Origin of the sequence: Pseudophaeobacter sp. 1A16562, from assembly GCF_041008785.1 — a bacterium.
In the GTDB taxonomy this organism is placed as follows: domain Bacteria; phylum Pseudomonadota; class Alphaproteobacteria; order Rhodobacterales; family Rhodobacteraceae; genus Phycobacter; species Phycobacter gallaeciensis_A.
Window position 1 is genome coordinate 115,344 of record NZ_JAXGFT010000012.1, and the last position, 53,386, is coordinate 168,729.

Consider the following 53,386-nt stretch of genomic DNA (forward strand, 5'->3'; position numbering starts at 1 on the left):
CTCGCGCCAGACCACCTCTTTCAGGAAATGTTCCGCGCCTTTCCCGCTGCCTGCCATCGCGCGCTGGCCCAGATGCCACATCCGGTGCGGGCTGATCTCACCCCATGCGAGGTTTTCCGACAGGTTCGAGGTTGCATCCTCGGCCGGGTAATCGCGGCGGTCCTTGTAGCGAGCGACAGCCGCTTCAAGAAACCCGTCCAGACGGTCCAGCGCCGCTTGTTCGCCAACATTGCAGTGCGCCCGCACAATATCGGCGCCGCGCCGCATCGCCGCGCCCATCTGCCAATCCGCCACCGCATCGCTGTCCGGCCAGCTCTCCGGCGCGGACAGCTTGCCCGGCTCGGGCAGCAAATCGGCGGGCTGGCGATCGCGAACGGCTTTCCAGAACGGGGTGTAAACCTTGAACATGCCCCCTGCCTTGGTCTCGACCGTCCAGGGTTCAAAGAGCAGCCGCCCGCCTTGGGATTGTACAGCGATCCCGGAGGCCTTCAGATCCTCCTTGATCGCTGTATCCCGCGCGATGGCCTCGGGATCATAAAGCCGCGACCAGACGACGCTCCCTGCCCCGGTCTCATCAATCACCTGCCGCAGAACCTCTTGCGCATCGCCGCGACGGAAAATCAGCCGACTGCCGCGCGCGGACAGCGTTTCGGCGAGTTTCTCCAGCCCAAGGCCAAGACGGAATTTCGGCGCCGCGCCCAGCGCCTTGTCCTGCGCATCCAGAATATAAAGCGGGATGACAGGCGCGCCGCTGTTCACGGCCGCCGTCAGGGCCGGGTTATCCGCAAGGCGCAGATCGCGCCGGATCCACCAGATCACCGGGGCATTGCTGGTCATATGTCTGAAAGTCCTGTGCTGCCATTCTAGTTACAGCACGCGATCTAGGGCCTCGATCAGCTGCGTCACCTCATTTTCGTTGGTGTAATGGGTAAAACTCATCCGAAGGACGCCCTGTTCCGGGTCCACCCCCATCGCCGAGAGCGCGCGCACCGCGTAGAAATCCCCGCCGCCCGCCATGATACCATGCCCGGCCAGTTCCTCTGCCAGCCCAGCGCCAGACCGGTTGACGGCAACAGCCACGGTCGGCGCGCGCACGGCGGCGTCGCTTGGCCCGATGAGGCGCAGATCGTTGCGGTCCTTCAGCGCATCCAACAGCGGTTGCAGCAGTTTGACCTCGTGGTCACGCATCAGATCGTGCACGAACCCGGCGCGCGCTGCCGCGTCTTCGGTAGGGCCGCCGTGATGATCGCACAGGGCGTCGATATAATCCGCCATACCGGCGCTGGCCGCGACCTGTGCGTGATCGGGTCCCGCAGGGGTGAAGCGCTTGTAGAGAACGTCGCCGTTGAAATAATGCGCCTGGTTCGGAAGGATTTCGCCCAGCGCGCGGCGGATGACCATGATCCCCTGATGCGGACCATAGGTCTTATAGGCCGAGAATAGGTAAATGTCCGGTCCCAGCTCCCCGACGTTGGGCAACCCATGCGGCGCGTAGGACACCCCGTCGACGCAGACAAAGGCCCCCGCTGCATGGCAAAGCGCGGTGATCTCGGTCACCGGGTTGATCTCTCCCACCACGTTCGAGCAATGGGGAAAGCAAACAAGGCGCACGTTTTCGTCCAGCAGCGCCTCCAGATCCGCCGGATCCAGATGACCGGTGGCAGGGTCGATCTTCCACTCACGGACCTCAATGCCCTCTTCGGCCAGCCGCCGCCAGGGGCCGGTATTGGCCTCGTGATCCTGATTGGTGACGATGATCGCCTCCCCCGGGGACAGGAACTGCCGGAACGCCTGCGCCAGAACATAGGTGTTCTGCGTGGTCGAGGGGCCAAAGCTAACCTCATCGGTATCCACCCCCAGGATTGCCGCAAGCCGTTGCCGGGCCTCGTCCATCTCTGCCCCGGCCAGGGTCGAGGCCTCGTAAGGCGCATAGGGCTGCACCTTGCGCTGGGTGTAATAGCGTATCAGACGATCAATCACCGGCTTGCAGGTATAGGAGCCGCCTGCGTTTTCAAAGAAAGCCTGCCCTTGCAGCGTGGGTTCGGCAAAGGCCGGGAATTGCCCGCGTACAAAATCAATATCCAGCGCCATCTGTCATTCCCCTGCTTTTGTGTTCGCAAAAGGGATGCAGATCTTGCCGTGCAAGGTCAAGCGCCGGTACGCGGTGGAACCGTCCTGCAGCGTGAGGCGCCAGATGCGTAGCCAAAAGAAAGAGCGCGCAGTATCAACCCTGCGCGCTCCCTTCGTCTCAGAAAAACGGTGTTTCCGTTACCCGTTCACATCCACCACGACGCGGCCTTTGACCTGCCCTTTGAGGATGTCTGCGCCCAGTTGCGGCAGATCCTGCAAAGTTGCGGGCTGGATCATCGCCTCCAGTTTGTCCATCGGCAGATCGGTCGCGATCCGCTCCCAGGCGCGCAGGCGGTTGTCATAGGGCTGCATTACGGAATCAATACCCAGCAGGTTCACCCCGCGCAAAAGGAAGGGCACCACAGTTGCGGGCAGGTTCGCACCACCAGCCAGCCCCACCGCCGCAACGGAGGCACCGTATTTCATCTGCCCCAGCACACGTGCCAGCATCGCCCCGCCGACCGCATCAACGCAGCCCGCCCAGGTTTCGCTTTCCAGCGGGCGTTTGACCGTCTCATTGATTTCTTCACGGGCCACGATCTGTGTCGCGCCAAGGCTGCGCAGGTAATCCGCGGTCTCTGGACGGCCGGTCACGGCCGCGACCTCATAGCCGAGATTAGCCAGAATCGCGGTTGCAACTGAGCCAACTCCACCGGCGGCGCCTGTCACCAGAACCGGACCGTGGTCCTTTTGCAGCCCGTGATCCTCCAGCGCCATGACCGCCAGCATGGCGGTGAACCCAGCGGTTCCCACTGCCATCGCCTGGCGGGTTGTCAGCCCTTCGGGCAGCGGTACCAGCCAATCGGCGCGCACACGGGCCTTTTGCGAATAACCGCCCCAATGTGCCTCTCCCACGCGCCAGCCGGTCAGGACCACCTTGTCCCCCGCCTTGTAACGCGCATCCGAAGACGCCTCGACCGTACCGGCAAAGTCGATGCCGGGAATATGCGGGTATTTGCGGACCAGACCGCCACCAGGGCCGATGCACAGACCGTCCTTGTAGTTCACGGTGGAATAGTCCACCGCCACAGTCACCTCGGCCTCGGGCAGGTCATCAAGGCTGATCTCCTCGACCGCCGCAGATGTCTTTCCGGTGTCTTCGTCCTTATTCACGACCAATGCGTTGAACATCATGCTTCCCCTCGTTTCACATCCAGAATTTCTCGCGCACGGTGGCCGTGCGCATGCCGTCGGGTGTTTCCACCTCAAGTCTTGAGCCCGCATCCCAATGAGTCATGCGGACCATGCCGATTGCCACATTGGTACGAAAATCGGGCGACCACGCCGCCGAGGAAATTCGCCCCGCCGGACGACCGCCTGCAAACACCGACCAGAACTGATCACAGGGTGGCACGGCATCCCCGTCGATGGCAATCGGGCGGATCTGCTGTACCGGCCCTTCCTTGGCGACCCGCAACAACGCATCCCGGCCGATACAGCCAATCGCCGTATGGGTATTGCAGAACCGGCCCAGACCACATTCATGCGGCGTGTTGTCATCGGTCATGTCGTTACCGTAGCTGAGCAAGCCGCCCTCGATCCGTTCGATCAGGTTCGGACAGCCCGCGCGGACCTCAAGATCCTCACCCGCCTCGAACAGCTTGCGCCACAGTGGCATGCCAAATTCGCTGCCTTCCACGTAGATCTCGAACCCGCCCTGTTTGGAATACCCCGAGCGCGCAATAACCAGATCATGACCCTGGAACTGATAAACCCCGAAGCGGAAGAAGCGGATATTACGGATGCTTTCACCAAAGACACGCACCATCAGCTCCTCGGCCTTGGGTCCCTGCACGGCCAGCGGTGAGACATCGGGTTCGTCCACCAGCACATCCAGACGCCAGCCATTGGCGATACCCTTGACCCAGTAAAGAAGGTCGCTGTCCGCGATGGAGATCCACCAGCGGTCCTCGGCCAGCTTCACTGCCACGGGATCGTTCAGCATGCCGCCGGTTTCATCGACGATGGGCACGTAGAAACACTGGCCTGCCGTCATCCCGCGCAGATCACGCGGGGTCAGCATCTGCATCAGGCGCCCGGCATCGGGTCCGCGCAGTTCAACCTGGCGCTCACAGGCCACATCCCAGACCTGAACATGGTTTTTCAGATGATGGTAATCCGCCTCGACGCTTTCGAAAACCGTGGGCAGCAGCATGTGGTTGTAAACGGTGTAGGCGCGCACTCCGGCCTCTTCCACACCTTGGGAAAACGGGGTGCGCCGCAGCCGACGCGACGGTGAAATCAGTGCCATTGCAAATCCTCCCTGGCAAGGCGCGTTGCCCAGTAGCCTGCGGTCCTCCTCATCCTCACCGGAACAGGGTTTTTACGCTTCACCCAAGGGTCGGAAACCGCGACTCAACGCTTGCTTCCCAAATGTCAGACTTTTAAATGTCTGACAAATGATTTTTACAGCCCCTCACGATATGGTAATGACGCCGGATATCGACAGGACAGTACCCATGAAAATCGACCCTTCCAGTTCCGACGACCTCTCTGTGCAAATCGCACAAGCAATCAAGGACGCGATTATTGGCGGTCAGCTGATCGTCGATGAACGACTTCCTTCCGAGGCCGAACTGGCCGATCATTTTCAGGTGTCCCGCCCGACCGTACGCGAAGCGTTGAAACGGCTTGCGGCGCAATCGCTGATCCGTACGCAGCGCGGCGCCACCGGCGGCGCCTTCGTCAACAGATTGAGTTTTGAAGATGCCTACCCCCAGCAGGTGACCACCTCGACCCTGCTGCTGTCGATGAATGCGGTCAGTTTCGACACAGCCTGCGAAGCGCGTTATGCGCTCGAGCGCGCCTGCGCGCCCTTGTCGGCCCAGCGGCGCACAGCCGATCAACTGGCCACGATGCGGACCGAGATGTTCCGCCAGTCCCAGCCCGGCCTGACCGATGAAGCCTTCTGCGCCTCGGATGTTGCCTTTCACCGGGCGCTCGTCGATGGCGCGGGCAATCCGGTCCTGTCCTATCAGCTGGCTGGCGCAGTCGAAGCGATGCAGCCGCTGATGAACATGATCACTTTCACCGCAAGGGACCGTGCACGTATCGTGGATTTGCACGGACGCATCGCGGATGCCATCGAATCCGGTGACGGCACCGCTGCCAGCGAAGGCCTCAGTGATCTGGAAAAGGAAACGCGCAAGCTGGCCTCGGATGTCTTTGCCGCACGTGCTGCGGCGGTCTCTACCTGACGCCTGATCGCAGGTAATTCGGCCCAGAAAATTCGCACTGTCTATCCGATTTGCCCCTTTAACTCCGCCCGGTCAGCACCTATGTTCTCACTGTTCCCTCGTGGAACTATGGACATAAACGCGCTCGTAATAAGCGGATCGGACCCGGGGGCGGTACCCGGCGGCTCCACCATATATCCTTCGTTTGGGGATCATGGGGCCGAAACAGGATCGACGAACGTCTAAAGGGGTTAGCTTTGTCTCGGCTGTCTGCCACCGTTATCGGCGAAACTAGTACAATTGCAAACGACAATCGTGCTCCGGTTGCTCTGGCTGCGTAAGCAGTTCGAGTCGAACCGACTTTAAGTCCTAGCGCCTAGCCGCGTTAGGCGGGGTTCGCAGGTACCTGGCAACAGAAACCTGCACTTTTCCCCAGCTTTCTCAACGATCACAGGCACCCGTATAGGTTTTATTCAGACTCTGGGCGCACCCTATGCGCAAGACGGAGAACTGTGATGACCAACGCCGAACGCTTGCGAAACTGGTATACCGAGGTCTGGGAAAAAGGAAACCTGGACGCGATCACAGATTTCATTGCACCGGACACCATCGCCAAGGGAATCGTTCCTGAAATGCAGATGGGAATCGATGATTTCCGAGACCTTATCATGACCTTTCAGGCCCAGGTCGGGCGGTTTGAAGTGGACCTGCCCAAGGTGATCGCCGAAGGCGACTGGGTTTCAGCCTTTCTCGTCGTGCGCACCTCAAGAACCGACACGGGCGCCCCGCTTGAGGTTTCAGGGCAGGTCATGGCCCGGTTCGAAAACGGCAGGATCACCGAAGCCTATAATCACGTCGATTATATCTGCCTGCTGGAGCAAATGGACCTGTTGCCGCCCGACACGATCCCGATCTGCATGACCGGGCAGCGGCTCGGCTGGGTCAGACAGACACCCCACAGCCTCGCCGCGGCGCATTAGACCGCCAGCCCCACAAACGGACTCAACCCACCCTTTTCACCAGAAAACATCCACACGTAAAAGTGGTTGATTCGCAACCACAAGCCCTCTCGACTTCACTGTTGGTAACAAGTACCGGATTGACACTTCAACTCTGACCAACCGAGACCCCAACGAATGACTCATCAGACAGGCAGCGTTCTTGAGACTGTAAAGCAATGGTTTCACGAGCTTTGGGAAGAAGCGGACACGGCCGCCATAAATGCCCTCTCCAATTCTGGCACCACGATGCAGGGAGCGATATCAGAGCTGGCTGCGCCACAGAACTATGGCGAAGTGGTCACCGCGTTGAATGACCTGCTAAAGAATATTCACTTCGAATACGCCTATCCTGTCGAGCAGGGGGAGTGGGTTGCAGTAAAGTTGATCGTGCAGGCGCAATCCGCCGCAACTGGGGATGACGTTCGCTTTACCGGGCAGATCATCGCCCGGGTCAAAGAAGCAATAGTGACAGAACTTATTGCAACCATAGACTACATGAAGATGTTCGAGCAGCTTGGCCAGCTGCCCGAGGATTCCCTCCCGATCTGCCTCACAGGCGAGCAATTGATCTGGGCTCAGTAATCCCTCCACAGACTAAGCTAGTTTTTTCTGTCTCCGCGGGCGCGGCTGCCCTATAGGCATGCAAGACCCTGCCCCGATCAGCCGCGGAGATCGACTTGTCTGCCAGCTTCACGCCCGACCGCCCGGATTTTCGCGATCTGTTCCGCGTTTTCCTTCGTATCGGCCTGCTGAGCTTTGGCGGCCCCGCCGCTCAGATCGCCCTGATGCATCGCGAACTGGTGGAGCAGCGCCACTGGCTCAGCGAAGATGAATTCCTGCGCGGTCTCTCCTTCTGCATGCTGCTGCCCGGCCCCGAAGCGATGCAGCTGTGCACCTATACCGGCTGGCGCCTGCGCGGCACCTTTGGGGGGATTCTGGCCGGATTGCTCTTTGTGCTGCCCGGCGCCGCAGTTATCGCCGCATTGGTCTGGTTTTACGCTGCCTTTGGCACCGTGCCGGGGGTTCAGGCCGCCTTTGCCGGGATCAAGGCAGCGGTCATCATCGTGGTTCTGCAAGCCCTGTGGCGGCTCAGTAAGAAGGCCCTCAGAAAAGGCTCCGATTGGGCTCTCGCCGGTCTCGGCTTTGTCGGGTTATTTTTCCTTGGCCTGCCCTTTCCCGTTGTCGTCCTGGGCGCAGGTCTGTTTGGTCTTGTGAAAGGCCAGACACCGGCAGCGGAACCGGCAGAAGTCACAAAGGGACACGGGCCACAATCGCCGCTGCGGATCGCTGCCTTCTGGAGCATTCTCTGGCTGACGCCGCTGGCACTGCTGCATTTTTCCGGCTTCGGCTTTCTGGCAGACATTGGCTGGTTCTTTGCCAAACTCGCCGTGGTAACCTTTGGCGGCGCCTATGCGGTGCTCGCCTATATGAGCCAGACCGTGGTCGAGCAGCATGGCTGGGTCACCGCCGGGCAGATGATCGACGCGCTGGGTCTTGCAGAAACCACCCCCGGACCGCTGATCCTGGTCACCCAGTTCATCGCAATGCTGGCCGGGCTGACGACCGGCGGGATGCCCGTGTTTCTGGCTGCCGGGGCGGTGGCCCTCTGGGCGACCTTCGTGCCCTGCTTCCTGTGGATCTTTACCGCCGCCCCCTATGTGGAGCGCCTCTCGCGGCATCCCCGCCTTGGCAGCGCGCTAAAGGCGATCACCGCTGCGGTGACCGGTGTCATACTCAACCTGTCGGTCTGGTTCCTGCTGCACGTCCTTTTCCGCGACCTGCCGCAGACACAGGTCGGGCCGCTGTCCTTTGTGGTGCCGGACTGGAGCAGCCTTGACGCCGAGGCGCTGCTTCTGACAACAGTGGCAGCGGGCGCGGCCATCGCGCTGCGCGGGCGGCTGCTCTGGCTTCTGGCGCTTATGGTTGTGGCGGGGCTCGCAGTTGCGGCTGCACCCGATCTGCTGCTCCCGTAATCCCTGTGCCAGAGCGGAAAATGCCCCCTTCGTTGCGCTGTTTTTTTGACAAATCGGTCCCGGTAACTATTTCGTTTCCCGGAGAATCCCCTATGCTGGGGGAAAAGAAAAAGGGGTCTCAGCGTGTCCCGAGAAATCGACTACGGTAACCTGATGCATTCCGCCATGCGCGGCCTGATCCGCACCGTCCTGCAGGATGTGGCGGACAACGGTCTGCCCGGCAATCATCACTTCTTCATCACCTTTGACACCCGTCATCCCGATGCCCAGCTTGCCGACTGGCTGCGCGAACGCTACCCGGAAGAAATGACCGTGGTGATGCAGCACTGGTATGACAATCTTGCCGTCGATCAGGATGGCTTTGCCGTCACGCTCAATTTCGGTGAAACGCCAGAGCCGCTCTATATTCCTTACGACGCGATCAAAACCTTCGTGGACCCCTCCGTCGAATTCGGCCTGCGGTTCGAAACCGCCGAGGACGACGTCGAGGACGAACAGCCCGAAGACATCACCGCGCCCGAGGAAGATACGACCACGGATGAGACAGCGGAGAAAACCGACGCCGAGGTGGTATCGCTGGACAGCTTCCGCAAGTAACTGCTGGTCGCGGCCTGCCGGATCTCCAGAAACCCAGATCGCGAAATACGGCTAAACCTTTTGCGCGTCACGGGTGGCGTTTTTTTCAGATACCCCAAATAGGGCCTTTGCCCGCTTGAACCGTCAGCCATCGGCGCGGCTACTCTGCATCGAAAACCAGCCCTGACGGGGGACAGCAAGGCAATACGGCGCGGCGTTAGTCCTGACGCTTCAGAAAGGTCGAAACCATCCGGGTCGGCTCACCATTGCGATGGACCACATACTTCAGATCCAGCCCCCCTTTGACCAAGGTGCGGTCGTATTGCTGCATCTCGTAATCGCCGTTCGGCGCGATGAACATTGAAAACACCGTAAAGGTATCTCCGGCAATCCGGCTCCAGACGTAGGGATCGCCTTTCATCGGATCCATCTGGACGGCATGGCCAAAGACGTTCTGCTCCATCGCAGCGGCAAAAATCCCCGACCGATCGCTATCCACGAAACTGATCTCATAGGTTTTTGCCTTGCGGTTGCCGCCCCCTTTGATGGTGACGGTGCTCCATTTGACGGTAAATCCCTTCTTGGCCTCAGCAATCGTCACGCTCATGTCCCGCAGCTCGCTCTCGCCGTCGGGATGGGTGACGATCACCGACCCGGTGTAGGCCCCGACAAACGGCGCGATATCCGCAATAGCCGCCTGCGCAAGCAGCAGAACTGCGGCACAAAACATCGCAGCCTGAAGCATGACCCAGCGGAGCCATGCCACACCGTCACGTACGGCCGGAAACGCCCTGACGCGGGCAACGGCTGATGGACTGGAGGGGGCAGAATAATCGGGCACTGGCGTTCCTTGTCTAAAGATGAGCGAAAGTATTTTCCGGTGACTTTAGCTTATTTCGGTGCGCAGGCAATCCGGCGCGCCCATTTGTCCCTATACCCGCGCGCGCGATTCCCTATGATGCGCGCAACTGGCCGATTGCGCCTGACCCGGGCGTCGGCTAAACGGCATGCAACGGCATACGAGACGGAGAGAGACAAGATGTCCGATACCCGCACCGAAACAGACAGCTTTGGTCCGCTGGAAGTTCCTTCCGACAAATATTGGGGCGCGCAAACGCAGCGTTCGATCATGAACTTCCCCATTGGCTGGGAAAAACAGCCCGTCGCCATCGTGCGCGCGCTGGGCGTGATCAAGAAAGCCTGCGCCATGGCCAACAAGGCCTCTGGCAAAATGGACGCCAAGATCGCCGATGCGGTGATCCAGTCCGCCGGTGAGGTGATCGAAGGCAAATTCGACGACAACTTCCCGCTGGTTGTCTGGCAGACCGGCTCCGGCACCCAGTCGAACATGAACTCGAACGAGGTGATTGCCAACCGCGCGATCGAGATCCTCGGCGGCGTCATCGGCTCCAAGGATCCGGTGCACCCCAACGATCACTGCAACATGGGCCAGTCCTCGAACGATACCTTCCCCACCGCAATGCATATCGCCACCGCCATGTCCGTGCGCGACGTGCTGGTGCCGGGCCTGACCAAACTGGCCGAAGGGCTGGAAAAGAAGTCCGAAGAGTTCAAGGACATCATCAAAATCGGCCGCACCCACACCCAGGATGCGACCCCGCTGACATTGGGCCAGGAATTCTCTGGCTACGCGCATCAGATCCGTCAGGGTCTGGCACGGGTCGAGGCCGCGATGCCCGGTATCTATGAGCTGGCACAGGGCGGCACCGCCGTCGGCACCGGGCTCAATACCCAGAACGGCTGGGGCGAGACCGTAGCGGCCAACATGGCCGAGATCACCGGCCTGCCTTTTGTCACAGCACCGAACAAGTTCGAGGCACTGGCCGCGCATGACGCCATGGTGTTCCTGTCCGGCGCCCTCGCGACCATCGCAGGCAGCTGCTACAAGATCGCCAACGACATCCGCTTCCTCGGCTCTGGTCCGCGTTCGGGTCTGGGTGAGCTGATCCTGCCGGAAAACGAACCCGGTTCCTCGATCATGCCGGGCAAGGTGAACCCGACCCAGGCAGAAGCGCTGACACAGGTCGCCGCCCACGTCATGGGCAACGACGCCGCGATCAAATTCGCGGGCAGCCAGGGCCATTTCGAACTGAACGTCTACAACCCGATGATGTCCTACAACCTGCTGCAGTCGATCCAGCTGCTGGGTGATGCGGCGGACAGCTTTACCGAGCGGATGCTGATGGGCATTCAGGCCAACGAGCCGCGCATCGAAAAGCTGATGAAAGAGTCGCTGATGCTGGTCACCGCTCTGGCGCCGACCATCGGGTATGACAACGCCACCAAGGTCGCCAAGACCGCGCATAAGAACGGCACCACCCTGAAGGAAGAAGCCATCGCGCTCGGCTTTGTGGATGAAGCGACCTTTGACGCCGTGGTGCGCCCCGAAGACATGATCGGGCCCAAGGCCTGATGGCGGAACCGGTCAATCTGAACCGGTTCAGAAAACAAAAAGCGCGGGCCGACAAAAAGGCCCGCGCTGATGCCAACGCTGTGAAATTCGGCCGCAGCAAGGCCGAAAAGCAGCTTGACCGCAGTCGGCGTGACAAAAGCGACCGCCAACTTGACGGTCACAAGTCCGAAGAATGAGCAACCGCCCCAAGAAACACTCCCTGACCCTGCGCGGGCACCGCACCTCGGTCTCACTGGAGGATGAATTCTGGACCGCCTTCCGCGCCATAGCCGCCAAGGAAGGCCGTGCAATCAACGACTTGGCCGCCGACATTGATGAAGAACGCGGAACAGAATGCGGGCTGGCCTCGGCCATCCGCCTGCACGTTCTGCGCCACCTGCAGGCGCATCAGACCGGGGACTGATCCCGCCGCTCCAGCCGCAGCCAGATCCCATTCTTGGCCCGCACCGTTAGATGTGCAACCGGCACAGGCTCCTTGCCTGCCACCGGCGCCACCCGGAAATGGCGCAGCAGCATCGACAGGATCAACGGCCCTTCGACCATGGCAAAGCCAGCACCGGTGCAGACCCGGGGACCAGCCGAGAACGGCATATAGGCTTCACGTTGACACTTTTTGCCATTCTCGGTCTGCCAGCGCTCCGGATCAAAGCCATCAGGGTTGTCCCACAGCCGTTCATGGCGATGCAGGTGCCAGGGGCTGAGCACCAGTTGCGACCCTTTCGGCACTTCGCGGTCGCGGAAACGTTCGGGGCACGCAGCCTCGCGTACCATCATCGGCACCGGCGGATAGAGCCGCAGCGCCTCGCGGAACACATCACGGCTGATCCGCATGCGGGATACTGCGGCGAAACTGTCGTCCTCAAGCGCGGCGGCTTCCTCGGCCACCCTTTCCTGCCACTCCGGATAAATCGCCATCAGATAAAGCGTCCAGGCCAGCGCCGAAGCACTGGTTTCATGCCCGGCCAGAAAGAAGATTGCCACCTGATCGACCATTTCCTCGGTGGAAAAGCGCGCCCCGGTTTCCGGGTCGGCAGTGGTCATGATCTTGGTCGCAAGGTCCTGCGGCGCGGTTCCGGCAGCGATTTCGGCTGCTCGCTCATCCGTCAACTGGGTAATCAGGGCGCGAATTCGCGTAGCATTCTCTCGCGTTCCCTTGCGAAAGAAACGCGGCATCCAGCGCGGCACCGGCACAAAGGCGGCGAGATTCAGGATTGGCTGGCTGCGCTGGTAGTCCCGGAAGCGGGAAAATACCTCGGCGGCAACCTCGTGCTCGATGGGGATTGAAAACAGCGTGCGAAAAATCACATCCGCCGCCACATGCGAAGTGACTGCTTCGATCTCCACCTCCCCCTCCTGCCCCTTGAGGCGCGCGGCAGCGGCTTCGGCAGCGGCACGCATCGCTGGGAAGGTCTCTTTCAGACGCCCGCCTTCGAATGCCGGGTCGATAATCCGGCGCTGGCGCTTCCAGACTTCGCCGTTGGTCAGGAACACCGAATTACCCAGCAGCGGCTTCAGCCCCTCGCTGATCCGGTCCGATTTCGGGAAATCGTCCGGGCGGTCTTTCAGCACGGTTTTCACCAGATCCGGCTGATTCAGCAGGAAGGACCGGAAGAAGGGCGTGCGAAACTCCGCCATCCAGGCCCGGTAAAGCCGCGCGGGCTGCGCCGACAGGATGTCCTTGCGAAACAGCCTCACATAGCGCCAGAGCGATACCTTGTCGGCGCGCGCGGGTGGTTTGGGTGGCAGGGGCGTCATGGCGCTGACACCGAGGTATAGCCCGAGGTCGGCGCCTCGATCCGGGATTTCGACGCCTGCCGCCCCTCGTAACGCTCCGCCAGCGTGATGGGGCCTGCGGTGATCTGGAAGTAGTCATAGTCACCAGGCCGGTCAAACGCACAAAGATACTGAAAATGCAGCCGGAAGAACCGCCAACGCAGTTCTTTCCAGCGCTCAGGGCTCAGCGTTTGTGTAAAGGCCGCCGAAACGACCAGGGGCCAGCGTTTTTCATCTGGTGCAACACCGCTGACGCAGACCGGATCGCACAAGGCAAAGGCGCAGCCATCCCCCGGCGCGCTGACATCTACCCAGGAAAGTTCCAGACTGGCCGACAGATACCGCAGATCGCCGCGCAGACGGTCGGCCTTTGGCAGGAAGGATACCATCGGCACGACCTGACCAAGGCTAAGAAACCCCAACGCCGGGCGCGCCACGGGCAACCCTTCGCGCAACAGATCCGCAAGCACCGAAACACCAACATGGGCGCCGGATGAGTGGCCAACGACCAAAACCTCATCCACTCTGTTCTCTTCGATGGCGCGGCGGATCAGCTGCCGGAACTCCGCCATGCGGGCCTCCAGCTCGGGCGGGTTGGCCCCGCGCGAGGCTGCGGAATAGGCGTAATCATGCATCAGGTAATAGGCAAAGAGCTTGCCATCGCGCGCCTTGAACCAGCGCAGCAGTGCAATCACAGTTAAAATCAGCGCCGCAATGAATGCCACCGCGCCGATGACCGCCGCCGCCTTAGGCCCGGCCACGGGGTTGAGTGCCCATTGTGCGAGCCAGTCGATTGCACCGCCGACAACAGCCCCCAACGCCAGCGCCAGCAGCAATTGCAGCAGCAGCATGCCCACCGGATAAAGCGCTGCAATCACCGGCCCCTTGCGCAGACGCGTCAGGCGAAAAAGCGCGCCGGTCGAGATATAGGTCCAGGCGGTGCGCGCCAGTTGCAGATAGGTCGCCGGAATGGAGGCCGCCATGCTGCCCCGCACGATGTCAGACCAGACCAGAACCTCCACATCGGCCGTCACCTCGGTCCCGTCGATCTCGGCCTCTACGTGCCAGCCATAGGGACCGTCAGCCTGTTTGGGGCGCTGCGAGATCTGGTAGCCAGAGATCGCCGCCTGGGCGGCGCTTTCGCTGCGGTAAAGCTCACGATAGCGGCGGGGGTGGATGGGATCGTAACCGGGGATGTAAAAAACCTGTCGGCGGCGCACTGTTGCACCGCCGATGGATTGATCGCAGTCCTGCCTTGCCGTTCTGCCCATTCCGGCCTCATTCGATTTCACTCGAGATTAGCGGCGGATCTGGGCAAGAGTAAGACCCCGGCGGCGGCTCTTAGCCAAGTGTTGCAAGCGCGGGGAATGTTTCCAGCAGCCACCAGGAGAAGGTGGAGAACAGACCGGTCACCAGCATGATCCCAACCACCAGCAGCAGGCCACCCATCACTTTTTCGATGAGCCCCATGTGGCGCTTCATCCGGTTCATCAGTGCCATTGAGCGGTTAAGGAAAATCGCCGCCAGCAGGAAGGGAACGCCCAGTCCCAGCGCATAGACGCCGAGCAACAGCGTTCCGCGGCTGACCGAGGCCTCAGAGGCCGCCAGCGACAGGATCGCGCCCAGCTGCGGGCCGATGCAGGGCGTCCAGCCAAAGGCAAAGGCGAGACCAAGCACATAGGCCCCGATGGCGGACCCACCGGATTGCCCCGCTTCCATCCGTGCTTCGCGGTCGAGGATCGGAATGCGGAAGACCGACAGGAAGTGCAGGCCAAAGACGATCACGACAACGCCGGAGACCTTGGCGAACAGCTCCTGATTTTGCAGGACGAAGGCGCCAAAGGCCGAGGCGGTGAACCCCAGCAGCAGGAACACCGTCGACAGCCCCAGCACAAAGAACAGTGCCGAGACGATCACCTTGCGCCGGGCGGTTGCCGTGCCTTGCATCTCTCCGATGGTGACGCCGCTCATATAGGCCAGATAGGGCGGCACGATCGGCAACACACAGGGCGACAGAAAGCTGATCAATCCAGCCGTCAGCGCCACGAACATGGCAGGAATCAGTCCTGCGTCGATGATTTCGATTCCAAACATAGCCTTCACTTAATCCAGCGCAGATCAAAGGTCACTGGTACCTGCGGTCACATCCTTGTGGACAGGCTGTGAGAGGCACCTTATCTGCAGGATATGACTGACGAAAACACCACTCTTGATGCCATCGGGCTGCTTTGCCCCCTGCCCGTTCTGAAGGCCCGCAAACGGCTGAAGGCGCTGGCCCCGGGCGATACTTTGACCATGCTAGCCGATGATCCTGCGGCAATTATCGATGTACCACATTTCTGCGCCGAGGCCGGGCATGAGTTCCTTGGCCAAAGCGACGGGACCGGTCACCAGATCTACCGCATCCGAAAAGGCGGCTGAGATCCCTATTTACATGGGGCGAAAGCCAGGTCCACGCACCTGCACAGGTCAGTTTGTCTCTCTCTCGAGACCAAGCGCCGGAGTGTCCTGGCTGAAGGTATTGACCCAGCCTGCATCAGTGCGCTGCCAGATGGAGCTGACGTACATCACCTCTTCCACCTCCTTACCGCAGCGGCTGTAGAGTGCGCGGTAAGACAGCAGTCCGTGATCCGGCCCCAGCGCCCTGACCTTTGCCTCCGAGATCTCGTAGCGGTCAATCGACGCACCAGCGCTGATCTGCGCCACGTGATCCTCCCGGCCCGCAAAGCCGTCTGGGTAAACCCCCAGAAAATCCGCACTTAGCAAGGCGGCGTCTGCTGCACTATCGCCGGTCTGCAGCGCCTGCCAGACCTGCGTCTCACACTCCAATAGCGCGTTCAGTAGCGCTGTGTCGCTGTGCGGCCGCGTCTTTGCCATGGCGATCCCCTCAGTAATGAAAAAGGGGCGGACCCTGTGGCCCGCCCCGATATCAGTCTCAGCTTCCCAGTGACCACCAGCCGCGGCGCTTGGGCTTGGGCGGGGCCTCTGGTTCAGGCGCGGGCGCAGGTTCTGCCGTTGCCACAGCCACCTCGGGCTCCTTGGTTTCCGGTTCTGCTGCCTCAGGGGCCGTAGCTTCCGGCTCAGCGGGTTTCTCGGCCTCTTCAGGCGCAGCGGTCTCCGCCTCGACAGGTGCAGTTTCGGCGGCCGCCTCTTCTGCCACGGGTTCCACCTCAGGCGCGGCCTCCGGCTCAGCAGCAGCAGTTGCCTCGGCGGGTTCTACCGCCTCGGGCTCTTCCGCAGGCGCAGCCTCAGCGGCATCGGGTGCAGCTTCCGCTTCGGCAGCTGCTTCCGCAGGTGCTTCGGCAGCAACAGCTTCTTCTGGCTGCGACGCGGGGCTTTCGGCTTGGTCGGGCTCTGCGGGTTTCTCTTCAGTCACCGCATCTGCAGTCTCGGTCTCCGCAGCCTCTGCCGGTTTATCGGAAGATTTTTTGCGGCTGCGGCTCTGGCTGGTGCGGGTGCGACGGGTGCGTTTGGCAGGCTTCTTCTCTACCTGCTCAGCACCCTCTTCCGCGCCCTCCGCCTTGGCCTCGGCTGCGTCAGCGGGCTGATCAGACTTGGCGTCCTGCGCCGAACCGTCTTCCGTAGACTTGTCACCCTCCGCAACTCCAGCAGACTGGTCTTTATCACCTTCGGACTGATCGCCGTTGTTCTCGCCATTGTCCTGATCCGAGGATCCGGACTTGCGCCGCCGCCGACGACGACGCTTACGCTTGGGTTTGTTCTCACCATCGCCTTCGGCCTCAGGCTGGGTCTTGCTGCCCTCGTCGACAGAGGTTGTCTCCTCTGCTTCCGCAGCCTCACTTTCGTCGGCATCGATCTGATCCATGATCGAAGTATCAACGGAGACCACGGGCGATGCGGCCACCGGAACCGTGCGCGATGCGGTCTTGAACTTCTCAAGCTCGAAATCCGGGCTGACCAGATGCGGGTGTCCCTCGATGCGCACGGAGAGACCGTAGCGCGCTTCGATCTGCGCAATATGTTCGCGTTTCTGGTTCATCAGATAATTAGCGATGGCCACCGGGCATTTCACCAGAACCTCACGCGAACGACGGCGGGTGCCTTCTTCCTCGATCTGACGCAGGATCGACAGAGCGAGCGAGTCGTCCGAGCGGATAAGGCCGGTGCCATGGCAATGCGGGCACGGCGCCGTGGTCGCCTCGATCATGCCGGGGCGCAGACGCTGACGCGACATTTCCATCAGGCCAAAGCCGGAAATGCGGCCCACCTGAATGCGGGCACGGTCGGTCTTCAGCTTGTCCTTCATCCGCTTTTCGACGGCGGCGTTGTTCTTGCGCTCATCCATGTCGATGAAATCGATGACGATGAGCCCCGCAAGGTCACGCAGACGCAACTGGCGCGCCACCTCTTCGGCGGCCTCCAGGTTGGTCTTGAGCGCGGTTTCCTCGATCGAGGCTTCCTTGGTCGCCCGGCCGGAGTTCACGTCGATGGCCACCAGCGCCTCGGTCACACCGATCACGATATAGCCGCCGGATTTCAGCTGCACCGTCGGGTTGAACATGCCCGCCAGGTAGCTTTCCACCTGGTAACGCGCAAAGAGCGGCAGCGTCTCGTTGTAGTTCTTCACGTTCTTGGCATGGGACGGCATGATCATCTTCATGAAGTCCTTGGCGATGCGGTAGCCGCGCTCGCCCTCTACCAGAACCTCGTCGATCTCGCGGTTGTAAAGATCACGGATCGAGCGTTTGATCAGGTCGCCCTCTTCATAGATCTTGGCCGGTGCGATGGATTTCAGCGTCAGCTCGCGAATCTGTTCCCAGAGGCGCTGCAGGTATTCATAGTCGCGCTTGATCTCGGCCTTGGTCCGTTTGGCACCAGCGGTGCGCACGATGAGGCCCGCGCCCTGCGGCACGTCCAGTTCGGTTGCAATATCCTTCAGTTTCTTGCGGTCGGCGGCATTGGTGATCTTGCGGCTAATGCCACCACCACGGGCGGTGTTGGGCATCAGCACGCAGTAACGGCCTGCCAGCGACAGGTAGGTGGTCAGCGCCGCACCCTTGTTACCGCGTTCTTCCTTGACGACCTGCACCAGAAGAACCTGACGGACCTTGATGACTTCCTGAATCTTGTAGCGACGCGGACGCGGCTTACGCGGCGGACGGATGTCCTCGCTGTCATCCTCGTCAGCGACGGATTCGATGGTCTCATCTTTCGAGGTCGCGTCAGACTTCGCGGTGTCTTCTTTGTCGTCCTCGTCCTTGTCGTCAGCTACGTCTTGTTCGGCAGACTCAGCCTTGTCGGCGACATCACCGTTGTCCGCTCCGGCATCCTCGGCTGTCTCAGCATCGGCGGCCGCGTCATCGCCAGCCGCTTCTTCGGTGCTGGTAGCCTCTGCACCGTTCTGATCGTCGCCATCCGGCTCTTCAACTGGAGTTTCCGCAACGGTCTCCATCGGCGAGGTACCCTCGGGGACCTCGGCAAGCTTGTCATCCGCAGCGCCATCTTCGGCGTCCAGATCAATGGTTTCCATACCCGCGATTTCAGCCTTTTTCGGGCTGTCTTTTTCCGGGGCCTGGGTGGACGCATCATCACCATTGTCCTGCGGCGTGACCTCTTTGGTCTCCACCGCATCACCGGCGTTCGCCTTGGCAGCTTTGGTGCGCGAAGACTTGCGGCTGCGCGAGCGCGAGCCACGGGACGGTTTGCTTTCTTCTTCCTCGTCGCGGGCGCGCATCGCCTCGGCGTAGGCGCGCTCTTCTTCCATCAGCGCCTCACGATCGGCGACGGGGATCTGGTAATAGTCCGGATGGATTTCCGAAAACGCGAGGAACCCGTGGCGGTTTCCACCGTAATCGACAAAGGCCGCCTGAAGCGAAGGTTCGACCCGAGTTACTTTTGCGAGATAGATATTGCCGGCAAGCTGGCGTTTGTTTTCGGATTCAAAGTCGAACTCCTCGACCTTGTTTCCATCAACCACCACGACGCGGGTCTCTTCCGCGTGGGTGGCATCGATAAGCATCTTCTTGGCCATGTTTCCTTGGTGCACCTGCCCAGTGCAAACAAAGCCCCTCCTCTTCCGGGGGGCTGCGCGTGTTTTGGGTGGTGTCTTGTCAGGGCGATTTCAGACTGCGCGCCGCAGGTCAGGGTCCCGAAACATGCGTCCGGCCCTTTGTCCTGTATGCTCTTCGCTCTCGCGCGCGTCATCGCGGTTCTTCTCCGACAGGTGGGATATCCCGAACCCTGCCATGTTATTCCTTCCCGGTCGTGCCGGAAGAGGTGCTAGGCTGCCCCTTCACAAGGGGCAAATCGGTCTGCCTCAGCTTTCTCGGTTCTTTCCGGACAAAAGCATGAGACAGCGAATCTCATAAGGCTGGATGCGAAAGAGGCATCCTTTTCCTGTATTTTCAGCATAAGGCCTGAAACCGGGAAATGACAATGGCCATTCGGCACGGGCATTGCTGAAAGTGTAAACTATTCTTCCTTAGACGGTATTGGTTAACAAAACCCCGAAAAACTGCGGTGTTTTTCCGCAAAAAAGCGACCTGAACGGGAAACGGCGCCGGTGCATCCCGGCGCCGCATCAATGTCGAACAAAGCCAAAACCTGCCTCAGCCAGGTTGCAGTCCAAGCCTGCAGCTGTCAGCTCAGGTATTCTGAGCGCTGCAATCCGTATTTGGCCATCTTCTCATTCAGAGTCCGGCGCGGCAGGCACAGCTCCTCCATCACCGAAGCGATGGAGCCCTTGTGGCGGCGCATGGTGTTGTCGATCAACATGCGTTCAAAGGCTTCGACGTATTCCTTCAGGGGCTTACCTTCGGTAGTCATCACCGGCTGCATTTCCTCGTGATCGGACATCAGCAGGGATGCAATCGTACCAGATCCGCGCCGGGATTGCAGAACCGCTCGTTCGGCCACATTGATCAGCTGACGCACGTTGCCCGGCCAGGGGGCCTGCAACAGCTGTGCGGCCTCCTGTGCGGTGACCTGCGGTGCCTCGCAGCCGTATTCTTCAGAGAATTGCTCGCTGAAGCGGGTGAACAGAGTCAGGATATCCTCGCCGCGCTGGCGCAGGGGCGGCACGGTGATCCGCAATGCCGCAAGGCGGTAGAACAGATCCGGGCGCAGCGCGTCCTCGCAGGTCTTGCCCGCCTCCTGTAGGTTCGAAATGGCGATGATACGGGTTTCGCCCGGCATGCCCTGTTCGTTGATCACGCTCAGGAGCTTGGCCTGCAGCGCCTCGCTCAGCGCCTCCACGTCCTCCAACACCAATGTGCCGCCGCGGGCCTCTTCAATGGCGGGCAACAGGCTGTCCTCGGGTTGCATCGGACCAAACAGACGCTTCGAGAGGGCCTCTTCCTCCAGTGCGGCGCAGGAGACCAGAACGAATTTCTTGCCCGCCCGGCTGCCAACCGCGTGCAGCGCATGGGCCACCAGTGTCTTGCCGGTGCCGGTCTCGCCATCGATCAGCACGTGCCCGTCGGCTTGGCCCAGATCCAGAATATCCTCGCGCAGGCGTTCCATCACCGGGCTCATCCCGATCAGTTTCTTCATGATCTGGCCGCCATCGGACAATTCGCGGCGCAGCGCCCGGTTGTCGAGCGTCAGGCGGCGGGAGTTGGTGGCCCGCTTCGCCAGTTCCGACATCCGGTCCGGATTGAAGGGTTTTTCGAGGAAATCGAAGGCCCCGACGCGCATCGCCTCAACCGCCATGGGCACATCGCCATGACCCGTGATCATGATCACCGGAAGGGCGCTATCGCTGCCCATCAGTTTCTTCAGGAACTGCATCCCGTCCATGCCAGGCATCTTGATGTCGGAGATCACGATCCCTGGGTAATCCGAGCCCAGAACCTTCAGCGCATCTTCGGCGCTGGCAAAGGTTTCAGTGTCATAACCCGACAGGGCCAGCCACTGGCTGATCGACTGGCGCATATCCTGTTCATCATCAACGATCGCGATTTTCATAGCCTGTGCCATGCGCGGCCTCTCCATCTTTAACGCCGCTTATTCAGCGGCTTCGATACCGTCCACAAGGATCGGCAACTGTATTTCAAACACGGCGCCGCCGTTTTGCCCGTTGCGGGCAATCAGCCGCCCCCCGAGGTCGTTCACGATCCCCGAGGAGATGGCAAGCCCCAGTCCGACCCCATCGCCGGGCTGTTTGGTGGTGTAGAAGGGTTCGAACAGATTGTCGAAATCCTTGATCCCGTTGCCATTGTCGCGCACCGACAGGGTTGCTGTCTCGCCTGCGGCCAGCAGGATCTCCACCTCGGGGTCCTCTACAGATTTGGTGGCATCCAGTGCATTGCGCAAGAGGTTGACCATCACCTGCTCCAGCCGCAGCCGGTCGCCCATAACGTAAACCGGCTGATCGGGCAGCATTCGGGTGATCTTGACCTGACGCTGACGCAGCTGCGGTTCCATCATCGACAGGGAGGACGCCAGCGCATCGCCCATGTTTACAGGGGCAAAGGCATCGCCTGCCTTGCGGGCGTAGGATTTCAGCTGCCGGGTAATGGCCCCCATGCGCTCGATCAGATCATCAATACGCCCAAAGGAGGCGAGCGCCTCTTCGGGGCGGTTGCGGTTGAGCAGCAGCCGCGCCCCGGCCAGATAGGTTTTCATCGCCGCCAGCGGCTGATTGAGCTCGTGACTAACCGCCGCTGACATCTCCCCCAGCGCCGCGAGTTTCGAGCTTTGCGCAAGGCTTTGTTCGGCCACGGCAAGGGTTTCCTGCACCCGTTCCCGTTCGGCGATTTCCCGCTGCAGCCGTGCGTTCAATACGCGAAGCTCCGCCGACTCGCGCTGGAACAGCGCCATGCGCAGCGCCGTCTTGCGGCTGAGGGCATAGAAGGCCAGCGCCAGCAGAATCGCGAATCCCATGATTTCAAGCGCCAGAACCGCGTTCACCCGCTCGCGGATCGAGGCATAGGTGGTGAAGGAGGTCAGCCGCCAGCCCTGAAACGGCACCCGCGTTTCCAGCCGCATCACCGCCTCGCCCTGCAGATAGGCATCAGCCGGCAGGACAGTCCAATCCGCGGTTGCCCGGATCGCGCGCTGAATGGCGCCCTCCGGTGTTTGCAGGCGCAGTGCGTCGCGCTCTTCCTTGCCGCGCCAGCGCGCTTCGGTCGCCAGCACAATACGGCCGGTGCTATCGCTGACCATCACCGCGTCTGAAATCCCCGCCCAGGCCCGTTCGAATTTCTGCAGATCGACCTCGATCACGATCACGCCGAGCGTCCCGGTGGTGTCAACAATGCGCCGCGAATAGGTAAAACGATAACCGCCCACCTCGCGTTCAATGACCGAAAACACGGTAGATTTGGCCCGCACCGCATCGACGAAATAGGGCGCGTTGCGGTGGGTTTCGCCCAGACGGTTGCGATTGGTCGCCGCCACGGTACGCCCGTCGCTGGCCAGCAACATGATTGAGGCAGCGCCGATTTCCTCAACAAAAGAAATCAGTCGGTGGGTGGATAGCGAAAAATCCTGACTTTGCAGCGCCGATATCAGCGCCTGGTCACGCGCCAGCAGCTGCGGCACGATGGCATGGCGGCGCAGCTCACTGACCAGGTTTCCGGAGTAAAGCGCAAGGCGCAGTTCGGCCCGGTTGCGGGTACTTTCGGTGAACCGGTGCGTCAGCATTCGGTTGGTCACCCAGACCGTCGTTGCCGCCACCGCCATGAACAGGACCAAGGCCAGCCGCGCCCGCCAGGAGATCGTGCGCGATCTTGCGGCGGACCCGGATTTGGCCACGGGGAGTTCTGTGCGATCAGGCGGGGTGCTCATAGGCTTAACCTATTGCGGCTGCCCGCCTGTCTCAAGTCACGCTGTAGCGACGATCCCGGTCAATGCGCGGAAGACTGCCGTCCCGTCGGTGCCGCCATGACCTTCGTCCGCCGCGCGTTCGGGGTGCGGCATCATGCCCAGAACCCGGCGGTTCTCGGACAGGATCCCGGCAATATCAGCAACCGATCCGTTGGGATTGTCGACATAGGAAAAGGCCACCCGGTCCTGATCCTTCAGCGCCGCGACAGTGTCGGCGTCTGCATAGTAGTTGCCATCGTGGTGGGCGATCGGGATGCCGATGACGTCCCCTGCCGAATAGCCATCGGTAAAGACGCTGCTCGTGGTCTCGACCTTCAGGTCCACCGTGCGGCAGATGTATTTCAACCCCGCGTTGCGCAACAGGGCGCCGGGCAGGATGCCGGTTTCGGTCAGGATCTGGAAACCGTTGCAGACGCCAAGCGCGTAACCGCCCCGGTTGGCGTGCTCCACAACCGCCTGGCAGATCGGCGATTGCGCCGCGATGGCGCCGCAGCGCAGGTAATCGCCGTAGGAGAACCCGCCGGGCACGCCGACAATGTCGATGCCTTCGGGCAGCTTGCTGTCCTTGTGCCAGACCATGGAGACATCAAATCCGGCCTGTTCAAAGGCCACGGCAAGATCCCTGTCGCAGTTGGATCCGGGGAAAACGACAACGGCAGCACGCATCAGGGGTTCCTTCCTAGCTTGCGAAATCGGTAATGACCGCCCCAACCCGAAGGCGCCGGGCGGTCAAACGCGGCCAGATCGCGCTGGCCTTTAAAAGAGAGATGGCGCGGGTCAGCACTTTGCCCGGCGCGGGCGGCGGATCCGGCAGGGTTACCAGCTCCAGCGGCTGGCGAAAGCCGATAAGCCGCGCCGCCCGCATCGGTCAGGCCAGCTCGATCTCGTAGGATTCGATCACGGTATTGGCGAGCAGCTTCTCGCACATGTCCCGCACATCCGCCTCGGTGGCGTCATCGCTCAGCTCCAGATCGATGACCTTGCCCTGACGGACGCCTTCGACCTTGTCAAAGCCCATGGCGCCAAGCGCGTGGCGGACCGCCTCGCCCTGGGGATCCAGAACTCCGTTCTTCAGCATCACATGCACCCGTGCCTTCATCGCGTCTTTCCTCAGCTTTCGGTCACAAAGCCCGCCAAGGGCTTGTTGTTGTCAGATCTATGCCCTGCCTGCCATCTTCACGGGACCACAGCCCCGGATAGGCGGGACGGGTCGGTCAGTTGACCAGAGTCGGCTTTCCCGCTGCGGGCGGGTTGTTCGGCATCACACCCAGACGGCGCGCCACTTCGGTATAGGCGTCTGTCAGGCTGCCCAGATCGCGGCGGAACACGTCCTTGTCCAGCTTCTGGCCGGTTTCGATGTCCCACAGGCGGCAGCTGTCCGGGCTGATCTCATCAGCGACAACCAGACGCTGGAAATCACCGTCGTAGACGCGGCCGATCTCGATCTTGAAGTCGACGAGGCGAATACCCACAGCCAGCATCACGCCGGACAGGAAATCGTTGACCCGCAACGCCAGGCTCAGGATATCGTCCATATCCTGCTGGCTGGCCCAGCCGAAGGCGGCGATATGTTCCTCTGTAACCAGCGGGTCACCCAGCGCGTCGTCCTTGTAGCAATACTCGACGATGGGGCGCGGCAATTGCGTGCCCTCGTCGATACCCAGACGTTTGGACATGCTGCCGGCCGCGTAGTTGCGTACGATCACCTCAAGCGGGATAATCTCGCAGCTGCGCACCAGCTGTTCGCGCATGTTGAGCCGCTTCAGAAAATGCGTCGGTACGCCGATCTGGCCTAGCCCCTGCATGAAGAATTCGCTCAAGAGGTTGTTCAGAACCCCCTTGCCCTCGATCACGTCCCGCTTTTCGGCGTTGAACGCGGTGGCGTCGTCCTTGAAATACTGCACGATGGTTCCGGGCTCGGGACCTTCATACAATGTCTTGGCTTTGCCTTCGTAGATCTTCTTGCGACGTGCCATGAGGAACCTTTCGGGGGTCAGGGGCGGGAATCCGTCCCGGTTTCTTGCCGCTCTCTTAGTGCAAGCGACATTGCGCCGCAAGCGCGGCGCGCGGTCACAGGCTTGCTGTGAAGGGATATTTGGTTCCGCAGGCCGCTCTTGGCGCTATTGCAGTGCGCCCGGGGCAGGCGCATAGTCATTTCATGCCATAGTGCGGAACAGGAGGAAATGATGAGTACTTTTGACAGTCGCGAGCAGGCTTTCGAGGCCAAATTTGCCCATGATGAGGAAATGCAGTTCAAAGCGCAGGCCCGCTGCAACAAGCTGCTCGGTCTCTGGGCGGCCGAAATGCTGGGAAAGTCCGGCGATGCAGCAGAGGCCTATGCCAAAACGGTGGTTACCGCCGATTTTCAGGAACCGGGGCACGAGGACGTTATCCGCAAGCTGGCGGAGGATCTGACTGGCCGGGTGAGCGCCGATGACATCCGCGAGAAGATGACCGACACGCTGGCCCTTGCCAAGGAACAGATTCTGTCCGAAATCAGCTGAGGCATGCATCTCCCGCCCAACTTGGTCGGGAGGGGCATTAACTGAAATCATCGATATTAACTGAAGAAGAACGCCTTCTTTGGTATTCTCCTGCGCGAACCGCTGGTGCGGCGATTACGCAGGGATGCTGATGACAATCCACACTCTCCCTCTTTCCGGTGCAGGCCGCGGCCGCCTCTGGACTAGCCTGAAGGACGGTTTTAGCGCCGGTTTCCGGTGGGCCGCGCCTGTGGCCATGACGGTCCTGTGTCTCTGGGCCTTCGAGGCAAAACTTGGCCTTCCCTCCCTTGCCGAACTTGGTCACACACTAGCCGCCTTGCCCGCATGGGGCTGGCTGGGGGCCTCTATCGCCACTGCAATCAGTTTCTGGGCTTTGGGACGCTACGACTCCGTGGCACACCGCCATCTGCAAACCGGCCTTGATGGCGCCGCGGCCCGCCGCGCCGGAATGGCCGCCATCGCGTTCTCACAGACAGCTGGCTTTGGGCTCATCACCGGCACCTATGCCCGCTGGCGCCTGCTGCCGGGTCTTACCGCGCTGCAGGCCGCCAAGATCACTGCCCTTGTCGGGTTCACCTTCATAGCCACGCTGGCCGCTATCGCCGGGGTTGCCCTCGTGCTCTTCCCGCCAATACAGGGGTTTGGCTGGATTGGCGGGCTGTTGCTGGCCGGTTTCATCTGTGCGGTTGCGGCCAGCTTCTGGTTTCCGTCCCTCAGGATCGGCAAGCTCAGACTGCGCTGGCCTTCACTGATTGCCCTGACGGCGCTGATGGGCTGGACCCTGATCGATGTGGTGGCGGCGGGAACTGCTCTTTGGATGCTGCTGCCGGATACAGTCCAGATTACCTGGTCAACGCTGGTGCCTGTCTATCTGATCGCCCTTGGCGCTGCGATCCTGTCTTCGGCCCCCGGTGGCGCCGGTCCGCTGGAGCTGACGGTCTGCGCCCTGCTGCCAGGCGCGGATACCGGCGCCCTCCTCGGCGCCCTCGTCGCCTTTCGCCTTGTATACTATGTGCTGCCTGCCGCGCTGGCTTGCGGCATGCTGTTCCTGCCGGGTATGGGCCGCGCGAAATCCAGCGCCCCGACCGATGCTGACCTGTTGGGCGCCCGTCGCACCCCTGCCGCAGATCTGCCCGCAAGCCGCGCCTGCGCCGAAACGGCAATCATCCGGCAGAACGGAGGCCACGTGCAGGCCCTGGGTTTCAACCAGCTTGCGGTGCTTGACAGCCCGCAATGCACGGTAGCCTTCTTTGATCCCCTGTCGGGCCACACGCCCGAGGTCTTTGCCCCGCTTGCCGCTTATGCCCGGCAGCGGAATGGCTCTGCCTGTTTCTACAAATGCGGCGCCCGCACCGGGACGCTGGCCCGCAATGCCGGATGGAAGATCCTACGCATCGCGCAAGAGGCCGTGGTCCGGCCCACCACCTTCAGCGACAGCGGCTCCTCCCACCGGCAGCTACGCCGCAAGCTCCGCCATGCGGAAAAGGCGGGCCTCAAGGTCATGCAGGCCCCCGCCACGCTGCCGATCGACCAGATGGACGCCATCGACGCCGCCTGGCAGTCCACGCATGGACACGCCCACGGCACCACCATGGGCCGGTTCGAACCGGGATATCTGGCCGAGCAGCGCGTGTTCCTTGCCTGGAAGGACGGACGGCTTGAGGGATTTGTCAGCCTGCACGCCACGCCCGGAGAGTGGTGCCTGGACCTGATCCGCATCGTGCCTGACGCGCCGGATGGCACAGGCCACGCGCTGGTGCGCACCGCGATTGCTGCCGCCGCGCTGGAAAACGTGCCGCGCCTGTCGCTGGCGGCAGTGCCCGACCACCGCTGGGCCAAGCATACCGATCCGGGACTGCGCCGGTTCAAATCCTGTTTCGCGCCGCGCTGGGAAGCACGCTATCTGGCGTCGCCCAGCTGGCCGCAGATGGCTGTCTCCCTGATTGAGCTTCTGCGTCTTGTGCACCGCCCGGGTCCCGTGCAGCCAGTCCTGCAGACCAGTAGCGATGACGCAGGCCAGACTTCGGACACAGAGAATGATCTCCTCGACCGCCATCCGGCTCATAATGAACTTGAGCAAAATGAAATTGCCCTGCGCGCCGCGCCGTGACAGGAGGGGCCACTCCGCACTGGCCCGCCAGTGCGCCCCAGTGCCAACCCTTTGACGGGACCGATCAGCGATGACCAACACCTTTATTCAGCTCCTGCAAGACAAAGACGTGCTGCTGGCCGACGGCGCCACGGGCACCAACCTGTTCAACATGGGCCTGCAATCGGGCGATGCGCCCGAGCTGTGGAACACTGACGAGCCGAAAAAGATCATGGCGCTTTATCAGGGTTCGGTCGATGCGGGCAGTGATCTGTTCCTGACCAACAGCTTTGGCGGCACGGCTGCCCGCCTGAAACTGCACGACGCCCAGGGCCGCGTGCGCGAGCTGAACCGCGCCGCTGCGGAACTGGGTCGCGAGGTCGCCGACAAGGCCGGGCGCAAGATCGCCGTCGCGGGCTCGGTCGGCCCCACCGGTGAAATCATGCAGCCGGTCGGGGAACTGTCGCACGCGCTGGCGGTGGAAATGTTCCACGAACAGGCCGAAGCCCTGAAAGAAGGCGGCGTCGACGTGCTCTGGCTGGAAACCATTTCGGCCCCTGAAGAATTCCGCGCCGCGGCCGAGGCGTTCAAACTCGCGGATATGCCCTGGTGCGGCACCATGAGCTTTGACACCGCCGGGCGCACCATGATGGGCGTCACCTCCGAAGCGCTGGCGCAGCTGGTCGAGGAATTCGACAATCCGCCGCTCGCCTTTGGCGCCAATTGCGGCACCGGCGCCTCAGACATCCTGCGCACCGTGCTCGGCTTTTCGGCGCAGGGCACCGAGCGGCCGATCATCTCCAAGGGCAACGCCGGCATTCCGAAATATGTCGATGGCCACATCCATTATGACGGCACGCCCGAGCTGATGGGCGAATACGCGGTGATGGCGCGCGATTGCGGCGCCAAGATCATCGGCGGCTGCTGTGGTACCATGCCCGAGCATCTGCGCCACATGCGCGCCGCGCTGGACAGCCGCCCGCGCGGTGACCGCCCCACACTGGAGCAGATCGTCGAAGTGCTTGGCCCCTTCTCCTCGGCCAGCGATGGCACCGGTGAAGATGCCGCTGCTGCCGGTGAGCGCCGCACCCGCCGGGGTCGCCGCCGCGGCTAAGCTTCCCCCTCCTTATTCTATGAAACGGCAGTCCAATCCCGGGCTGCCGTTTTTCGTTTCGCCGATTGCCCCCCTGTTCAGCGGGTTCCGTGCCCCGCAGGCGCCTAAAGCCCATCCGCCACCATGGCTCGAACCTTCACTGCCTTTTCGAAATGATCCAGCTGATGCGTCTCGATCCACCAGGTAGCCGCCTCCATCAACAGAGCGGGATCATCATTGCGATTGGCGAAAAAGGCATAAAAGGACAGGCCGACACCGGCCCCCTTCTGAGCAATTTTACGGTCGCAGACCGTAAGGATCTTCTGACGCAGCTCGGCGCGCATAGCTCACTCCCATTCCCACATTCCAGTGCCCAAACCGGCCCGGTCAAAACAGCGCCAGCTGATCCCCGGCCTGCGCCGGGCGCGCAAAGAGATCGCAGCGCTGCGGTTCAGACCTCTCGGTCAGGCCCAGACGCTTGCAGGCGGCGCGAAACCGGCGCCCGATCATTCCAGCATATTCACCAGTGCCCCGCATCCGCTCACCCCAGCGCGGATCATATTCCCGCCCGCCATGCATCTCCCGCAGGCGGGCCATAACCTTGGCCGCCCGGCCCGGCGCGTGCAAGGACAGCCACTCCTGCCAGAGTTCGGACACTTCGCGCGGCAGGCGCAGCATGATCCAGCTGGCAGCATCGGCGCCCGCCTCGGCCCCGGCAGCAAGCAGCGCCTCAATCTCGTGATCGGTCAATCCCGGCACGATGGGCGACGTCATGACCCGCACCGGGATCCCCGCCTCCGACAGGCGGCGGATCGTGGCCAGCCGCCGGGCGGGTGATGGCGCCCGTGGCTCCATCCGGCGGGATAGGTCCGGATCCAGCGTCGTGACCGAAATGCCAACCCGTACCAGCCCAAGCGCGGCCATCTCTGACAGAATGTCGATATCCCGCTCGACCAGCGCTCCCTTGGTGACGATGGCCACGGGGTGCCGGAAATCCCGCAGCACCTTCAGGCAGCTGCGGGTGATCTCCAGATCCCGCTCACAGGGTTGGTAGGGATCGGTGTTGGTGCCGATGGCGATCGGCGCCACCTTGTATCGCTTCGCGCAGAGCTCTTTGCGCAGCAGCTCGGCGGCATTGGGCCGCGCGATCAGCTGGGTTTCAAAATCCAGCCCCGGTGACAGGCCCAGATAGGCATGCGTGGGCCGCGCAAAACAATAGATACAGCCATGTTCGCAGCCCCGATACGGATTGATAGAGCGATCGAAGGGAAGATCCGGCGAGCGGTTGTAGCTGATGATGGATTTGGCCGTTTCCTGCCGGATTTCGGTGGGAATCACCTCCGGCGGTGCCTCTTGCTCCCAGCCGTCATCGACCGCGATTCTCGGCAGATCGAACCGGCCTGTCGCATTGCTGACACTGGCGCGCCCTTTGCGGCGCATGTGGGGGTGGTCGCTTTCGATACTCATGCACCAAGGATGACAGAGCGGTAAGAACAAATAAAGAACAAACAAGCAAACGCGAAGATTTCCTTGCGAAATCTTCATTATCATTCGGCATCTTTTCCGCCTATAGGTCGGTTCGGATAAAGGCAGTGTCGCAAATAATGCAGTTTCGCTGCGTCATTCTGGCCCATTAGTCGGTGAATAAGGCCAAGCCGGGGATACCCCGCCAGTCAAGGAACAAGCCCATGTCGGAAGAAGAAGACGAAATCATCCTGGCGGAACTGGATGACGAGGAACTCGTTCAGCAGATGTTCGACGACCTCTACGATGGAATGAAAGAAGAGATCGAAGAAGGTGTGAATATCCTTCTGGAACGCGGCTGGGCGCCCTACAAGATCCTGACCGAAGCGCTGGTCGGCGGCATGACCATCGTCGGCGCCGACTTCCGCGATGGCATCCTGTTCGTGCCCGAAGTGCTGCTGGCCGCAAACGCGATGAAGGGCGGCATGTCCATCCTGAAGCCGCTGCTGGCAGAAACCGGCGCGCCGCGCATGGGGTCGATGGTGATCGGAACGGTCAAGGGCGACATCCACGACATCGGCAAGAACCTTGTGTCGATGATGATGGAAGGCGCAGGTTTCGAAGTGGTGGATCTGGGCATCAACAACCCGGTCGAAAACTACCTGGAAGCTCTGGAAGAGCACCAGCCCGACATCCTCGGCATGTCGGCTCTGCTGACCACCACCATGCCCTATATGAAAGTGGTCATCGACACGATGGTCGAACAGGGCAAGCGGGACGATTACATCGTTCTGGTTGGCGGCGCCCCGCTGAACGAAGAGTTCGGCAAGGCCATCGGCGCAGACGCCTATTGCCGCGATGCGGCTGTTGCGGTGGAAACCGCCAAGGACTTCGTCGCGCGCAAGCACAACCAGATGAGCGCCTGATTTGGCACGCAAAGGACGCGCAGCCCGCCTGAATGAGCGGGCTGCCTTCCGCCCCCCAACCGGGCGCAGTTTCGATACCGCCTCCCTTGCGGAACAGGGGCTGGCTGCACCAGAGAAAAAGACCGGGCGCATCCTGCTGATCGGATGTGGCGCCCTGGCCCGGGAAATCCTTGATATCAAGGAAAAGAACGGTCTGGATCACATGGATCTGACCTGCCTGCCCGCGAAACTGCATATCTATCCCGACAAGATCACCGAAGCCGTCGAAGAGGCCGTGCTGAAACACCAGCAGGTCTACGACCAGATCTATGTGGTCTATGCCGATTGCGGCACTGGCGGTACGCTCGAAAAGCGCTGCGCGGAACTGGGCGTGGAACTGGTGCCCGGCCCGCATTGCTATGCCTTTTTCGAGGGAAACGAAGCCTTTTCTCAAAAGGCTGACGAGGGCGAAATCACCGCCTTTTACCTCACCGATTTTCTGGTCAAACAGTTCGACGCCTTTGTCTGGCGTCCCATGGGGCTGGATAAGCACCCCGAGCTGCGCGACATGGTGTTCGGCAATTATACCAAGCTGGTCTATCAGTCCCAGGTGAATGACCCCGCGCTGGTGGAAAAGGCCCGCGCCTGCGCCGTCCGCATGGGGCTGGAATTCGAACACCGCCACACGGGCTATGGCGATCTGGAAACCGCGATCCGAGGCTGGGGCGCTAGGGACACGCAGGACTGACCTACGCGCTCCCAATTTGGTCCCTCTCGCTCAGGCGCTTTGCAACGCACCGAGCTCCGCCACCGCGTTAGCCTCGTAGGCTGCCAGCGCCGAACCATCCAAGGCATCGCCAACCCGTTTTACCCAGGCCTTGATCGCAGGACTGTCCGGCATCAGATGGGGCGCCCATTGAAAGGGTGAAGCCAGAAGGATGTCTGCAATACTAATGTCCTCTCCCAAAAGGAACGGCCGATCCTTCAAGCCCGCCTCCAGTGCGGAGCAAACCTCTGCCATCCCGCGAAAATTCCCGGTGATCGCCGGATGGTCAATGCCGGAGAAGGCGGACACGATGACGGGTTCCATGACGCCGCCATAATAGCTCATCCAGCTTAGGAAGCTCCCACGCATAGGCGTGCCGATCTTCGGGCTTAGCGGCTGACCGAAGAGTTCATCCAGGTACATCATGATCGCGGCGCTTTCGCGGACCTCTTGCCCGTCATCGGTGATCAGATAGGGCACCTTGCCTTCGGGATGGACATTGCGCGGGTCGTGACGCCCAGTGCCATCACCGCGTGCGACATCTACGATGACGACATCGACCGCGTCCAGCTTGCCGATCAGCATGAGCTGGGCAATCACGCGAGAGGAGCGGCTGTGGGGGGAATGATAGAGAGTGGGCATATCCATGACCTTCGTGTTGATGGGTTGCTGATGACGCAGCTATGCCGTTACCCTCTTGCCAATTTCTGTCAGGATGTTTCCGGGTATATCTCCCCCATGGCCAAAAGCGACCGACTGTTCCGACTGCTCCACCTGATCCGGGGTCTGCGCCCGCCGGTAACGGCTGCGCGGCTTGCTGCTGCAATGGAGGTATCCGAGCGCACGATCTATCGCGACATCGACAGCCTGCGCGCAGCTGGCGCCCGGATCGAAGGCGAGGCAGGTCTCGGCTACACCATGACCGAGGACCCTTCCCTGCCACCGCAGACCTTTAGCCAGATCGAACTGGAGGCACTGATGCTGGGGCTGGCCGATGTGAACCAGCGAGGCGATGCGGATCTGGCGCAAGCGGCAAATGATGCATTGGTCAAGATTCTGGCCACCCTGCCAGAACGCCAGCAGCGCCAAGCGATGCATGCGGTCAATCTGGTACACCGGTTCAATGCGCCGCCGCAGGCGACGATCGACATGACCCTTCTACGCGAAGCGATGTGGGCGGAGGAGGCGCTGGATATTGGCTATCGCGATCTGCAGGACGTGCGCACGCAGCGGCGGATCTATCCGCTGGCCCTGTCGTACAATGATCGCACTGTGATGCTGCTCGCCTGGTGTTGCATACGGCGGGATTTCCGTTTCTTTCACGTCACCCGCATCGAAGGCTACGAGCAAACCGGCGAAAGCTTTCGCCCGCGCAGGGTTGCCCTGCTCAGGGAGTTTATCGAACAGTTAAAGGCGCACTGTGAACCACCCCAGACAGGGTCCCCTTCATAGGCGCAGATCAGGGGCGGATCAGGACGCGGCGGCGGCGGTCTCGCGGATCCGCTCGATCATGGCGCGCAGACCGTTGGAGCGCTGCGCCGAAAGGTGATCGTTCAGCCCCAAGCGGCCCAGTTCAGCCCTGGCATCCACGGCCAGAACCTCGGCCAGCGTCAACCCGTTATAAAGCGACCGCAGAACCGAAATCAGACCACGCACGATCATCGCGTCGCTGTCGCCGTCAAAATGGAACCGGCCGCCTTCGATCACCGGATGCAACCAGACCTGACTGGCGCAGCCTTCAACCTTGGTCGCGGGAACCTTCAGCGCCTCATCCAGCGGTGTCATTTCTTTGCCCTGATCGATGACATGGCGATAGCGGTCTTCCCAGTCTTCCAGGAATTCGAAGTCCTCGACGATCTCTTCAAATGCGGCGCTGGCCATGAAAGGACAATCCCCTGTTGGTTACGGTACGGGCAGATCAGCAGTTATGCGGCTGGCCCGGTCTTTTCAACCGCTTTTCAACGCAGCAGCAATCGGGTAACCACAATCAGGGAGAACTCAAACGGGCAGGACATCATGCGCAAACCCCTTTCACTACTCTTGGCCAGTGCAATTGTTCTGGCGGGCTGCGGCGGCTGGCGTGACTCCCGCATCAACCCGAGCAACTGGTTCGGCAGCTCCCGTGTGGCTGAGGCCCCGGTAGACGGCGATGTGAACCCGCTGATCCCCGAAAAGGTCGGCAATGGCCTGCTCGACAAACCCGAGGCCGAGGACCGCAGCGTTCTGATCGCTGAGGTCAGTGAATTGCGCATTGAAAAGACCCCCACCGGCGCCATCGTCTATGCCACTGGTGTTGCCTCGCGGCTGGGCGCCTTTGATGTCGAGATGCGCCCGGTGCCGAATGACGATCCTGCCGTTCTCGAATATGATTTCCGGGTGGTCTATCCCGAAGACGCCACCGCCGTGGGCAGTGCCTTCAGCCGCACCCTGCGCGCTGCGGTCAGCCTCGGAAGGCAGGATCTGGCGGGTATTCGCACGATCCGCGTCAACGGATCCGGCAACGCCCGCGAAAGCCGCCGTCGCTGATCAGGCGCCGTACGCGAACAGGCTGCTGCCCTTTGTACCCGCGCTTAGACCCAGACGACCACCAAAGGTTCGTCAGGGCAATGTGAGAGATTTTTCGCAGGAACGGGTGCCGCTTAGAGGGAAACAACCTTCACGGATTGCCCCTGCGCCGCCAGCGCGATTTCCCCGTCACACAGACGTAGCGCATCGGCACCAAAGACTTCGCGGCGCCAGCCCGTCAGGGCCGCCACATCGCGCTGCCCGGCGGCGATAGCATCCAGATCAGCGCTAGGCGCGATCAGCTTGGCCGCGACGCCTGAACTTTCGGTCTTTGCCTTCAGCAGTACCCGCAACAGGTCCGCAAGCGCCGGATTGACCTGTAGTTTTTCACGGCTGCGGTCGGGTTTGGGTTGCTTCTCCGGCGGGCAGTTCACGCCGCGCGCAACCGCCTCCAGAATACCTTCGGCAATGGCGCCCTTGCGGGCCTCACGCAGCAAGAGGCGCGAGCCGCCCAGATCCGAACCGGTGCGCGGTTTGGTCGAGGCCAGTTCGACCAGCGCGTCATCTTTGAACACCCGGTTGCGTGGCACGTTGTTGCGCTGTGCGTAATCTTCGCGGAAGGCCGCCAGTTCGCGCACCACGGCCAGGAATTTACCCGAGGTGGTGCGGGTTTTGATCCGGCGCCAGGCCTCTTGCGGGCGAATGTCATAAGTAGCTGGGTCGGTCAGAACCTGCAGTTCCTCGGCCACCCAATGGCTGCGACCGCTGCGGTCCAGCTCAGCGGCGAGGTATTCATAGATCCGGCGCAGGTGGGTCACATCCGCCAACGCATAGGTTTTCTGCGCATCACTTAAGGGGCGGCGCGACCAGTCGGTAAACCGCGAGGTCTTGTCGAGCCCCTGTTTCACGATCTTGCGCACCAGAGTTTCATAGCCCACCTGTTCGCCAAATCCGCAGACCATGGCGGCCACCTGCGTGTCGAACAGCGGTTTCGGGAAAACGCCCGCATCGACCCAGAAAATCTCCAGATCCTGCCGCGCGGCATGGAACACCTTCACCACGCTTTCATCGCGGAACAGCGTGTAAAGCGGCTCCAGAGACAGACCGTCGGCCAGCGGATCGACCAGCACCGCGTCCGTTTCACCATCGCCGGAAAATGCCAGCTGGATCAGGCACAGCTTGGAATAATAGGTGCGCTCGCGCAGAAACTCGGTATCCACCGTCACATAATCATGCTTGGCAGCCTCCTGACAGAAGGCAGTCAACTCTTCGGTGGTGGTGAGTGTTTTCATCGGTCGCGGCTTTTCTTTATATTTCATGCGTATCACCCGGTGATACGCCCTTGGTTCCTGCAATGCAAACGGCGCGGGAAAGATCAGTCGATCAGAACCGGTGTCCGGTCCCCGGCTGCGTAACGACGCAGCACTGCCGGATAGAGCAGGTGTTCCTTCACCAGAACCCGCTGGGCCAGATCCTCGGGCGTGTCCCCCGGTAGGATCGGAACCCGCGCCTGCCCCAGAACCGGACCATCATCCAACGCGGGCGTGACCTCGTGCACGGTGCAGCCGTGTTCCTTGTCGCCCGCCTCAAGCGCGCGTGCGTGGGTGTGCAGCCCCTTGTATTTGGGCAGCAGCGACGGGTGAATATTCAGCATCCGGCCCTGAAACTGCGACACGAAACCAGCGGTCAGAACCCGCATGAACCCGGCAAGGCAGACGATATCGGCGCCGGCCTCCAGAATGGGTTTGACCAGTTCCGCCTCAAACGCCTCGCGGTCGCCCTTGAACGGGCGGTGATCCACCACTGCGGTGGCGACACCGGCAGCGGCAGCCTTCTTCAGCCCGCCCGCATCGGCATTGTTGGACAGGACCAGACAGGGGCGCGCCGGATGGTCTCCGGTCATGCTTTCCAGCAGCGACACCATATTGGAGCCGCCGCCCGAAATCAGAATGGCAACCTTCTTGTGGCTCACAGCAGCTTGCCCGAGTAACGCATACCCTCGCCCGGGGTCACGGAGCCAAGGCGGCTGACGGTCTCGCCTTCGCCTTCCAGAACCTCGGTCAGCGCATCTGCGCGATCGGCAGAGACCGACAGGATCATGCCAATGCCGCAGTTGAAGGTCTTCAGCATCTCAGCCTCGGCGATGCCGCCGGTTTCCTCCATCCATTTGAACACCGGCGGCAGCTGCCAGGCGTTCAGATCGATATCAGCGCCCAACCCTTCGGGCAGCACGCGCGGCAGGTTCTCGGTCAGGCCGCCGCCGGTGATATGGGCCAGCGCATGCACGCCCCCTGCCCGTACCGCCGCCAGCGATTGTTTCACATAAAGCCGGGTCGGAGTCAGCAGCGCCTCACCAAGTGTGCCCTCGGCAAAGGGACAATCGGCATCCCAGCCGAGTCCCGACACTTCAACCAGCTTGCGCACCAGCGAATAGCCATTGGAATGCACCCCATCCGAGGCTAGCCCCAACAGGACATCCCCCTCTTCCACGCCTTCGGGCAGCGCGGTGCCGCGCTCCATCGCGCCGACGGCAAAGCCCGCAAGGTCGAAATCACCCTCGGGATACATGCCCGGCATTTCTGCCGTCTCACCACCGATCAGCGCACAGCCAGAGCGCACACAGCCCTCGGCGATGCCTTCGATGATGCGTGCTGCGGTTTCTGTTTCCAGCTTGCCGGTGGCGAAATAGTCAAGGAAGAACAACGGCTCGGCGCCTTGACAGACCAGATCGTTGACGCACATGGCAACCAGATCGATGCCGACGCCATCCACAACACCGGTATCAATGGCAATGCGCAGCTTGGTGCCCACGCCATCGGTGGCACCCACCAGGATCGGATCATTGTACCCGGCGGCTTTCAGATCAAACAGCGCTCCAAAACCGCCCAGACCGCTCATCACGCCAGAGCGATTGGTGCGTTTCGCGGCCGGCTTGATCCGGTCCACCAATGCATTTCCTGCATCAATGTCCACACCTGCATCCGCATAGGTCAAACCGTTCTTGCCGCTGGTCATCGCTTGGCTCCTTTAGAAACGTTGCGCAGCCTTTAACGCAAGGCGCTTCGGAAGGGAACAAGGGAATCTGCCGCGCCGCAAGAGGCAGCGCGGCAAACCTGTCAAACTGCGTCTCTCACGCTCGGATTACAGGCCGAATTGCCAAGGCGCCTGATGAAACCGGAAGCCTTTCCCTGCGCGCAGCACCTTGCCGAGCCCCGGGAAGTCCAGATGCATCCCGACAACCAGCAGATCATCCGCCGCAGCCCGGTCGAACATCTGCCGCCGTGTCTGCGCGGCCAGCGCCTGATCGACGTCAAAGGGAATGGTCCAGTCCGGCTCGGCGAATTGCAGGGCGGCGCTGTGAACAACATCGCCCCAGAACAACAGCGCCTCGCTGCCCGCATCAAGCATGAACCCGGTATGTCCCGGTGTGTGGCCGGGCAGCGGCACCGCGCTGAGCCCACTTGCGGCCTCGGCCTCCCCCCTCAACAGTTTCAGGCGGTCCACATAGGGCGCGACGCTGTTGCGCGCCGTCTGGAAGAAGCTGCGGCTTTCCTCAGGCACCGCAGCCAGAACCGCCTCATCGTGCCAGTAATCCCACTCCGCCGCAGCCACCGCCAGTTCCGCATTGGCAAAGGCGGCACGGCCATCCGGCGTCAGCAATCCACCGCTATGGTCAGGGTGGATATGGGTCAGCAGCACGGTCGTAATCTGCTCAGGCGTCACACCCGCCGCTGCCAGGGCCGCAGGCAGCGCGCCCAGATCCGGCCCCATCAATTGCGCCGTCCCGGTATCGATCAGGGTATATTCACCGCCCTGCTCCACCAGATAGCCATTGACCGGGATTTCCAGACCTTTCGCATTTTCGCGATAAAGCGAGCCTGCCAGCGCCGCCTCTGCCTTGGCGGCGTCATAGCCAGTGAAAAACTCCGGCTTGATCGCCAGATGCCCATCCAGCAGCGCGGTAATCCGCGCATCGCCCAGTGTGAACTGATGTAGCACTGGCACCGGCCCCCGCGGCGCCGCAGCAGCAGGAGTGATCAATGCAGGTGCTGCAGCCGCCGCTGGGGCGACCGCAGCGGCTTTCAAAAGGGTTCTTCGGGTGATAGTCATAAGACACTCCAATATCTGATCAGCGGAATTTCCCCGCACCCTGCAGATAAGGTGCATATATCTTAGGTATCAGTCACAAAAGTCAGATACCGATTATAAGCATTGCTAATAGGTATATCATGGACAGGCTTTCACTTCTGGAAACATTTGTCGTGGCGCTGGATGAAGGCAGCCTGAACCGCGCGGCGCAGCGCCGGGGCATGACCCAATCCGCAGTCAGCCAGCAGATCAAGCAGCTGGAGAGCTTGCTGGGCCAGCAACTGCTGCACCGCAGCGCCCGCGGCGTGCAGGCCACCCGGGCCGGGGATCTGGTCTTTACCCACGCGCAAGGGCTGCTGGGTGGCTATGACCGACTAACGGCAGAGCTGGATAGCCTGAACGCCAGCGTCTCCGGTACCTTTCGCATCAGCACCAGCACCTTCCTTGGCCGCAGCGTGGTCGGACCGCTTCTGCTGGAGCTGGACCAGCAATACCCCGATCTAGACATCGTCATGCGGCTGGAGGACCGGCTGGTCGATGTGGTGCGCGAGAATTACGATCTTGCCATCCGCAGCGGCAAGCTGGGCAGCACTGATGGCGTGGGCCGCAAGATCGCGGAGTTGGAAACCGTGCTCTTTGCTTCACCAGCCTATCTTGATGCCGTGGGGCGACCGCAGCAGCCCGAAGACTTGATAAGGCTTAAGTTCATCCAGCTGCACGAGGACCAGACCGAAGGTTTCTTTCCGCTGCACCGTGATGGCGAGGAAGTCCTGGCGCCGATCCGAGTTGGTTTCACGGCAGACGATCCCGAACTCATCATTCAGGCGGTGACCAACGGCTCTGGTTACACCCGCGCCCCGCGTCCTTTTGTCGAGGACCAGCTGCGCGATGGCACCTTCGAACAGGTGCTGCCGGAGTACAACGCCCCGGACAAGGACGTCTTTGCGGTCTTCCCCTCGCGCCACAGTATCGACCGACGGCGAGAACTGGTGATCGATGGAGTGACAGAGCGCCTGACCCAGATACACCGCCGAGCGGCGCAGCCGAGACCCGCGACAATCACCGCTTGACCTTACCCGCGCCATTTCCTAACCACTTGCTTACGGCGGGCCTGTAGCTCAACGGTTAGAGCAGAGCGCTCATAACGCTTTGGTTGCAGGTTCGAATCCTGCCGGGCCTACCACCAGACAGAAAAAATGCAATGTTTTCAATGCTCATGGTGTACCGCAAGGCCAAAATACCGCCTCATAAGTTTCAATGGGTTATAGGTAAGGTGTACCGCAGTTTTCAGCGCGAAATGTGATCGAAGACGATGCTTTGCCTCCAAATTAAATGCCCATGTGGACACTTCGGCCGGGTCTTTGAGCAGCGGCTGGTAATGAAGTGGTGCGCAGGTGAGAATCCAGGCATCCGGTGCAGCATGTGCGGAGGAAGGGTGCAGCCGGAGATCACCATAAGCTTCTATGTCGAGGTGAACCAGATGGCGTCCGGGTATGATACTGTTTCACGGGGAGATGACGAATGAACGCAGAGCGATTGGATGACGGATCGGTGCGGATCTTCGGGCCTGTTTGGGAGGACGTGTTCCCTGAAGACAAACGCGAAGGCTGGATCAAGTTCTACGAACGCATGCACGCTGAATATAGGCATCCCACATACGAGCAGGCTGCCGATGCCCTAAGACGCCTCGGGTGACCCCAGCAAAAGCGCCTCGCATGATCCAAACACAAGCTGACGATCCGAAACTCCGCCATGAAACATCAGCCCGAAGCACCCCAATACCTGGTGACCATTTAGGCTGGCCTGCGCATACAGGCGGGCGGAAAGCAGACCTTCACCGCGTTTCAAATGAAAGTCTGCTGCGGTTCTCCGATTAACCAGACTGCTCTACCACGACTCTCCATCGTGCAACGCGTACACGCTAAGCGTTCAGCTGCCTGCCGGAACTAGATTATTTACCACTCCATCCTACTTGCAAGCCGCCGATAGTTTTCGCCTGCCTTCTGGAGGAACTCTTCATCGCCCTTCGCGAACCCAGCCTCCAAGATATCCCTCTTCGTCGCACCGTTTAGAAATTCCTCGAGGATTCTCCGGCGCATTCCGCTGTGCCAACCACTGCGGCCAACCGGACACCATATCCAGCCGTTGCGCGGCTCTTCAGCCAAGGCGGCAACCAGTTCGTTTTTCTCGGCACGCTCCAGATGCGTCAAGCTGCCGAGAATTTCCCAGCTTTCATAGAGCCGCTCAAAATCCGGCAGCACACCGACGAAAGACTTGCTCCACGCGGCAAACAGATCGCACAAATGGTCACTGAGAGCGGTCTTGCGTTTTTCGAGGCCTTCCAGATGTTTCCAATAGTCGTTGTTGCCGCCTTCCCAAGCCCATAGGAACAGGCGCTGCACGGCGCGATTGGTTTCAGGGTCATGGCGTTTGTTAACCGTAAGGCTGAACAGCCGGTGCAGCTCCCGCCACCGTCCTGCCCTGACAAGACCCAAGCCATAGCCGGTCATTACCAACACTGCCGGATAGGTTCTGATCTCAAGCCAGATATTGAGCCCCGCACCTTCACGATCGGCATGGGCGCATAGGCTTTTGACGACATCACCGACCAGTGAAAAATCGCTGCCCCCCCCCCAACGACCGAGAACGCCTGCCATGCGCGCAAGCGGCTCGGTGAACGACTCATACAATGCAATGCGCCGCTGGAGTTCATCCGCACTGAACTGGCTTTGCGTGGCGAGTCCCGCAGCCTCGATCTTGTTGATAAGGTTATGGGTCTCAGTCGTGAAGAGCTCATCGAGCTTAATGCGATGTTCCGGCTTGGCGAGATAGCGCTTGGCCGCACTCACCAAGAGATCAACGCTCATAGGATTCTGGCGGTGCGTGCGCGCCAGGGTCTCGACGCGCTGCTCCAGCCCTGTGAAAAAGCTGTCGGCATCATCGATAGGGATGGTGCGCGCATCACGGTGATCGGCAATCTCCTGCGCCCCATCGCCAAGCCTGCCGCCGCGTGCTGCCCAGAAGAGCGGATAGCGCCTTGCTGGTGCACGCAGGATGGCAGCGCGCAGCGCATGATCCCATTCTCCGGACCACCCGCAAACGATAAGACCGTGCTCATCAATGATCCTGTCCAGCAGCCGATCATATTCCGGCGGGTATGCCGTAAGCTCTTCGTCGGTATTCAGGATGCGGGCGTCTTTGTAGTCGCCGTTGAGCTTAAGCAAATAGCAGCTTGTGTGGGTTAGCGGCTCCGCCCCCTGCAGCGCGTCGACAGATGAGACGACCGTGGGCTCAATTCCCTGCTCCCGAAGCGCATTTTCCAGGAGGCGATCAAAGTTGGTAGTGACAATTACGCGGACATAACCTTCGCGCACAAGCCTGGCTATGGCGTGATGTGCACGGGTCGGAAGCTTACGACCTTCCTCACGGTCATCGTCGGTCGGCTCGATGTAACTGTGCAGGATGGCACGCCTCTCATCGCGGGAAAGGCCGAGCTCTCCAACAAGCTCGGAATAATTGGGGTCCTTTTCGGTGGTTTCCTGATACCAAGCCAGCCAGTCGTCCTGCCCTTCGACGCCTTGGGCTGCGGCAACGCGGCGAACAAGGTCAAGCGTGATCTCCCAGCCAGTCGGAATATCAGCAGCGCGAGAAAGCCCAGAGCCGATAAGCAAGGCATAGACTCCTCCATTCTCGTAGACCGAGAAAGCGAGCTGTGTCAGCGGATCGTCGGAGAGCAATGACATCGAAACCTCATGAATAATTTTTGGCAGGCATCTAATGATGCCACGGTATGATCAAAGAGCTTTAGCGTGCTCGGCGCACCTTTGGAGTCATTTTGATACAAGGAGTCCAAGCAGCCAGATTGTCTCGTGCCGAGCACCATAAACTCCTATGGGATCGGACTTTGGCAGCGTGGGGGCGAATGTCCAGTTAGAACCGCACCGGTCGCGGTTGAATCCTACACGGAACGGCGACTACGGGCCGGAAGCACCGGACTGGGCGGGCACCCAATAGTTCACACGCCGACACCAGCCCCTACGCCTAGCGGATACAGTCGCCAGGATCAGCCCCGCTTGAAACCTGTCGACCGCTCACAGCCCTTAGCAGTGACTCACGTCGGGCGCAGCGCGTGACCGCTCTCAGCCCAATCACGACAATCATGCAAGGCGCAGCGAAGGGACTGCTGCGTGCGCGAAAGGCTTCCTGAAAGCTGACCTTCAAGTCTGCCCAGTTGCCCCAGGGGATGCTGCGCCCGGCTTCAAGGTCAGCGAAGCGCAGGAAGCGAGCTTTGCAAAGTTTGGCGGCTGGCCCAATTCGGCGTCTAAGCATGAAACTTTGATGCTGCGACCGCAGTCCGCAAAGCTGTCGTTCGTGAACAGCGCAGTGTTCAAGTTCGAAACAAGAAACTCGCTGCGGACCTTACGGTCGTTTTGACGGTTTGCACCGCCTTCGCGTGCTTTGTCAGAACTCCTGAGCTCGAAATCCGTCACCTTTGATTGTCTTATCTGTGCGTGAAGGTTGAACGACATTGAACCACATAGCTCACTCTTCTTGTTCTTTCGTCGGAGCGCTCTCTCCGATGTCGGCAGGTTCTAGAAACTTCCAACAAAAGCTAAGTGTGAGTTGTAAATGCCCCTTGGCAATAGGACCGATCTCTTCTGCTATTCGGATCATTTCCTGGCGAACCTGCAACGCCCATTTCCGTTCATCGTCCCACTTGCTGTCGGAGCCATGTCGATCAGACAACTTGCGGAAAAACTGACAAAGCTCCTGCGCGTTGCCTGTCTTCAAATGGTTCATAGAAATTTCGGCAAAGCGTTTAACGTCAAGGAGATGAAGAATGGGAACGCCGTAGAACGTGTCTTCGTCATTGACATAACTGAAGCTGAGATAGACTTGCGAAATATTTTCTTCAAACGCCTGCAGCAGCCTTGAAGTAATCTCGGGCAGGCTAGCCTCATAGCCTTCGATTTGGGCTGTCTTCATCACGTCAATGATTTTATAAAACTCGTCATTAGCATCGCAGGCATATCCCCCGAAGGAAAAGTGTTTTCCGCGAAGCCCCCACCCAAGCTGAGTCCCAAATTTTGCAGGAGGAATGTGTCCTTGGGAGTGCAACTCTTCGATGCGTTGCAAAATGCGATTGGTCAAAGCAATCCGGTCTTCCGCCAAAGCTCCGTACTCTTGCAAGCGCAGTGCAGTATCAGCAAGGTGAAGATAAGGGCCGGGCTCTATAGACGTCATTTCAAAAACGTATTTGTTGATTTGCTCGATTAACGCGCCGATCTCATCCCAGCCCATATCTCCCCAATGGACCGCCACTTTCCAAAGTGGGTTTTCTTCTTGAGGATCAAACTGGCGAGTTGCTTGAAGGATCGCCTCCAATTGGCCTGGGTCGATGTAACCGTTTACAAACAGCGGTTCGTCAAGCGACATCGGAAAAGCCGAACCACTATGGGCAAATATGTCTGCGCCCTTGTGCCGTTCACACAGAAGTCTCAAATTCTGGAACTCTTCATTCCCCTCACCAGAGCCAACGACCACTCCGCTTCCCCTATGCGGTAGCTGATCAGAACTGATTTCACTCCTTGCCAGTGCCATCGAGATAGACAGGTATGTTCGCACGAAACGCGACATTGCTTCTTGCGCCGAAAACCTTTCGTTCTCAACAGCGTCGAGGAGATGCGCGCAGTCACGCACAGAGTTTCGCAACAAGCGAAGATTGCCATGGTCCGCTTGGTCAAAAACCTCCTTCACGATAGCTTGGTGATCAGTCAGATACGCTTTGCCGCGCCCTTCCGGGACATGTTCGAGGAACTTGGGAAACGCTGCGTCAAAGTCTGGCAAGACCCGGATCGTTCGCCCCACGAGCTTTTCCCGTCTTTGAAGAAATGGCTCTTGTTCTGGATGCTCTCCAGAATGAACAAGCAGAATGACGCGCTTTTGTTGATGCTCGACAAAGTCATTGATCAATCCCAAAACTTCTGCTGGCGGCAATGTTGCCCTTTCAAGATCGTCGAAAATGAGTGTTTCCGGCAGTTCACTGATCATACGCTCTTCCAGGTAGTCACGCGTTAAACTGCCGAGGTCGCCCATTTTGAAAACACGTGCAAAAGCGTTGGCCATCCCTGATAGCCTGTTCGCGGTTTCAACGTCCAAACTCTCCTTGAGGAGCGCGCGGCGAAAAGCAACCGCGTCAGATACCCCATTGAGCGATGCGTAGCGTACTTTCTGGTGGTTCGTGTCTACGTCACAAACTTCTCGTACAAAGTGCGTTTTCCCCGCGCCCCAGGGCGCATCAATGAGTAGGGCATAGCCGGGTTTCGACATGGCAAGATATGCACCAATCGCGCCTTTTGCAGCATCATTAATGCTCATGAGTCCACCCGTATCGATTGAATCTCACATAGCCTAGTTTACTCACTTCATGCCGTCCAGCAAGCTAGGAGAAACTGTCGCTGTATGAGCAGATCAGCTTTTGACTGTTTGTGAAGAGGCTTTTTCCGCAAAAACGTTGGAGTTTTAACTGGCGCGGTGTAGGAACCATTTCAACCCAAGCCTTGAATGGCTGCACTTCTGAAATCAGCTCGACACCCGAGCAGGTGCAGAAAGCTCCTATGCTTCCTCTCTAGTTGCCGGATGATCGTGTCCGCTTCGGGCTGTCTGGCGTCACCTGGGGACGGGAACGAGGCGCGCCTTCGCTGCGCCCCTGGTGCCGCAGCGCCGCAAGGCGGCTCTGAGCCCAACCGGTGAATTCGGTTTTCTCGCTGCGCGCGCTCGCAGCATGAAATAGTTCGCAGTTGCGTAAGTGTGCCCGCTGCAGCGCGGCACGGAAACCGGCCATTTGTACAGAACGCAGCGGGGTTGAAGAGGACCATTTACAGATCGCGGGACTTTGCCGCCTTTTACTTAAGCGACCAAAGCTATTGTAGGAACCCTTGACAATAGCTGCGGCAAGATCTCAGCACAACGGAAAATTCGCGTTTCCGATCGTTTAATAATCATCAGCAAACTCAGGGTCAGGAAATATCAGCTCAATTGGAAACACCAACAGCCTATCTATTTTGGGATAAATCCATCGAGTGGGTAGATCAGGCTTGGATCTCGCCCCAAACTTTTAATATAGCCCGTGAGTGCTTGCCTTTCTTCGTCTGAACCTGTCAGCGCCCAAACTGTATCCCCTGGGGCGATTTCATATTGGAAGCGGTTTGTCATGCGTCCAATCGTTGGTAGGCCGATCTCTTGCCCAACCGAAACTAGATCGGGATTGGTGGTATCATTATAGTTCTCGATGAACTTGAAATACCGCCCATCTCCATATTCTTGTTCGGCAATCGACCATAGCGTTTCACCTTCGGCAACGACATGTCGCCGTTCAGCATCGGACGTTTGATAGCGAATTTCATCCAAGGAAGCGAAATAGCGGCGAACTTGTCGCGCGACGGCACAGGCACGGACATCTTGGGCATCGACGCGCACGCTGAACCCATATTTTCCGTTGTCGAACGTTGCATTGGTTGGTTCAGGTTTAAAGTTATCCATGCCGATGAATTGCTCCCTAAAAATGTTCAACGTCGGCACGCTCGGCAATGAGATGTCAAAATAGTCTTTGGTGTTAATCAAGCCAATTGTCGAGATCTCTAACACGCCTGCGAGGTTCTTGAGGGTATTGAGAAGATCCTTTTCCCATTGCTCAAGTTCCTCCAACGTGCTCCTTGCATCAACCGATATCTGATGGCCCGTTGATGCTTCTACGATCCGAGGCGTGACCCATGTTTCTAGATCGAGGGTCTTTCTGAGGCCGATATTCTCATCGATCCACTTCCATTCGCAAGCACGGCATTTGAGCCACTTGCAACATGTACCTTTGGTCTTGAGGCACAGGTATTGCCGCGCGCGGACGCCGCTTCGCAGATGCCAATCTCGGCTTTGTATTCTATTGGATGTGCCAAGAAGCGTAACGTTTCTGCCACATTCGTTCGATGGCAGCTGCCCCGCGACCTCGCCTCGGTATCGTCGCAACATGGCTTGACGATCCAGAGTGGAATAGGTCGCGAGATTGATGAGAACTGTGCGATCACCTTGATCTTGGAACGTTACATCGGCTTTGACATCATCGCGCAGGTCGGCACCGAGAACGGGGTCGATGGCACATTCTTGAGCGTAGGCAAAACTTGACAAGAACGCGACGAGCAATGCGCTGAACAAAATTCGATTCATGATAGCACCTTCGAATAAGGCTAGATGTTTTCAATCGGGCAAGAGTTCTCACATCGTTTCAGCTCAAGGCCGCAAGCCGATTGTGTGTTTCCTGCATCAATACATTGATGGTAACTATCGAGACAACTATCGGTGCACTCGAAGTAATCTTCGTCCGAGTTATCAGAATCGGAGCCATCGCTTACGCCAAAATTTACTTTGCATGAAGAAAGCCCTGTGACGACTATGAGGCAAATTACAATGCGAGGCAAAGATTGAGCAATCATTGTTCTTCTCCAAAGAATAGAGCGATGCATGACTCGTCAGTATCAATGATCGTATACTCGGGAGAAAAATCGATTTGTCGAATTACACCGCCAAAGTCGATGTTGAAGTCTTCATCACTGAAATAGGCCGTGGATTTCCGCCCTTTAACGAAAGGCGTGATAACGATGGAGTCTTCATTCACTACATAATCAAGTTCAACAACATCGGGCACCAAAATACCTGCGGCGAGTTCAAAACCTGCAGGAAGATTTACCGATGCCGAGACGCGACATGTCCCTCCTGAATTAAAGATGTGGTGGACCTTTCCAACATCACCATCTTCGGGGGGCAATGTAGAAATCGAGGTATCAGAACGAAAGCAGGGATCATCGGTGACCCCGAACATTGCCATCAAATCTTGCGAGGGTATTGTCTCAATGTCGGGGTCTGCTAGCGCCTGGTAAAGCTCGGCAAAGGCACTGGCGATGTCGCCAGCGTCCGCGCTTTTCGGATTGAGAGCGGTCAGGCACTTTGGATCATCTGCTTCGCATAATGTTCTGCAATTCTGAGAAAAGGCGAGTGTCGGGCTGAAAAGGCAAATAACAAATGCAGCTTTTTTGAGCATAGGCGATCTCCACTAAAATGCTGCTCGCCTTTTTTTTAAGAGTATAACGCCAAGTACACGATTTGTAAACTTCCTCGAAGGGCGCACTCTTCGAATTGCTAAGCTTCGCAGCGGACAGACAGTTTTAGCCAGGCCGCTCATGAGGCATCCCATGACTGCCTCAACGACTTGGGCTGTACCGCAGCAACGGGCATGTCGCATGCGCGAGCACTTTCTGCGTCAGCATTAGCTGCGTCCGCAAAAGGCAACAGAGTCCCGCATCTGAGTTGTCCGATCACGCTGCGGCGAAAGTATAGTTTCGGTCGAGCCAAATCGACGCCCTGGAATGACTGCTTCGGTGGTTTTCGCTGCGCTGCAGCAGTAGACGTTCTGCACGGGCGATCAAATGCTGCGTTGGCAATAGCCGCGAGAGCAAAAGGCAGCTTCGTCCGCATTCCCGCCGTTCGAAGGTGCTAAGCGGCTGCACCTGCGGCGAAGGGCAGCTCTTCCTTGTGCGTCTGCGGCATGGATTGCTCGCCATGTCGCCAGATCCGCCGACTTTGCAAATGTCGCTTTCCTGCGCGCTGCCGACCTAGGCGCCTGCACACCCGCTGTTCGGTCCCCGTCGATCGCTGCCAGCCCAAAGCGAAAATGACCTGTGCTACTGGGGCATCAGGACCTCCAGACAGGCCGGGCGGCCTCCTGAAGTTCGCTGCTCTTGTCACAAAACGCTGCAGTGAGCAGGTTAAGGCGATCTCTTTAATGCTGCGCAACGGGAAAGCCTGCCACCTCCCAAGCTGTTAAGAAGGGCTTGAAACGGGTGTTCGCCGACTGTGGAGCAGTTGTGGCCAAGTTTATCCCCGAACGCGGAGAAAGCCTGGCTCCCCCACCTGCCCCCTACCGCGCCTTTTCTCTCCCGCCCCGCTCATTATTGTTGACATGTAGCTATTGCTGCCCGGACTATTGGACCCATGTCCGACTGGATCTTGGCAATCCTCCAGCTTCTTTTAGCGGTCGTCGTCGTCCTGGCGATGATGTGCGGTTTCTATCTGCTTATCTTCCGCAAGGACGATAAGCAGTTTGTAGAGGGGGAGGGAAAGTATCACGGCTTTTCCTTTGGGAAATACAAGGTTCCAATCGGTTTCGCTCTTGTCGTCTTAGCCGTGGCGGCAGCTGCATACTCAGTGACCGAAATCGAAAAAATACGGCAGACCCAGCGCATCGAAAACCTGGAAGGAACAATAACAACACGGAACAGCACAATTGATTCTCTGACTAAGAGCGTCGAAAAACGGGATGGCAAGATTGAAAGCTTGGAGACCGAGCAGAATGAACTTGCTGACGCGAACAAGGACCTCGAACGAGACCTTGACGCAGAACAGAGTCTTGTAGAGGCGAAGAACAATGAGATCGCCTCCCTCCAAAACAAGATCCGAGAGGCCGCATCGACGATTGCCAGAATGGACGAAAACATTCGGCATCTCGAAAGATCGGCAAAGCTGCAACAAGGGAAATTTGATGCGCAGACAGAAGCCCTAGAGGCAGCGCGGACGGCAATGCGCGACGCCGAACAAATCGCGCGCGACATTGCCTCTGCGGACAGTGAGCGCGGCCTGAGCCCACGGCAGCGAGAACATCTCGACAGGGTCCGGAGCGGCATCGACGCGATCAATGACGATCTGCAATATCTGCAACTGCGGGAAACTGCGTTGCTACGCGTTGGCGGCAAGGTACCCGGAACGACTTACGAGATATATGCACCGCATCTTCAAGGGGAAGAACCAGAGATCCGCGGAATCGGCCTTTTCCGGTTCTATTCAGAATCCTTCGAAATTGAGGGCATGCGCTCTCGCGACGAACTCGAGCTAATTTTCCAGGATCTAGGCGAGGCCCTCTGTGATGCGATCAGTGAATACGTGGTGAGCGGTGTGGGCCTGGACGACGCCCTCGCGCGCATCGACTCGCTGGAGAAATATGAAGGCTTAAGTGACCAGCTTACCGTTCTTGCGGAGTACGAGTACTTTCGCCAACAGCTTCAAGCGCTCGCTGTCGCCCCCCAGGTCTACGTCCGCGGCTATGCCGATGGCGAACGTGCCGAGTGGCAGAATGAACTTCATAACGATCTTCCCCCAACGATCTCTGTGCACCCGATGTCGCGAGAGACCGTGTCTCCGCTGCGTGACTGGCGGTTTGAAGAAATGACAGAGCCCCGTCAGCTGGCAGATCAATCCGGCCAATACAACAATACACATCTTCCCAATCTACGTGGAATGACAACGCGTGAAGTACTCGAGACCATCGGCACGACCTGCGGCCTACCCGGCCGGAGCCCAGACGTGATTGAGGCCGAAGTAGGAATTCTCGATGGCCGCCTCGATCCAGAGTTTGGGGGCGAAGATAGGAAATCACGAGTATTCGTTTCAATCGGTCTCCGCTGATCGAAACCTGCCGTTCGCGGCACACTCCTCGACAGGGAGCTTTGGGCCGTTGGGCGCTTCTAGCATGACTGGTCGCGCCGACTTTGCACAGTTCACTATCTGCGCAAACCAGCCAATGTCGAAGGCCCCGCCCCTTTAGGGACGAGGCAACCACATCAGGGCTCAAAACAACCCGACGCGCGGCTCGAAGTTTGAGATGATCAACTCGGCCGCATCCGTCGCCCCACCTGCCGAGACGGTGTATTTCAGCGCCACCTCCTCAAACCGGAAGGCCGCGAAGATCTCGCGGATCTCCGGCCGATCGTTGATCGACAGGATGAACTTGCCGCGGATCCCGGCCAGCTGATCGGCCATCGCCTGGAAGTGTTCACGCTCGAACATGCCTTTGCCGTAGTCGCTCTCCCCTCCCCAATAGGGCGGATCGAGGTAAAACAAGGTCTGCGCGCCATCATAGCGGGCGATCAGATCGGACCAGTCCAAGTTTTCGAAGATGACGCTTTCCAGCCGCTCGTGGGCGGCGTCCAGGAGCGGCTCCAGCCGGGACAGGCTGAAGCGGGCCGGACGGTCAGCCGCAACTCCGAAGACGCCGCCGGGCTTGCCACCGAAGGCCTGCCGCTGAAGGTAGAGGAACCGAGCCGCGCGCTGCAGGTCGGTCAGGGTTGCAGGATCGGTCTTGCGCAGGCGCTCGAACTCCCGGCGCGAGGCGATCTGATAGCGCATCACCTGCAAGAGCTGCGGAAGGTGCTGTTGCAGGATACGGAACAGATTTGTGATTTCACCATTGAAGTCGTTTGCGACTTCACATTGCGGGCGCCAGCTGCGCCGCAGGAAGACACCGCCCATACCGACAAACGGCTCTGCATAGGTGGTGTGCTCAACGGATTCGATCCGCTCGATGATCTTGGCGCTCAGGGCTTTCTTGCCGCCAAGCCAAGGGGCTACGGGCGCGGCAGGCCGCACCTTTGTCATTGTTGTCATTTGTGATTCCAGAATATGTAGCGCCCACTCTCGCGAGAGTCGGGCGACATCTTCTGTAGGGTATGTCGGCGCAGCCTCTTTGAACGGTTGGCTGCGTGGGAAAGGGTGTTAGCGCACCCGATCCCCCCGCCCGACAGGCGGAAGGATCCGTGTCACGGGTGGGGGAGCGGGCCTTAGCGCCCTGCCCCGATTTCCTTCAGCTTACCAACCACCAGGCGGCGCAACACCGCCTCACTGGGCCGCAGCTGCGCGATGGCATCGGGAACCGACTCGCGGGCATAGGTCACGGCCTGCTCGACCAACACATCCTTTCCGGCGCCGGGACCGTCCTCGATCGCGGCGCGGATACCGCTCATCAGGGCGCTGTGCAGGGCCTCGCGGTGGCGGGCCTCGATCTCAAGGCCGAAGCGTTGTTTGGCCACCTTGGCGGCGCCGCCGATCAGCACTGTAAGAAGTAAGCTCAGACCACTGATCAGCGCGGGCTGAAGCTGTTGCAGAATGTCATTCCAGTTCATGGGTTAGTCCTCTGTTTTGAAGTGGGAAGAAAGCGGTCGGCGGATCAGCCAGCCAGCCAGGGCAGGAACCGCGCGAGGAAGGCGCGGATCCCGGTGGTTTCGGATGTGGGTTTCGGAGGCGCGATGGGCGGCACAGCCACCAGGGCCGCGTGCAGGGCGGCATGGGATTTCGGGCCGGGGATGCCATCCACTTTCAGCCCGGCCGCGCGCTGGAAGGCCCGCAGATCCTTTGCGCCGTATCCCAGCAGCACCAGCTGGGCGCGCAAGGTCCAGCGTTTGCGTTCAGAGAGATGATTGTAGCCGCCGTTGATCCGGCGCGTGACGGCCCGGATATCGCCCCGATCGGCCAGTGGGTTCAGGCCACGTTCGGACCAGTACCAGAGCGGCCCCAGCCCCTCCCACGGGTCGAGGTTCACGGCATCGGGATCCTTCTCAAAATCCGGCGCAGTGCGATCGAGGCGGCGCACCCAGGCAGTGAAGGCGCGGTAATTGGCCCGCCCGGTGATCTGCATGCCGGTGCGGCCCCGGAACCTGTAGCCATCGCCATCACGCTCCGGCGTATTGCCAAGATCCGTGCGGGTGTCATAGCGCGCCTGCGCCCCGGTCGGGCCCCAGATTTCCCGGTCATAGCGGAAGGCGCCATTTTCCAGCAGCACCTGCCCCAGCAGGTAGGTCAGCCGGTGGGGTTGGTTCAGGCCTAGATCGTATCCGTGGCGGTTCAGGGTCAGCAGGAAGGACTGCGCATTGCGCGCCTGGTTGCTGACCGGCGCGATCGGGCCGGTGATCTTCTGCAGGGTTTCAAAGGTGAGAATGTCAGGCATGGAAAGTCTCCAATGCAAAAGCCCCGCGCAAGGGCATCCTTGGCGGGGTGGTTTCAGGGTTCGGGGGATCAGGTCAGGGTTTGGCGCGGGTCAGCCATTTGGCCAGCAGCACCTCGGCGCCACGCGGGCCGATATAGGCAGCAAGGGCGACAATGCCGGTGCTGACCGTGGCACTGGCGCCAAGGTAGCTGGCGATCGCTTCCCCGATGATGGCCATGCCAAAGGCCACCGGGATTTCCCAGAGAAGCTCCGGGCCGAAGAAGCGGCGCTGCCCTTTGCGCACCTCGCCGGAATGCCACATCAGGCGACCGATCGCGGCGCCCACCAGCGTCGTTGCAGCGCCGCCGATCAGATTGGACAGCCAGTCCACCAGGCCAGGTTCCGTCATCTCACCAACCATTCTTCTACATCCGCGCTCACATCGCGCATCTTGATCCAGCGCGAACCCGTGGGCTGCCCTTTGAGGAGCCGCAGTTTGCCCATAAGGCCCACCGTGTCCCATTCCGGCCGGTCGGCGCGCGGCGTGTATTCCTGTGAAGGGTCATAATCCGGGTTCAGCTTGCGGCGCTGCTGCGTGACGCGCTCGGCATCGGCCGGAACCGTGACGCCATCCGGCACCTCGTCAGCTGCATAGCTGTGCTTTTCCTCCTTGGTGGTTTCCTCTTGAACCTCGACCATGCGCGGCTCACGGTGGATCAGCTGGCTGCCATTGCCGCCCAAAACAGGTGCCCCGCTTTCATCCACCAGCGGGAACTCATCGAACAGCGGCACCTGCACTGTTTCGGTCACAACGGTTTTAACCGCCACGCCATCCACCACCTCGATCACCTCGCGGGTGCGCTCCTGCGCTTCGCTCGCCTGTTTCTGAAACGTCTCGGTTTCGGTGACGACCTCGGACCAGCTCAGCGCCTCGTAGTCTTCCCAGATGTAGGCCCCGAAGGCGTCCTTGAGATACTTGCCCTTCCAGCGATCAATATCTCCGTCACCGATCACGGATGGGTTGGCAGAGATGACGCCGATCGGATCTTCACCGGGCAGTGCCAGCCGGATCTTGTCACCATCCAGAACAACAGAGAGCCCCCTCCTGTCTTCGCCAGCAAGGTTCCCATCCACCCATTCGAAGTATTCCGCATAGTCCGCGCCGCCGCCTGTGAACCCAACGTCTGAAGTGACCGTGCCATCGCCGCGCACCCGAAATTCTGCATCAGAACCTCCGTTGCTCCGAGCATCGATGAGATCGAACGCAGAAGACCCAGCACGCGAAGTTCTCACCAAGAGCGTGTCGCCGGTAAAAGAG

51 protein-coding genes, 1 tRNA gene and 1 other RNA gene (1 of these 53 running past the window's edge) are annotated in these 53,386 nt (G+C 60.0%); 21 read left to right on the forward strand and 32 right to left on the reverse strand.

Features of this window, described 5'->3' with window-relative positions:
* The 4 genes from SM764_RS16785 to SM764_RS16800 all read right to left on the reverse strand — a co-directional run.
* Window positions 1-837, reverse strand: the 5' portion of a protein-coding gene (locus SM764_RS16785) for a cryptochrome/photolyase family protein (RefSeq protein ID WP_369002269.1). The gene continues 600 nt to the left of window position 1, outside the view; only the first 837 of its 1,437 coding nucleotides appear in the window; it begins with the start codon at window positions 835-837; its stop codon lies off the left edge, out of view.
* Between the two features lie 30 nt (window positions 838-867).
* The gene (locus SM764_RS16790; protein ID WP_368946691.1) at window positions 868-2,091 is read right to left on the reverse strand and encodes an aminotransferase class V-fold PLP-dependent enzyme; all 1,224 of its coding nucleotides are present in this window, start codon (window positions 2,089-2,091) and stop codon (window positions 868-870) included.
* 177 nt (window positions 2,092-2,268) lie between these two features.
* Window positions 2,269-3,261: an acryloyl-CoA reductase gene (gene acuI / locus SM764_RS16795; RefSeq protein ID WP_368946809.1), complete on the reverse strand. Its 993-nt coding sequence runs from the start codon at window positions 3,259-3,261 to the stop codon at window positions 2,269-2,271.
* A 16-nt stretch (window positions 3,262-3,277) separates the two neighbouring features.
* Window positions 3,278-4,381 (reverse strand): dimethylsulfoniopropionate demethylase, encoded by a 1,104-nt coding sequence (locus SM764_RS16800; RefSeq protein WP_368946692.1) that lies wholly within the window; start codon window positions 4,379-4,381, stop codon window positions 3,278-3,280.
* A gap of 208 nt (window positions 4,382-4,589) precedes the next feature.
* On the opposite strand from SM764_RS16800, the gene SM764_RS16805 reads away from it, so the two are divergent.
* From SM764_RS16805 to SM764_RS16830, 6 genes are all read left to right on the forward strand, one after another.
* Complete coding sequence (locus SM764_RS16805) at window positions 4,590-5,327, forward strand: FadR/GntR family transcriptional regulator (RefSeq protein WP_065273400.1); 738 nt, start codon at window positions 4,590-4,592, stop codon at window positions 5,325-5,327.
* 53 nt (window positions 5,328-5,380) lie between these two features.
* Window positions 5,381-5,733, forward strand: a transfer-messenger RNA (tmRNA) gene (gene ssrA, locus SM764_RS16810).
* Between the two features lie 88 nt (window positions 5,734-5,821).
* Entirely contained in the window at window positions 5,822-6,286 is a 465-nt protein-coding gene (locus tag SM764_RS16815) for an ester cyclase (protein ID WP_369002270.1), read from the forward strand.
* Window positions 6,287-6,442: 156 nt separating this feature from the next.
* Window positions 6,443-6,889 carry an ester cyclase gene (locus SM764_RS16820; protein ID WP_065273398.1) on the forward strand — a complete coding sequence of 149 codons (447 nt, stop codon included), beginning with the start codon at window positions 6,443-6,445 and terminating at the stop codon, window positions 6,887-6,889.
* Between the two features lie 89 nt (window positions 6,890-6,978).
* Window positions 6,979-8,280 carry a chromate efflux transporter gene (chrA, locus tag SM764_RS16825; RefSeq protein ID WP_490363085.1) on the forward strand — a complete coding sequence of 434 codons (1,302 nt, stop codon included), beginning with the start codon at window positions 6,979-6,981 and terminating at the stop codon, window positions 8,278-8,280.
* Between the two features lie 123 nt (window positions 8,281-8,403).
* Window positions 8,404-8,877 (forward strand): SspB family protein, encoded by a 474-nt coding sequence (locus SM764_RS16830; RefSeq protein ID WP_065273396.1) that lies wholly within the window; start codon window positions 8,404-8,406, stop codon window positions 8,875-8,877.
* Window positions 8,878-9,073: 196 nt separating this feature from the next.
* Here SM764_RS16830 and SM764_RS16835 read toward each other — a convergent pair whose 3' ends face one another.
* Window positions 9,074-9,697 (reverse strand): hypothetical protein, encoded by a 624-nt coding sequence (locus SM764_RS16835; protein ID WP_369002272.1) that lies wholly within the window; start codon window positions 9,695-9,697, stop codon window positions 9,074-9,076.
* A 198-nt stretch (window positions 9,698-9,895) separates the two neighbouring features.
* Between SM764_RS16835 and fumC the strand changes: the two genes are divergently transcribed.
* From fumC to SM764_RS16850, 3 genes are read left to right on the forward strand one after another with little or no spacing between them, the layout of a single operon-like run.
* Window positions 9,896-11,290: a class II fumarate hydratase gene (gene fumC, locus SM764_RS16840; RefSeq protein ID WP_369002273.1), complete on the forward strand. Its 1,395-nt coding sequence runs from the start codon at window positions 9,896-9,898 to the stop codon at window positions 11,288-11,290.
* Entirely contained in the window at window positions 11,290-11,466 is a 177-nt protein-coding gene (locus SM764_RS16845) for a DUF4169 family protein (RefSeq protein WP_347509858.1), read from the forward strand. The genes fumC and SM764_RS16845 overlap by 1 nt, the downstream gene beginning before the upstream one ends.
* A complete protein-coding gene (locus tag SM764_RS16850) occupies window positions 11,463-11,693 on the forward strand; it encodes a ribbon-helix-helix domain-containing protein (protein WP_274827974.1) in 231 nt (76 codons plus the stop codon). Before SM764_RS16845 ends, SM764_RS16850 begins: the two co-directional genes overlap by 4 nt.
* On the opposite strand, the gene SM764_RS16855 is transcribed toward SM764_RS16850, so the two are convergent.
* The 3 genes from SM764_RS16855 to SM764_RS16865 all read right to left on the reverse strand — a co-directional run bounded on the left by SM764_RS16855 (window position 11,678) and on the right by SM764_RS16865 (window position 15,157).
* Entirely contained in the window at window positions 11,678-13,045 is a 1,368-nt protein-coding gene (locus SM764_RS16855; protein ID WP_369002274.1) for a cytochrome P450, read from the reverse strand. The genes SM764_RS16850 and SM764_RS16855 overlap by 16 nt on opposite strands.
* Window positions 13,042-14,334 (reverse strand): hypothetical protein, encoded by a 1,293-nt coding sequence (locus SM764_RS16860; RefSeq protein WP_369002275.1) that lies wholly within the window; start codon window positions 14,332-14,334, stop codon window positions 13,042-13,044. Before SM764_RS16860 ends, SM764_RS16855 begins: the two co-directional genes overlap by 4 nt.
* A 70-nt stretch (window positions 14,335-14,404) precedes the next feature.
* On the reverse strand, window positions 14,405-15,157 hold the full coding sequence (locus tag SM764_RS16865) for a cytochrome c biogenesis CcdA family protein (protein WP_065273390.1): 753 nt from the start codon (window positions 15,155-15,157) through the stop codon (window positions 14,405-14,407).
* A gap of 93 nt (window positions 15,158-15,250) precedes the next feature.
* On the opposite strand from SM764_RS16865, the gene SM764_RS16870 reads away from it, so the two are divergent.
* Complete coding sequence (locus SM764_RS16870) at window positions 15,251-15,484, forward strand: sulfurtransferase TusA family protein (protein ID WP_274827971.1); 234 nt, start codon at window positions 15,251-15,253, stop codon at window positions 15,482-15,484.
* 48 nt (window positions 15,485-15,532) lie between these two features.
* Here the strand turns inward: SM764_RS16870 and SM764_RS16875 are convergent, their stop codons facing one another.
* The 7 genes from SM764_RS16875 to purC form a co-directional block, all read right to left on the reverse strand.
* Window positions 15,533-15,940, reverse strand: a complete 408-nt coding sequence (locus SM764_RS16875; protein ID WP_369002276.1) for a DUF4440 domain-containing protein — start codon at window positions 15,938-15,940, stop codon at window positions 15,533-15,535.
* Window positions 15,941-15,998: 58 nt separating this feature from the next.
* Window positions 15,999-19,055, reverse strand: coding sequence for an Rne/Rng family ribonuclease (locus SM764_RS16880; RefSeq protein WP_369002277.1), 3,057 nt, complete (start codon window positions 19,053-19,055; stop codon window positions 15,999-16,001).
* Window positions 19,056-19,663: 608 nt separating this feature from the next.
* Window positions 19,664-21,001, reverse strand: coding sequence for a sigma-54-dependent transcriptional regulator (locus tag SM764_RS16885; protein ID WP_065273386.1), 1,338 nt, complete (start codon window positions 20,999-21,001; stop codon window positions 19,664-19,666).
* A 27-nt stretch (window positions 21,002-21,028) separates the two neighbouring features.
* Complete coding sequence (locus tag SM764_RS16890) at window positions 21,029-22,813, reverse strand: ATP-binding protein (RefSeq protein WP_065273385.1); 1,785 nt, start codon at window positions 22,811-22,813, stop codon at window positions 21,029-21,031.
* A 36-nt stretch (window positions 22,814-22,849) separates the two neighbouring features.
* Entirely contained in the window at window positions 22,850-23,518 is a 669-nt protein-coding gene (purQ, locus tag SM764_RS16895; protein ID WP_369002278.1) for a phosphoribosylformylglycinamidine synthase subunit PurQ, read from the reverse strand.
* Between the two features lie 202 nt (window positions 23,519-23,720).
* Complete coding sequence (gene purS / locus SM764_RS16900) at window positions 23,721-23,951, reverse strand: phosphoribosylformylglycinamidine synthase subunit PurS (protein WP_065273382.1); 231 nt, start codon at window positions 23,949-23,951, stop codon at window positions 23,721-23,723.
* Between the two features lie 115 nt (window positions 23,952-24,066).
* Complete coding sequence (gene purC, locus SM764_RS16905) at window positions 24,067-24,828, reverse strand: phosphoribosylaminoimidazolesuccinocarboxamide synthase (RefSeq protein ID WP_065273381.1); 762 nt, start codon at window positions 24,826-24,828, stop codon at window positions 24,067-24,069.
* Window positions 24,829-25,038: 210 nt separating this feature from the next.
* On the opposite strand from purC, the gene SM764_RS16910 reads away from it, so the two are divergent.
* The 3 genes from SM764_RS16910 (at window position 25,039) to bmt (ending at window position 28,559) form a co-directional block, all read left to right on the forward strand.
* Window positions 25,039-25,356, forward strand: a complete 318-nt coding sequence (locus SM764_RS16910; RefSeq protein ID WP_274833887.1) for a DUF1476 domain-containing protein — start codon at window positions 25,039-25,041, stop codon at window positions 25,354-25,356.
* 235 nt (window positions 25,357-25,591) lie between these two features.
* Complete coding sequence (locus tag SM764_RS16915; protein ID WP_368946703.1) at window positions 25,592-27,466, forward strand: phosphatidylglycerol lysyltransferase domain-containing protein; 1,875 nt, start codon at window positions 25,592-25,594, stop codon at window positions 27,464-27,466.
* 70 nt (window positions 27,467-27,536) lie between these two features.
* Window positions 27,537-28,559 (forward strand): betaine--homocysteine S-methyltransferase, encoded by a 1,023-nt coding sequence (gene bmt / locus SM764_RS16920; RefSeq protein WP_065273380.1) that lies wholly within the window; start codon window positions 27,537-27,539, stop codon window positions 28,557-28,559.
* 104 nt (window positions 28,560-28,663) lie between these two features.
* On the opposite strand, the gene SM764_RS16925 is transcribed toward bmt, so the two are convergent.
* Together SM764_RS16925 and SM764_RS16930 are read right to left on the reverse strand one after the other, a co-directional pair.
* Window positions 28,664-28,882: a DUF6500 family protein gene (locus tag SM764_RS16925; RefSeq protein ID WP_065273379.1), complete on the reverse strand. Its 219-nt coding sequence runs from the start codon at window positions 28,880-28,882 to the stop codon at window positions 28,664-28,666.
* A gap of 43 nt (window positions 28,883-28,925) precedes the next feature.
* A complete protein-coding gene (locus SM764_RS16930; RefSeq protein ID WP_369002279.1) occupies window positions 28,926-30,005 on the reverse strand; it encodes a PA0069 family radical SAM protein in 1,080 nt (359 codons plus the stop codon).
* A gap of 221 nt (window positions 30,006-30,226) precedes the next feature.
* Here SM764_RS16930 and SM764_RS16935 point away from each other — a divergent pair, with 221 nt between their 5' ends.
* Window positions 30,227-30,928, forward strand: a complete 702-nt coding sequence (locus SM764_RS16935; RefSeq protein WP_065273377.1) for a corrinoid protein — start codon at window positions 30,227-30,229, stop codon at window positions 30,926-30,928.
* 1 nt (window position 30,929) lies between these two features.
* On the forward strand, window positions 30,930-31,655 hold the full coding sequence (locus tag SM764_RS16940) for a DUF1638 domain-containing protein (protein WP_369002280.1): 726 nt from the start codon (window positions 30,930-30,932) through the stop codon (window positions 31,653-31,655).
* 30 nt (window positions 31,656-31,685) lie between these two features.
* Here the strand turns inward: SM764_RS16940 and SM764_RS16945 are convergent, their stop codons facing one another.
* A complete protein-coding gene (locus tag SM764_RS16945; protein WP_369002281.1) occupies window positions 31,686-32,315 on the reverse strand; it encodes a glutathione S-transferase family protein in 630 nt (209 codons plus the stop codon).
* A 96-nt stretch (window positions 32,316-32,411) separates the two neighbouring features.
* On the opposite strand from SM764_RS16945, the gene SM764_RS16950 reads away from it, so the two are divergent.
* On the forward strand, window positions 32,412-33,125 hold the full coding sequence (locus SM764_RS16950) for a helix-turn-helix transcriptional regulator (RefSeq protein WP_369002282.1): 714 nt from the start codon (window positions 32,412-32,414) through the stop codon (window positions 33,123-33,125).
* An 18-nt stretch (window positions 33,126-33,143) separates the two neighbouring features.
* Here SM764_RS16950 and SM764_RS16955 read toward each other — a convergent pair whose 3' ends face one another.
* Complete coding sequence (locus tag SM764_RS16955) at window positions 33,144-33,554, reverse strand: SufE family protein (RefSeq protein WP_369002284.1); 411 nt, start codon at window positions 33,552-33,554, stop codon at window positions 33,144-33,146.
* A gap of 135 nt (window positions 33,555-33,689) precedes the next feature.
* Here SM764_RS16955 and SM764_RS16960 point away from each other — a divergent pair, with 135 nt between their 5' ends.
* Window positions 33,690-34,199 (forward strand): hypothetical protein, encoded by a 510-nt coding sequence (locus tag SM764_RS16960; protein ID WP_065273373.1) that lies wholly within the window; start codon window positions 33,690-33,692, stop codon window positions 34,197-34,199.
* Window positions 34,200-34,312: 113 nt separating this feature from the next.
* Here SM764_RS16960 and rnd read toward each other — a convergent pair whose 3' ends face one another.
* The 4 genes from rnd to SM764_RS16980 form a co-directional block, all read right to left on the reverse strand.
* Window positions 34,313-35,470: a ribonuclease D gene (gene rnd / locus SM764_RS16965; protein ID WP_368946810.1), complete on the reverse strand. Its 1,158-nt coding sequence runs from the start codon at window positions 35,468-35,470 to the stop codon at window positions 34,313-34,315.
* Window positions 35,471-35,553: 83 nt separating this feature from the next.
* A complete protein-coding gene (gene purN / locus SM764_RS16970; protein WP_065273372.1) occupies window positions 35,554-36,150 on the reverse strand; it encodes a phosphoribosylglycinamide formyltransferase in 597 nt (198 codons plus the stop codon).
* Window positions 36,147-37,193, reverse strand: a complete 1,047-nt coding sequence (purM, locus tag SM764_RS16975; RefSeq protein WP_368946708.1) for a phosphoribosylformylglycinamidine cyclo-ligase — start codon at window positions 37,191-37,193, stop codon at window positions 36,147-36,149. Before purM ends, purN begins: the two co-directional genes overlap by 4 nt.
* Window positions 37,194-37,319: 126 nt before the next feature.
* Complete coding sequence (locus tag SM764_RS16980; RefSeq protein ID WP_368946709.1) at window positions 37,320-38,288, reverse strand: MBL fold metallo-hydrolase; 969 nt, start codon at window positions 38,286-38,288, stop codon at window positions 37,320-37,322.
* A 119-nt stretch (window positions 38,289-38,407) separates the two neighbouring features.
* Between SM764_RS16980 and SM764_RS16985 the strand changes: the two genes are divergently transcribed.
* The 3 genes from SM764_RS16985 (at window position 38,408) to SM764_RS16995 (ending at window position 39,962) form a co-directional block, all read left to right on the forward strand.
* Window positions 38,408-39,337, forward strand: coding sequence for a LysR family transcriptional regulator (locus SM764_RS16985; RefSeq protein WP_369002285.1), 930 nt, complete (start codon window positions 38,408-38,410; stop codon window positions 39,335-39,337).
* A gap of 37 nt (window positions 39,338-39,374) precedes the next feature.
* Window positions 39,375-39,450: transfer RNA gene (locus SM764_RS16990), tRNA-Ile, on the forward strand.
* Window positions 39,451-39,788: 338 nt separating this feature from the next.
* Complete coding sequence (locus SM764_RS16995) at window positions 39,789-39,962, forward strand: hypothetical protein (RefSeq protein WP_369002286.1); 174 nt, start codon at window positions 39,789-39,791, stop codon at window positions 39,960-39,962.
* Window positions 39,963-40,222: 260 nt separating this feature from the next.
* On the opposite strand, the gene SM764_RS17000 is transcribed toward SM764_RS16995, so the two are convergent.
* From SM764_RS17000 to SM764_RS17015, 4 genes are all read right to left on the reverse strand, one after another.
* Window positions 40,223-42,010: an SIR2 family protein gene (locus tag SM764_RS17000; RefSeq protein ID WP_369002287.1), complete on the reverse strand. Its 1,788-nt coding sequence runs from the start codon at window positions 42,008-42,010 to the stop codon at window positions 40,223-40,225.
* 799 nt (window positions 42,011-42,809) lie between these two features.
* Window positions 42,810-44,645: a P-loop NTPase fold protein gene (locus SM764_RS17005; RefSeq protein ID WP_369002288.1), complete on the reverse strand. Its 1,836-nt coding sequence runs from the start codon at window positions 44,643-44,645 to the stop codon at window positions 42,810-42,812.
* 681 nt (window positions 44,646-45,326) lie between these two features.
* Window positions 45,327-46,487: a LysM peptidoglycan-binding domain-containing protein gene (locus tag SM764_RS17010; protein WP_369002289.1), complete on the reverse strand. Its 1,161-nt coding sequence runs from the start codon at window positions 46,485-46,487 to the stop codon at window positions 45,327-45,329.
* A 262-nt stretch (window positions 46,488-46,749) separates the two neighbouring features.
* Window positions 46,750-47,358 (reverse strand): hypothetical protein, encoded by a 609-nt coding sequence (locus tag SM764_RS17015; RefSeq protein WP_369002290.1) that lies wholly within the window; start codon window positions 47,356-47,358, stop codon window positions 46,750-46,752.
* A 950-nt stretch (window positions 47,359-48,308) separates the two neighbouring features.
* On the opposite strand from SM764_RS17015, the gene SM764_RS17020 reads away from it, so the two are divergent.
* Window positions 48,309-49,775, forward strand: coding sequence for a hypothetical protein (locus tag SM764_RS17020; RefSeq protein ID WP_369002291.1), 1,467 nt, complete (start codon window positions 48,309-48,311; stop codon window positions 49,773-49,775).
* 162 nt (window positions 49,776-49,937) lie between these two features.
* Here the strand turns inward: SM764_RS17020 and SM764_RS17025 are convergent, their stop codons facing one another.
* The 5 genes from SM764_RS17025 to SM764_RS17045 all read right to left on the reverse strand — a co-directional run.
* On the reverse strand, window positions 49,938-50,744 hold the full coding sequence (locus tag SM764_RS17025; protein ID WP_369002295.1) for a DNA adenine methylase: 807 nt from the start codon (window positions 50,742-50,744) through the stop codon (window positions 49,938-49,940).
* 182 nt (window positions 50,745-50,926) lie between these two features.
* Entirely contained in the window at window positions 50,927-51,268 is a 342-nt protein-coding gene (locus tag SM764_RS17030) for a hypothetical protein (protein ID WP_369002292.1), read from the reverse strand.
* A 44-nt stretch (window positions 51,269-51,312) separates the two neighbouring features.
* Complete coding sequence (locus tag SM764_RS17035) at window positions 51,313-52,089, reverse strand: glycoside hydrolase family 19 protein (RefSeq protein ID WP_369002293.1); 777 nt, start codon at window positions 52,087-52,089, stop codon at window positions 51,313-51,315.
* A 73-nt stretch (window positions 52,090-52,162) separates the two neighbouring features.
* A complete protein-coding gene (locus SM764_RS17040; protein ID WP_368981664.1) occupies window positions 52,163-52,477 on the reverse strand; it encodes a phage holin family protein in 315 nt (104 codons plus the stop codon).
* On the reverse strand, window positions 52,474-53,386 hold a 913-nt coding region (locus SM764_RS17045), incomplete at its 5' end, for a peptidase G2 autoproteolytic cleavage domain-containing protein (protein WP_369002294.1). The genes SM764_RS17040 and SM764_RS17045, both read right to left, overlap by 4 nt.

Bases quoted from the DNA above. Each gene is read 5' to 3' on its own strand.
- SM764_RS16790 (WP_368946691.1), bottom strand. From the start codon at position 2,091: ATGGCGCTGGATATTGATTTTGTACGCGGGCAATTCCCGGCCTTTGCC.
- acuI (WP_368946809.1), bottom strand. From the start codon at position 3,261: ATGTTCAACGCATTGGTCGTGAATAAGGACGAAGACACCGGAAAGACA.
- SM764_RS16800 (WP_368946692.1), bottom strand. From the start codon at position 4,381: ATGGCACTGATTTCACCGTCGCGTCGGCTGCGGCGCACCCCGTTTTCC.
- SM764_RS16805 (WP_065273400.1), top strand. From the start codon at position 4,590: ATGAAAATCGACCCTTCCAGTTCCGACGACCTCTCTGTGCAAATCGCA.
- SM764_RS16815 (WP_369002270.1), top strand. From the start codon at position 5,822: ATGACCAACGCCGAACGCTTGCGAAACTGGTATACCGAGGTCTGGGAA.
- SM764_RS16820 (WP_065273398.1), top strand. From the start codon at position 6,443: ATGACTCATCAGACAGGCAGCGTTCTTGAGACTGTAAAGCAATGGTTT.
- fumC (WP_369002273.1), top strand. From the start codon at position 9,896: ATGTCCGATACCCGCACCGAAACAGACAGCTTTGGTCCGCTGGAAGTT.
- SM764_RS16845 (WP_347509858.1), top strand. From the start codon at position 11,290: ATGGCGGAACCGGTCAATCTGAACCGGTTCAGAAAACAAAAAGCGCGG.
- SM764_RS16850 (WP_274827974.1), top strand. From the start codon at position 11,463: ATGAGCAACCGCCCCAAGAAACACTCCCTGACCCTGCGCGGGCACCGC.
- SM764_RS16855 (WP_369002274.1), bottom strand. From the start codon at position 13,045: ATGACGCCCCTGCCACCCAAACCACCCGCGCGCGCCGACAAGGTATCG.
- SM764_RS16860 (WP_369002275.1), bottom strand. From the start codon at position 14,334: ATGGGCAGAACGGCAAGGCAGGACTGCGATCAATCCATCGGCGGTGCA.
- SM764_RS16865 (WP_065273390.1), bottom strand. From the start codon at position 15,157: ATGTTTGGAATCGAAATCATCGACGCAGGACTGATTCCTGCCATGTTC.
- SM764_RS16870 (WP_274827971.1), top strand. From the start codon at position 15,251: ATGACTGACGAAAACACCACTCTTGATGCCATCGGGCTGCTTTGCCCC.
- SM764_RS16875 (WP_369002276.1), bottom strand. From the start codon at position 15,940: ATGGCAAAGACGCGGCCGCACAGCGACACAGCGCTACTGAACGCGCTA.
- SM764_RS16880 (WP_369002277.1), bottom strand. From the start codon at position 19,055: ATGGCCAAGAAGATGCTTATCGATGCCACCCACGCGGAAGAGACCCGC.
- SM764_RS16885 (WP_065273386.1), bottom strand. From the start codon at position 21,001: ATGGCACAGGCTATGAAAATCGCGATCGTTGATGATGAACAGGATATG.
- SM764_RS16890 (WP_065273385.1), bottom strand. From the start codon at position 22,813: ATGAGCACCCCGCCTGATCGCACAGAACTCCCCGTGGCCAAATCCGGG.
- purQ (WP_369002278.1), bottom strand. From the start codon at position 23,518: ATGCGTGCTGCCGTTGTCGTTTTCCCCGGATCCAACTGCGACAGGGAT.
- purS (WP_065273382.1), bottom strand. From the start codon at position 23,951: ATGAAGGCACGGGTGCATGTGATGCTGAAGAACGGAGTTCTGGATCCC.
- purC (WP_065273381.1), bottom strand. From the start codon at position 24,828: ATGGCACGTCGCAAGAAGATCTACGAAGGCAAAGCCAAGACATTGTAT.
- SM764_RS16910 (WP_274833887.1), top strand. From the start codon at position 25,039: ATGAGTACTTTTGACAGTCGCGAGCAGGCTTTCGAGGCCAAATTTGCC.
- SM764_RS16915 (WP_368946703.1), top strand. From the start codon at position 25,592: ATGACGGTCCTGTGTCTCTGGGCCTTCGAGGCAAAACTTGGCCTTCCC.
- bmt (WP_065273380.1), top strand. From the start codon at position 27,537: ATGACCAACACCTTTATTCAGCTCCTGCAAGACAAAGACGTGCTGCTG.
- SM764_RS16925 (WP_065273379.1), bottom strand. From the start codon at position 28,882: ATGCGCGCCGAGCTGCGTCAGAAGATCCTTACGGTCTGCGACCGTAAA.
- SM764_RS16930 (WP_369002279.1), bottom strand. From the start codon at position 30,005: ATGAGTATCGAAAGCGACCACCCCCACATGCGCCGCAAAGGGCGCGCC.
- SM764_RS16935 (WP_065273377.1), top strand. From the start codon at position 30,227: ATGTCGGAAGAAGAAGACGAAATCATCCTGGCGGAACTGGATGACGAG.
- SM764_RS16945 (WP_369002281.1), bottom strand. From the start codon at position 32,315: ATGCCCACTCTCTATCATTCCCCCCACAGCCGCTCCTCTCGCGTGATT.
- SM764_RS16950 (WP_369002282.1), top strand. From the start codon at position 32,412: ATGGCCAAAAGCGACCGACTGTTCCGACTGCTCCACCTGATCCGGGGT.
- SM764_RS16955 (WP_369002284.1), bottom strand. From the start codon at position 33,554: ATGGCCAGCGCCGCATTTGAAGAGATCGTCGAGGACTTCGAATTCCTG.
- SM764_RS16960 (WP_065273373.1), top strand. From the start codon at position 33,690: ATGCGCAAACCCCTTTCACTACTCTTGGCCAGTGCAATTGTTCTGGCG.
- rnd (WP_368946810.1), bottom strand. From the start codon at position 35,470: ATGAAAACACTCACCACCACCGAAGAGTTGACTGCCTTCTGTCAGGAG.
- purM (WP_368946708.1), bottom strand. From the start codon at position 37,193: ATGACCAGCGGCAAGAACGGTTTGACCTATGCGGATGCAGGTGTGGAC.
- SM764_RS16980 (WP_368946709.1), bottom strand. From the start codon at position 38,288: ATGACTATCACCCGAAGAACCCTTTTGAAAGCCGCTGCGGTCGCCCCA.
- SM764_RS16985 (WP_369002285.1), top strand. From the start codon at position 38,408: ATGGACAGGCTTTCACTTCTGGAAACATTTGTCGTGGCGCTGGATGAA.
- SM764_RS16995 (WP_369002286.1), top strand. From the start codon at position 39,789: ATGAACGCAGAGCGATTGGATGACGGATCGGTGCGGATCTTCGGGCCT.
- SM764_RS17000 (WP_369002287.1), bottom strand. From the start codon at position 42,010: ATGTCATTGCTCTCCGACGATCCGCTGACACAGCTCGCTTTCTCGGTC.
- SM764_RS17005 (WP_369002288.1), bottom strand. From the start codon at position 44,645: ATGAGCATTAATGATGCTGCAAAAGGCGCGATTGGTGCATATCTTGCC.
- SM764_RS17010 (WP_369002289.1), bottom strand. From the start codon at position 46,487: ATGAATCGAATTTTGTTCAGCGCATTGCTCGTCGCGTTCTTGTCAAGT.
- SM764_RS17015 (WP_369002290.1), bottom strand. From the start codon at position 47,358: ATGCTCAAAAAAGCTGCATTTGTTATTTGCCTTTTCAGCCCGACACTC.
- SM764_RS17020 (WP_369002291.1), top strand. From the start codon at position 48,309: ATGTCCGACTGGATCTTGGCAATCCTCCAGCTTCTTTTAGCGGTCGTC.
- SM764_RS17025 (WP_369002295.1), bottom strand. From the start codon at position 50,744: ATGACAAAGGTGCGGCCTGCCGCGCCCGTAGCCCCTTGGCTTGGCGGC.
- SM764_RS17030 (WP_369002292.1), bottom strand. From the start codon at position 51,268: ATGAACTGGAATGACATTCTGCAACAGCTTCAGCCCGCGCTGATCAGT.
- SM764_RS17035 (WP_369002293.1), bottom strand. From the start codon at position 52,089: ATGCCTGACATTCTCACCTTTGAAACCCTGCAGAAGATCACCGGCCCG.
- SM764_RS17040 (WP_368981664.1), bottom strand. From the start codon at position 52,477: ATGACGGAACCTGGCCTGGTGGACTGGCTGTCCAATCTGATCGGCGGC.